This is a genomic window from Fructilactobacillus sp. X7R7C1 (genome assembly GCF_059901065.1).
In genome coordinates, this window is the sequence record NZ_JBWXVF010000003.1 from 172,881 (window position 1) to 229,498 (window position 56,618).

Below are 56,618 nucleotides of genomic sequence, written 5' to 3' on the forward strand. Positions count from 1 at the left end.
TTGTTGAAGGACGGGTATTTAATGGTTAACGTCATTATTGGAATTTTAGTTGTAGTAGCTGTAATTTATTGTGCCGTGGTCATGTATCAGCACCATTTATTAAAAATTGCTGAAACAATTGAAAAACGCGTTAAGCGCCTAAATGATTTGAATCTGCAAGATGAGATTAATAAGGTGAAAGATATCGGCCTCACCGGTGATTCATTAAGTAGCGTTAATAGTGCTCAAGCTGATTTTGATAACGTTACTAATAACTTACTTCCTTCCGTCAAAAATAACGTTGAAGCGGTAAAAAGTGACGCAAAGGGAATTAACTTTGTTAAGACACGGGAAGTTTGCTTAGATGCGGAACAACAAATTAAAACCTCAGAAGATGATGTAAGGGTAATTCGTCAGTTTTTAGCTAAAATGAATCAGCTGAATTCTGAACATAAGAAGGCCATTACTGATTTAGAAGGTCGTTATAAAGAACTTCGAAAAGAATTGCTTACTAAGAATGCTTCCTTTGGGCCCGCAATTGATGCGCTTGAAAATCAGTTGTCGACGATTGAAGGGACCTTTGATGATTTTTCTAATCTATCAAAAAATGGTGATCACGAAAAGGCTGATAAAATTCTTGGTGATTTAAATAAGTCAACTAATCAGTTAGAAGCTGATGTGCAACAAATTCCTCATTTATATGCTACTAATAATGTAGAATTTAAAAATCAAATTGATGAGATTAGCTCAACTCATTCTAAAATGAATGCAAGTGGGTATGAATTTGCTGATGATGAATTTGACGTCTCTTTAGAGGAATTAAGAACAGCCGTTTCCGATAACCTTGAAAATATTGCTCACCTTGATTTAAAATTGGCCAAGGATTCTGATAGTGAGATTGAGACCAAGATTGATCGTCTTTACGATTTAATGGAAAAGCAATTAATTGCTAAGAAAAAAGTTGATAAAGGATTTAAGATCACCGGAGAATATATCCAACACGCCAAAAAACAAAATCAGGTTTTAATCGATGAATTAGATCGACTCAGTCATAATTACTCACTAGAACATGGTGAGATTGATAAGGCCAATGCTTTAGGAAAACAAATTGATGAAATTGAAGCTACCTATAAAAAAGATCGTGAGGCAATTGACAACAAGAAAGCCATTTATACTCACATCCTTGACAACGTTACTAGTAGCGATAGTCAATTAACGGAGATTGAAAAGAAACAACGGGCCATTAATGATTCGGTTGCTGACTTTAAGGATGAAGAGCAGAAGGCCCATCAGGTCTTAGATGATCTTGATTTGGAACTTCATGGGATTCAGCGTAAGATTGATGAGCTGAATTTACCGGGTATATCACAGGATTACATTGACTACTTTGGCATTGTGGCTGACGAGATTAAGGATCTTAATCGGACGATGGATAAGGTCAAGATTAGTATGGATGATGTTCAAAAACAGTTAAGCGTGATTAAATCAGATCGGGATACTCTTGAAGAGAAGACTGATGATTTGATTGATAGCTCATCGCTTGCTGAGCAAGTGATGCAATATGCCAATCGTTATCGAAATTCTGATCCAGAGATTAACAGAGCACTGGTAAAAGCTAAGCATCTGTTTGACGATGAATATAAGTATCCTGAAAGCTTAGAAACGATTGCCACTGCGATTGATAAAGCCAATCCTGGATCCTACAAGCGAATTGAAAATACTTATTACAAAAATAAGCAAGATTCACAAAATCAAAAGTAAGCACGAACAAGCTGAATTAGAGTTGGAACAATTCAGCTTGTTTTTATTATGTTTCAATGCTGGTATAATAAATCTTGTTGTAATTTGGACGAATTAGAAAGAGAGGGTACCAAATGATTTACTTTGATAATAGTGCGACGACTAAAGTAGATAGTCAGGTTTTGGATACCTATAATCAGGTAAGTGAAAAGATCTGGGGAAATCCTTCCAGTCTTCATAACTTTGGTCAACAATCGTTTAATCTATTGAATCAATCAAGAAATCAAATTGCGAGAATTTTAGGAGTAGAACCTAACGAAATCTACTTTACTAGTGGAGGAACTGAAGGTGACAATTGGGTTATAAAGGGAACCGCCAAAGAGAAACATCAATTTGGTAAGCATATCATCACTTCTTCTGTTGAACATGCAGCGGTGAAAAATTCAATGCACGCTTTAGAAGATTTGGGATTTGACGTTACTTATTTACCCGTTGATAAAGAGGGACGAGTTTCAGCAAAAGATTTAGAATCCGCTATTAGACCGGATACTATCTTGGTGTCAATCATGGCGGTTAATAATGAGATGGGCGCCATTGAACCCATCAATGAAATTAATGATGTCTTAAAACAATATCCCAAAATTCATTTTCATGTTGACGCCGTCCAGGCTGTTGGGAAAGGTCTACACGATTTGGTTTTCAATGATCGAGTTGATTTTGTCACATTCTCTGGGCATAAATTTCATGCTCCCAGAGGAATTGGTTTGATATATGGGAAAAACGGTCGTAAGATTGCTCCATTAATGGATGGTGGTGGCCAAGAACGAGGGCAACGGAGTGGGACTGAGAATCTGCCTGCGATAGTAGGGATGGCTAAAGCACTCAGAATCATTTCGGATCATGAATCTGAAAGCATTGCACGTGAACAAAAGATCAGAGAACGAATTTATGCTCATATTACTAAGTTCAACAAGGTTCATCCTTTCTCCGGTTTATCAGACCACTTTGCTCCACACATTCTTTGCTTTGCAATTGAAGGAGTGAAAGGTGAAACGATCGTGCATGCCTTTGAAGAACATGGGATTTACATTTCTACTACGAGCGCTTGTTCATCCAAAAAAGAGGAAACGGCAGGAACTTTAGATGCTATGGGAGTAGACCCAAGCATCGCTCGCAGTGCCGTTCGAATCTCCTTAGGAGACAAAAATACTTTAGATGAAGCTGATAAGTTTAATCAAATATTTGATGAATTGTACGAAGAATTCAAAAAGTTAAGTTAGATAATCATTAAAGAATAGTAAAGGAGTGAGGGTGTGAAGTATAGTGAGATTATGGTTCGTTACGGCGAACTGTCCACAAAGGGAAAAAATCGCAGGGTCTTTATTGGGCAGCTGGGACATAACATTAGGCAAGTTTTAAAACAGTTTGATGGAGTCACCGTTGACGCCCAACGGGATCGGTTACATGTTAGTTTGCATGGTCAAGATGCAGCTCCAGTGATGGCAGCCTTAAAAAAAGTCTTTGGAATTGAGACTTTTTCACCAGTTGTTAAGTTGGAAAAAAATACCCCAATTGAAGACATTCAGAAAAAGGCACTCGCAATGATTTCGAATCAATTCCAGAGTGGTCAAACATTTAAGATCTCAACTAACCGTCAAAATAAAGATTATCCACTAAACACTTATCAAGTGAATGATGAGGTTGGCGGGTATGTCTTAGATCATTTAGATGGAATTAAAGCTCAAATGAAAAGACCTGACATCAACTTACAGATTGATGTCAGAATGTCTGGCATCTATTTATCAAGTGAGACGATTCAGGGAGCATTAGGACTACCAGTTGGAACTGGAGGACGTGGTACCATGATGCTTTCAGGAGGCATTGATTCACCCGTTGCGGCTTACATGGCCATGAAGCGTGGGGTAAAGTTAGATATGATTCATTTCTACAGTCCTCCATACACTAGTGAACAAGCGCTAGCAAAAGCTAAGGATTTGACGGCTAAACTTTCGGCATTAGGTGGAACCGTTGATTTTATCCAGGTCCCATTTGCTAAGATTCAAGAAGAGATTAAAGAAAAAGTTCCAGAGGGTTACTTGATGACGGTTCAGCGCCGGATGATGTTGAGAATTGCCGCAGCAATTACCATTGCACGTCATTGTGATGGAGTATTTACCGGTGAGTCGTTAGGACAAGTTGCTTCACAGACGTTAGAAAGTATGCGCGCCATTAATGATGTGACTAATTTGCCAGTTCTACGTCCGTTGCTTTCTTTGGATAAGACTGAGATTATTAAGATTGCTGAACGAATTGACACCTATGATTTATCAATTCTTCCTTATGAGGACTGCTGTACGATCTTTACTCCACCAGCACCGAAAACAAAGCCGGACGTGGAGAAAGCCAGAAAGTTTGAAAAAAACATTGACGTGGATGGTTTAATGAAAGAAGCCATTGAGGGTATTACGATCAGTAAGATTCACCCAAATGATGATTATTTGAACGCTAATGAAGATGTTTTTTCAGAATTACTTTAATGTGATTGACTAAAGATTGTAAATTGAGTAATATTTATTATGTTAAATGCTTTGATCAAGAGGTTGGTTGTTATGACGCACAGAGAGTGGACATGTGCTGGAAAGTCCATGCGTTCAAACGATCATTGTTGCTTGTGAGCAGTTATGTTGAATGAATTAAGATGTAATCGGTACTAGCCGTTATCTAGTTAAGTTGGAATTAGCAATAATTCAATTTAGGTGGTACCGCGAGCATTCGTCCTATTCTGGACGGATGCTTTTTATTTTAAATGAGGTGAAGAAATGGCAAAAGAAGTAGATATGTCAACGAAATATGATCCCAACTCAGTTGAAGCAGGGATGTATAAGAAATGGCTTGATGAGGATGTTTTCAAGCCAAATGGGGATAAAAAGGCAAAACCATATTCAATTGTTTTACCTCCGCCAAATGTGACCGGTAAGCTTCACTTGGGTCACGCCTGGAATACTACTCTTCAAGACATGTTAATTAGACAGAAACGGATGCAAGGTTATGATACCGTTTGGATTCCTGGGATGGATCATGCGGGAATTGCAACTCAAGCAAAAGTTGAAGCCATGCTTAACGAGAAGGGGATCTCGCGGTACGATTTAGGTCGTGAAAAATTTGTCGATAAGGTTTGGGAATGGAAAGACGACTTTGCTGATACGATCCATAAACAGTGGGCCAAACTGGGGTTATCACTTGATTACAGTCGTGAACGCTTTACGTTGGATGATGGTTTGTCAAAAGCCGTCAGGAAAGTATTTGTTGACTTGTATAATCAAGGGTTAATTTACCGTGGTGAATACATTATTAATTGGGATCCAAAGGCTCGGACTGCTTTATCTGATATTGAAGTTATTCACAAAGATGATAAAGGCGCTTTCTATCACGTTAAGTATCCGTTTGCTGATGATACTAAATTTAATGGAAAGAATTACATTGAAATCGCTACAACTCGTCCTGAGACTATGATGGGTGATACTGCTATCGCAGTGAACCCAAGTGATGATCGTTATAAAGATTTAGTAGGTAAAGAGGTCGTTGTTCCACTCGTAAATCGGACGATTCCGATTATTGCCGATCAGTACGTTGATCCTGAATTTGGGACTGGAATGGTTAAGATTACCCCAGCCCACGATCCTAATGATTTTAAAGTTGGGAACAGACATGATTTAAAACGGATTAATACCATGAACGAAGACGCTACGATGAACGAAAATGCTGGGAAGTATGAAGGCATGGATCGTTTTGATGCTCGAAAGGCAATGGTCAAGGACCTTGAAGATCAAGGCTTGATGATTAAAATTGATCCCATTGTTCACTCAGTTGGTCATTCTGAAAGAACCGGAGTTCAGGTTGAAGCTCGTCTTTCGACTCAATGGTTTGTAAAAATGAAACCATTGGCCAAAAAGGCAATGGAGAATCAAAAGACCAATGATGCGGTTAGTTTCATTCCAGAACGATTTGAGCATACCTTTATGCAATGGATGGAAAACGTTCATGATTGGGTTATTTCAAGGCAACTATGGTGGGGACATCGGATTCCTGCCTGGTACAATAATGAGACTGGCAAGATTTACGTTGGCGAAAACGCTCCTAAGGATCCCGAAAACTGGACGCAAGATCCAGACGTGTTGGATACCTGGTTTTCATCAGCTTTATGGCCATTTACAACCCTTGGTTGGCCTGATACTGACTCAAAAGATTATCAACGCTATTTTCCTACCAACACGCTTGTAACTGGTTATGATCTGGTATTCTTCTGGATCTCAAGAATGATTTTTCAAAGTTTACATTTTACCGGTAAGCGTCCATTTAAAAACGTGCTGTTACATGGTTTAATCCGTGATGAACATGGGGTTAAGATGAGTAAGTCTTTAGGTAACGGGATTGATCCAATGGATGTTATTGATCAGTACGGAGCCGATGCCTTGAGATGGTGCCTTTCAACTGGAACAACGCCTGGACAGGACATGAAGTTTAGTTATAGTAAGGTCGAATCAGCCTGGAATTTTGTCAATAAGATTTGGAATGCCAGTCGTTATGTCATCATGAATTTAGGTGACATGTCTAAACCAGAGTTACCAGCTCAATCAGAATGGAATTTATCCGATCGATGGATTCTTTCGAAATTAAACTCTGTTGTTAAGCATGTTACCGAAGAATATGACAAGTTTAACTTTGGTGAAGCCAACCGTTCACTTTATGATTTTATTTGGAATGATTTTTGTGATTGGTACATTGAAATGAGTAAGGAAATTTTGACTGGCTCAGATGAAAAAGCCAAACAAAACACGCGAAATATCCTAGCGTACGTTTTGGATCAAATCTTGCGATTACTCCAACCAGTTATGCCATTTGTTACTGAAAAGATTTGGCTTTCAATGCCGCACGTTGGTGAATCATTGGTGGTAGCTGCGTATCCAGTAACTCATGATGAATTTGATGATAAAAAAGCAGAATCAAATATGAATCATCTGATTGATGTTATTAAAGCAGTCAGAAATATCCGTTCGGAGGTTAATGCACCCCTATCTAGTCCAGTTGACATTCTAGTTAAAACTAAGAATTCCGATTTGAAAAAGGTACTAGAAGATAACAGTGACTACATTGAACGATTTGGTCACCCTGATAAGTTAGAGATTGGTTCTGACATTAATATTCCTAAATTGGCTATGACATCGATAATTACTGATGCTGAGATCAGCATCCCACTGGATGAACTGGTTGACCTCAATGATGAAAAAGAACGGCTACAAAAAGAAGTCCAAAAATTTGAATCGGAAGTCAAACGAGCACAGAAAAAACTAGCTAATAAAAAGTTTGTAGACAATGCTCCAGAGACAGTTGTCAATGAGCAAAAAGAAAAGCAAACCGACAATGAGGCTAAACTTAAAGCCGTTAAAATCCGACTTAAAGATGTAATCGATGCTTTAAATAAGTAAAATACGAGGCTCAGCTAAACAGCTGAGCCTTCTTTTTAGAGGAGTTGCAATGGTGATTGATAGTTACAGTGCAGCATTAAAGTATATCCATGGTAGACCACGAATTAAAAAAGAACCACCTAAAAAGCGGATGGCTCACTTTATGAAGAAATTGGATTTTCCAGAAAAAACGCTAAACTGCATTCACGTAGCGGGAACTAATGGAAAGGGCTCATGTGTTGCCTATTTGAGTAACATGTTAATGGCTTCTGGACTCTCAGTTGGAACCTTTACTTCACCATTTATGATTAAGTTCAACGAGCGGATCAGTGTGAATAATCAACCAATTTCAGATGATGAAATTTTAGAGTTGGTGCGTGAAATTAAGCCGATTGTCGATGAAATTGATAAGAATGATCCTGATTTAGGTCCCTCTGAATTTGAAATCATTTGCGCTATGATGTTCATCTATTTCCGTGATCATCCCGTTGACGTTGTGATTGTGGAGGCCGGAATTGGAGGAAGATCCGATTCAACCAACGTGGTTAATTCGGAAATGTCAATTATTACTACCATTGGGATGGATCACATGGCACTGCTTGGTGATTCGGAAGAAAAAATTGCGGATAATAAGGCTGGAATTATTCGCCAAAACCGTCCATGTGTGATTGGAGGAATCAAAGAAGGTCCGAGAAAGGTGATTGAACGAGCAGCTATAAAATTAGATAGTCCAATTTGGGAATTAAAGCGTGATTATCAATTCGTGCCGGTAAATCAAAATCATTTTAATTTTTCAAGTGCTCATTTGAACATTGATAACATTTCAATGAAACAAATTGGAAGCTTTGAAATGGAAGATGCTGCAATTGCGATTGAAGCTTTCTTGGTTTATGCGTTTAATTATTTAAACATGACAGAACCATCCATGATTTCTTCGGTCAAAGCGGGAATTAGTTCAACAAAATGGATTGGAAGGATGGAAGTAATTAATAATGATCCCACGATTATGATTGATGGGGCACATAATGTCCCAGCAATTCGGAGCCTTTTGTCGTCGCTTCGTTTTAGAAGTAGTAAGTGGAGAAATTCTCATCTTACAATTGTGATGGGGGTTTTCGCTGACAAACAGTATCCAGAAATGCTAAAAATTGTTAAGTCTTTGTCTAATAGTGACGTTATTTTGACACGGTTTTCTGCGGGAGAAAAGCGAGCAAGTGCTGACTTTTCTAAACTTGATATCAATAACTTTCCCAATGTTTCATTAGTTAGCGATTGGCATAAAGCACTGAACAAATCGGTAAAAAAGGTCCGTGACAGTAAAAATGATAATCAGTTAATTTTGGTTACTGGATCGCTGTTATTTATCTCGGAAGTTAGAAAATATATTAAAGAAAATGAAGAAAAACTTAAGTAACTAATTTTGGCCTTATATTTCTGACTGATATAAATGCAGTATGATATACTAGTCTTATCAAAGTAATTACTTAAAAATTAAAACTTAAAATTGAAGGGATGAATAAATTGTTCGGATTAGGTACAAAAAACATCGGAATCGATTTAGGAACCGCTAATACCATTGTTTATGTTGATGGAAAAGGAATCGTTTTACGAGAACCCTCTGTGGTTGCTAAAAATACAAAAACTGGCGAGATTGTTGCTGTTGGTCAACAAGCCGAATCTATGATTGGTAGAACGCCTGCCAGCATTGAAGCTATTCGTCCAATGAAAGACGGTGTAATTGCTGATTATGATACTACTGTGACCATGATGAAATATTATATCGATAAAGCATTGGGAAGCCACGGTGGTAAGCCTTACGTAATGGTTTGTGTTCCAAGTGGTATCACTGCTGTGGAAAAGCGTGCCGTAATTGATGCTACTCGAGTTGCTGGAGCAAAGGATGCTTATGTAATCGAAGAACCATTTGCTGCTGCAATTGGTGCCGGTCTACCAGTTATGGATCCAACTGGAAGCATGGTTGTTGATATTGGTGGTGGAACTACCGACGTCGCTACTATTTCTCTTGGTGGGATCGTATCATCACGTTCGGTGAGAATGGCTGGTGATAAGTTGAACGAAGTGATCGTTACCTTTATCAGAAAAAATTATAATGTGCTAATTGGTGAGCCAACTGCAGAACATTTGAAATGCACCATTGGTTCTGCATCAATTGGTGCCGCAAAGGACATGAATGATGAAACCGTTCGTGGAAGAGACTTACTGACCGGCCTTCCTAAGTCAGTTGAAGTAACTGCGGAGGATGTGGCTTCTGCAATGCACGAAGACATTCTTGAGATTATCACTACGATTAAAGAAACTCTAGAAGAGACATCTCCTGAAATTTCTGCTGATGTGATTGATCATGGAATTGTTCTTACCGGTGGCGGTGCTCTACTCAAAAATCTCCCAGAAGTAGTATCAGATGCCACTCAAGTTCCTGTGACAATTGCCAAAGATCCGATGGATTGTGTAGCAATTGGAACCGGTGAATCGCTTAAAAGTATTGAGGCAATGAATAGAAAATAAATTGGATAAGCGGGGATGAATTCCCGCTTATTTATTTTAAGCACGTACGGAGGATTATTATGCACAAGTTTTTTTCAAGTCGAAAGCTAGTAATCATTGTCGTTTGCTTAATTATTGGCTTAGGTTTGATTAGTGGGTCAGTGGCAGTGCGAAAAAATCGTGCTACTCCTCCATTGATTCAACAAGTTGGAAATGATGTTGTTGGATTTGGCGATCGAATTGTTAGTATTCCTGCCAATGGCGTTGGCTCATTGTTTGGTGCCACTGATAATTTGTTAAATACTTATCAGGAAAATAATCATTTAAAGGGTCAGGTTGAACAATTAGCTCAAACTCAAGTTAAAAATCAAGCACTGGAAAATGAAAATGAAAAATTAAGACAACAGTTAAATATCAAGGGGACTCCCACGGACTACAAGGCGATTAATGCTAGCGTAATTACTAGGACGCCATCTTCATGGCAAAATCAACTGATCATTAATAAGGGATCGGCTGCAGGAGTTCAAAAGAACATGTCTGTAATTGTTAATTCTGGATTAGTTGGTCGGGTTGCTGAAGTTAATAAGACCAACAGTAAAGTCGAACTAATCACCGACAAAAGTGATACTGCTAGTCGTTTTGCGGTTCAGGTTCAAGGAGAAAAGAAAGTCGTTAATGGATTAATTGACGGTTATAATCGTGATACTAATGAGTTGGTAATGGGAAGTGTTACTAATCAAGACAAGATCAAGACTGGGACGAAAGTTATGACTAATGGTCTTGGTGGCGTGACTCCTAAGGGACTTTATGTCGGAAAAGTTGCTGGAACTAAACAAAATAGTGATGGTATTTCTGAAAAAGTCAACATTAAACCAGCTGCAAACATGGATGATATTGAGGCGGTGACCGTAATTGGCAAGAAGGATTAGAAGAGGAAGTCCAATGAGACGTCCTTCCCGGTTAAAGTTCTTATATCCAATTGGGTTGGTCATTTCATTTCTACTGGAAGGAACGATTTCTAAACTTTTTTCACCAGTACTTTTTGGCAAATTTTCAATGGTACCTTACTTAACCTTATTGTGGTTGGTAATGGCCACTCTTTTTGCGCGCCATGAAAAATTACACATGGGCTGGTGGGCCTTAGGAATTGGAATCGTTTATGATATTTATTACGTTGGAATTATTGGGATCTTTACGTTTGCATTTCCGCTGGTGGTTTATATTAATCGAATGGTTTTAAAATTTGTGCGTGAAAACATGGTCACTTCATCTCTACTTTATGTTGGGGATGTTTTGGTGGTATTTATTTTGAGCTACTTAGGTGACCGAATTGCACATATTGCCTCTCTTAGTGGTGTACAGTTATTGATTTATACTTTAGGGCCAACGTTAGTGTTGAACCTGATCTTATTTGTAATTCTGTATCTCCCAATCAGGGCACTTTTCAATTATTTTAGTTAAACTAGGAGCATTGACTGTATGGAAAATGTAGTTTTAAAGGGTACTCAAAATGGTTATGAAATTAATATTTCTGATACCAGTAGTTTTGATAGTGACATTAATGAATTCAAGAACTTGATGGAACAACTTAGTAGTGGAAAAGAGTTAGGGAATGCTAAACAATTTTCTTTTGATGTTTTTACCGGGAATCGGATTCTCACTGGAGCGCAAAAGCAAACATTAAGGGAGATTGTTTCTAAATATCCAAGGATGAGTATCAGGCGATTTATGGCTGATGTGGTTACTACATCAGAAGCATACCGAATCCGGGACTTAAATAAGGTTTCCGTCATTGGGAGAACCATCAGAAATGGTGAAGAGATTACAGCCAAGGGCGACGTCCTTTTTTTTGGTGCCATTCATGAGGGAGGTAAATTACTTGCGGGCGGTAACGTTTATAATTTAGGATATGTGAGAGGAATTGTGCACGCTGGATTTCCGAACGATGAAGAGGCCATTGTAATTGGCAACTTAAACGATGCCCAGCAGGTTCGGATCGGAGAACAGTTTGATATCGTCAGCGATAATAAGAATAGAATTTCTGAAAACAGCCGTACTGTTATTTACATTAATGACTTACATACTATCGAGTATGGCAATTTAGATCAGATTAAAGACATTAGTCCGAAGTTTTATAATCGAATAGGAGGAACCGAATAATGGGAAAAGCAATCGTTATTACCTCTGGAAAGGGTGGAGTTGGTAAGACAACTACTTCAGCTAACATCGGGACTGCTTTAGCCTTAATGGGGAAGCGCGTCTGTTTGATGGATTTGGATATCGGCCTTAGAAACCTTGACGTGGTTCTTGGACTAGATAATCGAATTATGTATGACATCGTTGACGTTGCCAATGGACGGGTTCCACTGCAAAAAGCATTGGTAAAGGATAAACGCTTTGACGATAATTTATACTTATTACCAGCCGCTCAAAATACAGATAAATCGGCCTTAAAAGAGGACCAAGTTAAAGATATTGTTGATGAATTAAAGCCACAGTTTGATTTCGTGTTGATTGATTGTCCGGCAGGAATTGAACAAGGGTTTCTTAATTCTGTTGCTGGGGCAGATAGTGCCATTGTGGTTACCACACCGGAAATTTCTGCAGTTCGAGATGCAGATCGAATTGTAGGGCTATTAGGGAAGCATCCTTTAAAAGAAGCTCCAAGGTTGGTTATTAATCGAGTTCGACCAAGTATGATGGACAATGGCGATGTAATGGATGTTGACGAAATTACTCATCACCTGGGAATTAGTTTACTTGGAGTTGTAGTTGATGATGATAAGGTGATTACTACTTCAAATCATGGCGAACCAGTAGTTTTAGACACTGATGATCCTGCATCAACGGCTTATCGTAACATCGCACGACGCTTGCTTGGAGAAACCGTTCCATTGATGAAAATTAAGCCACAGAAAAAAGGTTTTTGGTCTAAATTCAAACACGTATTTACAAAGAATTAGTTATACTAATTGATAAAGTTCTCTTAGAATTCTTTCTATGGGAACTTTTTATTTTGGAGGAATTAGTTTGAAAAAAACAATCACAGATGGGGTTCATTTAAATGTTCATGAGAGTAATAAATTCAAAACAACATCGATCACAATTGACTTTGTTGCCCCGTTAAACTATGCAGATTATTCTGCTAGAACCATGGTTTCTGAAATGATGGAAAATTATAGTCACAAGTACGATTCAAAATTAAAGTTGGCTAGAAGACTTTCCGAACTATTTGGTGCCAGCTTTGGAACAAATGTGTTTAAAGTTGGCAATCGTAGTGTGTTGAGAGTGGTTATGAGCTTTGTTAATGATGAATTTACGCTGGATAATTCTGACGTTTTTGACGATGCGTTGACTTTTCTTTCAGAAGTTATTTTTCATCCCAACCTTGATGGTGAACATTACGTCAAGGAACAATTTGAAATTCAACGAAAAAATTTAATTCAATATTTAGATTCTCTTAATGATGACCATCGTTATTATGCAGCGAAGAGAGTTCGAGAGCTTTACTTTTCCGACCAACCCAATTATGCCAATTCAATCATTGGAAATCAGGAGCAAATTAAAAACTTAGAAAATGTAGCTGTTGTAAGAGAGTGGGAAAACCTTCTTAAAAACGACGATATTTATATTTCGATTTTAGGCGATCTTTCGGAGAAACAAACTCAGATGATTGAGACGCATCTACCGTTTTTACCCAGAAGGAAATTTAATGAGCCAATGAATCGCAATTTTAGCTCCTTACCGATCAGGACTCAGGTTGAAAAAATTAATGGAGAACAATCCAAGTTTGATTTAGCTTTTGATTTTCCTATTTTCGTAAATGATAATGACTATTACGCGGCAATTGTTTTTAATGCTTTACTTGGGGGAGCCCAACAATCATTAATGTTTCATAATATTCGTGAAAAACATAGCTTAGCATATTACATTTCGAGTAATTATAATTCTACTTTGGGGTATGTGTTAATTGAAAGTGGCATTAACTCGGGAGATGTGGATCAAGTTAACCAGTTAATTGATGAGCAAGTTAGTTTAATTCAGAAACAAGAGTATTCGGATCAGCGATTTTTAGACATTAAATCAGCATTGATTGATGGATATTATTCTAAATTTGATAGCCAACGCCGAACGCTTAATGGTGATTTTATTAATGAACTATATGGGATCGATTTGAGCCCCAGTCAATGGATTAATAGAGTTAGAGGGGTTACCAGTGACGATGTAAGTCAAGTAGCTTCGAAGTTTAAATTGCGGGCTAAATTTTTATTGGAAGGAATTAATAATGGTTGAAATTAAGTATGACAAGCTAAATGAAACGGTTTACCGCTATCAATTAGATAACGGAATGAAAGTATTTATTGACTCTAAGCCAGGCTTTCATTCGACCTACGGCATTTTAAACGTTCATTTTGGTGCAATTAATAATTTGATTTTGGAAAATAAACGATCCCGAAAGATGCCGCTCGGAATTGCTCATTTTTTGGAACATAAAATGTTTGATAAACAAAATTATGATTCAAGTGATCAGTTTGGCAAATTTGGATCGGATTCAAATGCGTTTACGAGTTTTGATCAAACCAGTTATCTTTTCAATACAACTAATCATGTTGGTGATAATTTAGATGTTTTAGTTGATTTGGTTCAGCATCCGTATTTTGACGAAAAAAAAGTTCAAAAAGAGCAGGGCATCATTGGACAGGAAATTATGATGTATCAAGATGATCCCGGTTCTAGAATTTATTTTGATACGATCGGAAATATGTATCATAACTCTCCACTTGATCATGATATTGCGGGCACAATTGATTCAATTGCCAAAATTACGACAGAAGACTTGTATGCAATGTATAACCAGTATTATGTTCCAAACAATATGGATTTAATGCTCGTTGGAAATGTCAACGAGAGTGATGCGATTGAAAGGATTGAAAGACTTGAAAGAACCATTCCCTCAATTAGTCAATCTGAGATTTTAACCCTGAAGCGGCAAACGAACGATGCCATTAAGAAAAGCTCGATTATATCAGATGAGCACACTACTATGAATTTGACAAGAGGGAAAGTTGCGGTTGGATTTAGAGGACCTGACGAGATTAGTAGTGGGGTCCAATTCACTAAAAACGAATTATCACTGGGATTGTTTTTGTCGATGATTTTTTCTGAAGATGCTGAGCCATATCAAAAACTCTATTCCAAGGAGATCATAAATGATTCGTTTGGTTATGACTTTGATCTAGAAGATGGTTATCAATTTGTGATCTTTGTAGAGGATTCAAATCGTCCAGAAGAGTTTCAAAAAGCCGTTGAACGTGAAATTGAGAATGGATTAAATGACGACGCAAAATTGTCTAAGATTTTTAACCTAATTAAACGAGAAGAGATTGGACAGTATATTTCACTTATGAATTCCAACTCGGCTATTGCGAATCAAATGGGAGATCCACTAAATGGATATACCAATCTTTTTGATGAAATTCAAATCTTAAACCAACTTTCCGTTCATGAGGTAATTGATTTTGCTAGTAAATTCTTTGACTTTAATAAAACAACTTTGAAGGTTATTTCCTAATGTATATCTTTTTTTAAGGTAACGCGTTGTGATATACTGACAATGAAATCTAAAACGATGGGGTTTTACATATGGATAAAGAAGAAAAAAATCAAAAAAGTGTAAACATTGGTCAATTATTGCGTAAGGCTAGAGTTGACTCAGGAATTTCAATTGATGACGTTCAAAAGAAAACTAAAATTCAAAAACGTTATTTAGAAGCAATTGAACAAGATGACTTTAAGGCACTGCCTGGTGATTTTTACGTTCGTGCTTTTGTTAAACAGTTTGCAGATGCAGTTGGTTTAAACGGAAGCGAGTTTATTCAAAAATATGACTCCGAGCTTCCTGGTGGAGAAAAGTTTGGCTCTTCTGAGGACGATAACGGTGAGGGTCAAAATAACATTAAGGAAAATCCTCAACCAGTTCAGTCTGAGATGCCCAAACAACGTTCTGTTAGACATCACTCAACGAGTCCAGAATCAGGCCCTTCAGGATCTGGTGTGAAGAAACTAATTCCGATTGTTGGAATTGTGGTCATTGTGATTATTATCATTGGCGTCATCTGGGTTGGAGCCGGAAAGTTAGCTCATCACAATTCAGATACTACTTCAAGTACAACGTCTGTTTCCGTATCTTCGGATAGTTCAAGTTCGATGGCCAGCTCGCGTTCGAAGAAGGCCGCTCAGGATAAGGCCAAAGAGGCCAAAACAAAGAATCAGAATAACCAAGGAACCCAGATTGCTAAGGGTGCTAATGAGAACGAGTACAATGTTAAAACCAATGAAAAAGAAACAAAGGTCACTTTAAAGGGAAATGCTAAGTCTTGGTCAGCTGTTTCGGTTAATGGATCACAGGTTTGGCAGGGAACTTTAAATCCCAACCAGACTCATGATGTCACCATTCCTGCTAACACGAAAGAATTTAACGTTAACCTCGGCAATGCCCCCGCTACTGACATCACGATTAACGGTCAAAAAGCTAATTTAGAGAAGCCCGCTAACAATGGGAATGCTCAAGTTAGAAATGTCACTTTTAAAATTACAAATAAACTTTAACCCAAACCTAAATAACGATCTGTTAAAGATAGCAGGTCGTTATTTTAGCGTTTAACCTCAGGAGGATAAACTTTTGAACTTACCAAATAAATTAACTTTATTTAGAATAATTTTAATACCAATATTTTTAATTTTACTGGTTGTGCCAATGGATCTTGGCAGCGTGATGATCGTGGGAACCATGATTCCAGTTACACAGGTTTTAGCTACCGTGGTATTCATTGTGGCAGCGTTAACGGACTTTTTGGATGGTCAAATTGCGAGAAGACAACACCTAGTGACTAATTTTGGGAAATTCGCTGACCCGTTAGCGGATAAGATGTTGGTAATGTGTGCCTTCATTGTCTTAGTTGGTCTTGGCAGTGTTGCTAGTTGGATTGCGGCTATCATTGTTTGTCGTGAATTAGCCGTGACTGGTTTACGTTTAATTGTTGTTGAAAATGATGGTGAAGTTGTTGCGGCTGCGTGGCCAGGCAAGATTAAAACCTTTTTCCAGATGATTGCGATTATTATTCTGTTATTAAATAATGCATTATTTAATAACATTAATCTTCCGATGGGCCAAATCTGTTTATACATCTGCTTATTCTTTACCATTTACTCTGGTATTGAGTACTTTTACAAGAACCGAAAAGTTTTTTCTGATTCATTTTAATTAATACAGTTAGGAGTGGTTTGATGAATGCTGAAATAATATCAGTTGGGACGGAAATTCTCCTTGGTGAAATTACTGACACCAGTGCGCCCTTTATTGCGCGTCATCTGGCAAATTTAGGAATTGATGTTTACTTTCAAGACACCGTTGGAGATAATTACAAACGGTTAGAAGCTGTTATAAAGCTTGCTGAAAGTCGAAGTAACTTAGTGGTTTTGACAGGCGGGTTAGGTCCTACCGAAGATGACATTACTAAGATTGTGCTAGCTAAGCGTTTGGGTCTTGGGTTAGATACTAATCAAAAAGCACTGGAAAAAATTAATCATTTTCATAAAAATTATCCAATGGAAAAGCCTCAAAATGCTGATATTCAAGCTGAATATATCCACGGTTCGACTGTATTACCAAATGATAATGGTTTTGCTGTTGGTATGTTTCTTACGACTAAGAACTGTGATTACTTGGTTTTACCGGGACCACCAGTTGAGATGCAACACATGTTTACTAAATATGCACTTCCAATTTTGACTAAATTAGCTAGTGGTAATCCCGTTATTGCTTCCAAAGTAATGCGTTTCTTTGGAATTGGTGAAACAGAACTTGAGGACCAATTAAAGCACTTGATTTCTCATCAAACGAATCCAACTTTAGCAACGTACGCCAAGCGAAATGAAGTTACCCTAAGAATTACTGCGAGTGGAAAGAAAAAATCAGATGTCGATCATTTAATTGATGAAATGATCTTTAAAGTAAACTCAGTTGTAGGGAAATATTTCTATGGTTTTGGTGATGATAACTCATTGGCTAAAGTAGCTGTTAATATCCTTAAAAAGAAAGCATTGTCGATCACTGCGGCAGAATCACTTACTGCTGGGATGTTTCAGAGTCGGCTTGGTGATGTCTCAGGTGTCTCTGAGGTTTTCCCAGGTGGATTTGTGACTTATTCGGTTAAAGTGAAAGAGGATGTCTTGCACATTCCAAGCGAAGTGATTGATAAGCATGGAGTGGTTTCATCTGAGACGGCTGTTTGGATGGCTAAAAATTCGAAAGCAATTCTCAATACTGACGTTTCGGTTTCTTTTACTGGAGTTGCTGGACCTGATGAATTGGAAGGACATCCTGCTGGGAATTTCTGGGTAGGAATTTCATTACCTGATGGTGAGGTTAAGACCCGTGAATTTAATTTTGGCAAGGATCGAAATGAAATTCGTGATTACGCTACAAAATGCGGTCTTAAAATGATTTATGATAATTTAAAGTGAAAATAGGAGGATATTGGTTCTCCTATTTTGTACATACTAGTTGACACTAATTTTTCTAAACTTTAGAATTAAGAAGTGAATAACGTTTATGCTAGTTATTTAAATAAATTTTTTATTAGTGATACGGAGGCATATGTAAATGATAGTTACAGTTGTTTCCGCTGTTATCGCTGTCGTTGTTGGTTTTTTGATTGGTCAGTTCACCTATAAGCAGGTATCTGAGAAGAAGTTAGATGCTGCTCATGAAAGTGCAAAAGATATCCTTTCTGATGCTGAAAAGCAAGCTGAGAACTCGCTTAAAGAAGCTAGTTTAGAGGCAAAAGAGAAGGGGAATGCTTATCGACTTCAAGTAGAAAAAGAGTTGAAAAAGCGTCGTCTTGAAGTTCAAAAACAAGAAGATCGTTTGTTGAAACGTGAAGAAACGCTTGATCGAAAGGATAGTGCGTTTGAGAAACGTGATAATTCTTTGGAACGGCAAGAAGAAAAACTTGAAAAAGAAAAGCAAGAACTGACAAAGAAACAACAAAAAGCAGATTCACTTATTGAAAAACGGCAACAGGAAGTTGCCAGAGTTTCTAATTTAACTAAAGAGGAAGCTCGTACGATGGTAATTGATGAGACTAAGCAAGAATTGGCTGATACCCGTGCTCAAATGATTAAAGAGAGTTACGATGCTGCTAAAGAAGCTTCTGCTAAGGATGCTAAAAACTTGATTGTTGAAGCACTTCAACAGAGTTCTGCTGATATTGTCTCAGAGACTACTGTGTCTGTAGTAACTTTACCCAATGATGATATGAAAGGTAGAATCATTGGACGTGAGGGTCGAAACATTAGAACCTTTGAATCATTGACTGGGATTGATCTAATTATTGATGATACTCCCAATGCGGTGGTTTTAAGTGGTTTTAATCCAGTTCGACGTGAAGTCGCCAAAATGGCACTTGAAAAGTTGATTAAAGACGGAAGGATTCATCCAGCACGTATTGAAGAAATGGTTGAGAAGAGTAAAAAAGAACTCGATGCTCAAATTCAAGAGACTGGGGAAAACGTTGTCTTTGATTTAGGGATTCATTCAATGAACCCTGATTTGATTAAATTAATTGGTCAATTGAAATATAAAATTTCATATGGACAAAATGTTTTATCACGCTCCATTCAAGTAGCAAAATTGGCGGGAGTGTTTGCTGCTGAGTTAGGTGAAGATGTTACATTAGCGAAAAGAGCGGGATTGTTGCGTGAGGTTGGTCTGTCGTCAAATAGTGGAACTGATGTTTCATATGTTGATGCTGGGATTGATATTGCAAAGAAATATGGTGAGAGCCCAGAAGTAATTGATACAATTCAATTAGGTGGTCAAAAAAGTGAGCCACATTATATGATTTCAGAATTAGTTGATGTTGCCGATAAGATTTCAATGGCACGACCTGGTGCAAAGAGTGATTCACTTGAAAGCTTCGTTCATCGTTTAGATAAACTTGAAAAAATTAGTAATAGTTTTGACGAGGTTTCCAAGAGTTACGCTGTTCAGGCGGGTCGCGAAATTAGAGTGATTGCCAAACCCGAAAAGATTTCTGACACAGAAGCAATTGTACTTGCCAGAGATATTAAAGATAAGATTGAAAAGGAAATGAATCATCCTGGTCATGTCAAGGTAGATGTGATTCGGGAAGTCCGCTCAGTTGAATATGCCAAGTAAAAGATCAGAGATTATCCTGGTCTTTTTTATTTTGATTTATCAGTGTAAAATAAGGGTATTACAGTAGAAGATGGAGAGCGGATATGCGATTTTTATTTTTAGGTGACACGGTTGGCAATATTGGGGTGGCAACGGTAGAAAAATATCTACCCTTGCTAAAACATGACTTAAAACCACAGGTAACCATTGTGAATGGCGAAAATGCAACAAAGGTGGGACGTGGGATTAATCATGACCTTTATTTAAAAATTATGCATGCCGGAGCAGACGTGATTACTTTGGGGAATCATGCCTGGAATAATCCAGAAATTTTTGATTTTATTAATCAAACCCAAAATTTAATTCGTCCCCTTAACTATCCTGGAAAAGATGTCCCAGGAAAGGGCTACATAGAAATGAACGTTAATGGTAGTAAGGTAGCTGTGATTAATCTTCAAGGTCGCGTGTTTATGGATGAAATTGATGATCCATTTAGTAAAGTGGATGCGCTTCTTGATAAGCTACATACCAATGGGTTTAATATCATCTTTGTGGATTTTCATGCCGAAACTACTAGTGAAAAGAAGGCCATGGCGCTTCATTTGGATGGGAAAATCTCCGCATTAGTGGGTACCCATACCCACGTGCAGACTAGTGATGGGCAAATCTTACCAAGTGGGACGGCCTTTTTAACTGATGCAGGGATGACTGGACCAGATGATGGAGTGATTGGGATGAAGTTTGAACCCGTTATTAATAAGTTTATGACGGCACGTCCTAATCGGTTTGAGGTTCAAGAGACTGGCGCAGCAGTGTTGTCAGGTTGCTACATTGATGTCGATAACCAGTCTGGCAAAGCTAAAAAAATTAAGAATATTTTAATCAACAAGGATCACCCATATCAAGAATTTTAAAGAGGAGCGATGTTAATGGCAAAATCAAAACAAACTACGCCAATGATGCAACAATATCAAAAAGTTAAGGATCAATATCCTGATGCTTTTTTGTTTTATCGAATTGGCGATTTTTATGAATTGTTTAACGAGGATGCTATTAAGGGTGCGCAATTGTTGGAGTTAACTTTAACCAAACGAAGTAGGAAGTCAGATAATCCCATTCCGATGTGTGGCGTTCCTCATCAATCCGTTCAAAATTACATTGATACCTTAGTAGATAAGGGATACAAGGTAGCAATTTGTGAACAGATGGAAGACCCTCGGACTGCTAAGGGAATGGTAGATCGGGATGTTATTCAGCTAATTACGCCTGGAACTCAAACTGATGCCAATGCCGAAAATGCCAAGGTCAACAACTACTTAACCGCGGTTACTTATAATAAAGATGAGCATTCTTTTGGATTTTCTTACATTGATCTTTCTACAGGTGAGTTAAAGGTTAGCTTGTTAGCAAGCGATGAAGCTGTCTTAAACGAAGTGATTAATCTTAATTCAAAAGAGATTGTAGTTAACAACTCGATCGATGATAATTTGATTCATCAACTAAAGGAAATCGGTGTTCTTATTTCAAAAGAGAATCAAACTTCTGAGGTGGGGTCAAATGTCATTACTAATATTGATGATCCAACGCTAATTGACTCCCTTAAAATGTTATTAACTTATATTTCGGACACACAAAAGCGTAGTTTATCTCATATTCAACCAGCAGTTAGATATGAGCCAAGTTCTTTTTTGAAAATTGATCATAATTCGCAATATAATCTGGAACTAACTAAAAACATTAGGACCGGCAAAAAGAGTGGCACGTTGCTATGGATCGTTGACGATACTAAAACGGCAATGGGTGGTAGAAAACTTAAGCAATGGTTAGAGCGGCCGCTAATTAATCGGAAAGAGATTGAGCAACGCCAGAATCTAGTTGGGACGCTCTTAGATAATTATTATGAGCGGAGTGAGCTTTCCGACAATTTGATTAAAGTTTATGATTTAGAGCGACTTTCTGGACGAATTTCATTTGGCGGAGTAAACGGTAGAGACTTGATTCAGCTGGAGACTTCACTTGAACAAATTCCCAAAATTAAGCATGTTTTAAATGACCTAGATACTCCAGAGTTTGATGAAATTTATCAAAAACTCGATGATGTTAATGATGTGTATGAATTAATAAAAGACGCCATCGTTTCAGAACCCCCAATTTCTGTCACGGATGGTGGAGTCATTAGAAATGGTTATAATAAACAACTTGATCGGTATCGGGATGCCATGAAAAATGGTAAAAAATGGTTAGCTGATATGGAAGCTAAAGAGCGTCAGGAAACTGGGATCCATAACCTCAAGATTGGTTATAATCGAGTATTTGGCTACTATATTGAGGTATCGAAAGGTAATCTTGGTAAACTTGATGATAGTAGGTATGAACGTCTTCAGACACTTACCAATGCGGAACGTTTTTCAACACCGGAACTAAAAGAAAAAGAATCGATTATTTTAGAAGCAGAAGAGAAATCTAAAAGTTTAGAATATGAAATTTTTACACAGGTCAGAGATAAGATTAAAAAGCAGATTCCGCGAATTCAGAAGTTAGCGAGTGGGATTTCACGTTTAGACGTTTTGCAGAGCTTTGCGACTATTTCTGAGAAGTATCAATTTGTAAAGCCCAAGTTTAATAATGGTCATGATTTGAACATTAAAGCAGGACGTCATCCCGTTGTGGAGCGTGTGATGGGGGCTCAAAGTTATGTTCCAAATGATGTGATAATGAATCCAGATATTTCTGAATTATTAATTACTGGTCCGAACATGTCCGGTAAAAGCACATACATGAGACAGCTAGCTCTAATTGTAATCCTGGCACAAATGGGGTGTTTTGTTCCAGCTGATGCAGCCGAGATGCCCATATTCGATCAAATTTTCACTCGAATTGGTGCTGCCGATGACCTTATTTCGGGTAAAAGTACGTTTATGGTGGAGATGAGGGAAGCCAATGAAGCCTTGAAACATGCTTCCGCTAATTCATTGATTTTGTTTGACGAAATTGGACGAGGAACTTCCACATATGATGGCATGGCACTTGCACAATCTATCATTGAGTATATTCATGATAATATTGGTGCTAAAACACTATTTTCGACTCATTACCATGAATTAACCGAATTAGATCAAGAGTTAAAACATTTAAAGAACGTTCACGTTGGGGCAGTCGAAAAAGATGGCAACCTGGTTTTTCTTCATAAAATTATGAATGGACCAGCCGATCGTTCCTATGGGATTAATGTTGCTAAGTTAGCTGGCCTTCCTGATCAGTTGTTGAAGCGTGCTAGCACGGTTCTTTTAAAGCTAGAAGATGATGAGCAACAAAAAAGTAATGATAATCATGCTACTCAAGCTCAAAGTCCCGTTCATAAGGATAACCCAGCATCTACCACGCCATCTAGTTCAATTGATTTAAATGATTCAGAACAAATGGCATTGTTTAAAGTGGATGATCCCAAAAGTGATAAGTCATTAGATAAAAATAAAAGTAAGATTATTGAGGACATTGAGAATACTGATCTTATGAGTAAGACTCCAATTCAGATTATGAATTTGGTGTATAAATGGAAAACTAAGTTAGAAAATTAAGGTGGTGATATTGTGTCCGACATTCATCAATTACCGACAATTCTTTCCGATCAAATTTCGGCTGGAGAAGTTGTTGAGAGGCCAGCATCGGTAGTTAAAGAACTAGTTGAAAATTCAATTGATGCCAATAGTAGTAAAATTGACATTGAAGTGGTTGATTATGGCCTTAAAAAGATTAAGGTGATTGATAATGGATCTGGAATTGCTCCTGATCAAGTTGAGTTGGCGTTTCGACGTTTTGCTACGAGTAAAATTAATAATAAACGTGATTTGTTTCGAGTTAAATCATTAGGATTTCGTGGCGAAGCGTTGCCTAGTATTGCCTCTGTCTCTGATGTGGAAATGAGGACTTCGGATGGTAGAGAACAGGGGTCTGAAATTAAAATTCATGGTGGCAAGGTTGTAAAGGTGGAGCCATCACAGGCACGAAGAGGAACATCGGTCGTCGTTTCTGATCTGTTCTTTAATACCCCTAACCGGCTAAAATATTTAAAGGCACCATCTACGGAACTATCTAAGATATCTGATATTGTCAATCGATTGGCTCTTAGCCATCCTGAAATTGCTTTTTCTTTGACTCATAATGGTCGCGAACTCCTACGGACTTCGGGTCGAAACAACATGCAACAAGTCATTGCTGGAATCTATGGCAATCGAAGTATGAAGCAAATGATTCCGATTAGTGCTGAAAATCCGGACTTTAAATTAAGTGGGTACGTCAGCTTGCCAGAATTAACTAGAGCAAGCCGTAAATATACATCTGTGATCGTTAATGGGCGATTTATTCGTGACTTTGGCATTGATCACGCGATTATTGATGGATACGGATCAAAACTGATGGTTGGAAGATATCCGATTGTCGTTTTAAGTATCGAGATGGATCCAACTTTAGTTGATGTTAATGTACATCCTTCAAAAGAGGAAATCAGAATCTCCAAAAAGAAGGAATTAAGTTCATTCGTCTCACAAACAATTTATGATGCTTTAGCCAAACAAAATCTGATTCCGGATGCTATGAATAACCAGACTTTAAAAAATGGGGTTGCACGTCATAACTCTACGGAAATTTCACTTAATTTAAATCAACTCTATGAAGATCAAAATACACAAAAAAGTTCGATTCCACAGGTTAGTAAGTCAGACTCGATGAAGTCAGTGGCTAATCACAATGCTTATCCAGCTCATCATCAGCCGATTATGATTTATCGAAAAAATGATTTAGATTCGAATTCCGCTCGTAAATTTAAAGCAAAGTACGAAAATGAAGTGGTCGACTTACCGTTTGGTGATAATCAGCAAAGTCCAAATTCGTCTCATGATTTTCCACAATTACGGTATGTTGGTCAAGTTCATGGTACGTACCTAATTGCTGAAAGTTCAGATGGGATGTATGTTGTTGATCAGCACGCTGCTCAAGAACGGATTAATTATGAATACTATCGAAGACAAGTTGGCAATGTGAGTGAAGACGAGCAGAAATTATTGGTTCCAATTGTTCTTGATTACACTTCCAGTGATGCTTTAATTATTTCAAATCATTTGGATCTTTTAGAGAAGAATGGAATCCATTTAGAGTCATTTGGGAAAAATAGTTTTGTCATTAGGCAGCATCCGGTTTGGTTTAAAGCTGGTCAGGAAGAAGATACCATTAAAGAAATGATTGACTGGGTTTTGAGTAATCAACAGCTTTCGATTGCACAGTTTAGAGAAAAAGCTGCCATTATGATGAGTTGTAAACGAGCAATTAAAGCTAATCATCATCTGGATAAGCGCCAGGCTCAGGCCTTGTTAGATAAATTACCACAGTGTGAGAATCCCTTTAATTGTCCCCATGGCCGTCCTGTTTTAGTTCATTTTTCTAATTCAGATCTGGAGACCATGTTTAAGCGAATTCAGGACCCGCATCAAAGTAGAGATGTGAATTTTTAATCCAATAGGAAATGAGTTGATTGTATGTATGAATACTTGTATGGGATGATTACGGATGTGACCCCCAAGTACATTGTTTTAGATGTTGATGGAGTTGGTTACTTAGTTTATGTAGCTAATCCCTATCACTATAGTACTGACCAACAGGTGCGAGTTTATATCCACCAGTCGGTTTCAGACAATGGGATTGCATTATATGGATTTATTTCTTTAGCGGATAAACAACTTTTTGAACAATTACTGAATGTTTCAGGGATTGGATCAAAAAGTGCCTTGGCAATTATGGCTGGTAATGACAGTAATGGTTTAATTAGTGCCATTAATGCTGGAAACATTAAGTATTTAACTAAATTTCCCGGAATTGGGAAAAAGACTGCCCAACAAATTGTGTTGGACCTAAAGGATAAGATTACATCTAATGACGTATTTGTTGGTAGTGTTTCGGTAAATGACGTTGAAGACACTGGAAATAAGCAATTAGATGATGCACTGAGTGCATTACAAGCTCTTGGCTTTAAGCAACGCGAGGTTGATAAAGTTAAAACAAAACTACAGAAAATAGAAGCAGACTATACAACTGATCAATATATTAGTTCAGGTCTCAAACTATTGACTAAGTAGATTAGGAGGAAGTTAATGGCAGATGATCGAATAGTTTCTGGATCAAGTGATGATGAAACCGATGATTCTTTTGAAATGTCACTTCGGCCCCAAAGTTTTGACCAGTATATTGGTCAAGATGATTTAAAAAAGAAACTTAAGATTTACATTCAAGCCGCTAGGCAGCGAGAAGAATCGCTTGATCATGTCTTATTGTATGGACCACCTGGTCTTGGAAAGACCACACTAGCAAACGTGATTGCAAATGAGATGGGTGTTAATATGAAGACAACCACCGGTCCCGCCATTGAAAAAAAAGGTGACTTGGTGGCTCTTTTAAACGAATTAAAACCCGGTGATATTCTTTTTATTGATGAAATTCATCGTTTACCTAAAGAAGTTGAAGAGATGTTATATTCCGCGATGGAAGACTACTATGTTGACATTATCATTGGAAATGACGATTCAACCAAGCATCCCGTTCACTTTGAATTACCACCGTTTACGCTGATCGGAGCTACCACAAGGGCTGGGTTGCTTGATTCACCATTTAGAGATCGGTTTGGTATTGTTGAACGGATGAATTACTATAATGATCGTGATTTAGAAAAGATTGTGAAACGTTCAGCTAAAATCTTTCATAGTAAGATTAAAGAAGATGGTGCTCACGAAATTGCGCTGCGCTCCAGAGGAACTCCCAGAGTTGCTAATCGATTGTTAAAACGAGTGCGAGATTTTGCACAGGTGGCTAATCATGATGAGATTGATGTTGATAACGTTGACACCGCACTTAATGCCTTAGGCGTTGATAAGAACGGATTAGATCGAACTGATCTCAATTTGCTTTCAACGATGATCGACTTTTACGAAGGTGGTCCAGTTGGATTAAACACTTTGGCTGCTAATATCGGTGAAGAATCGGAAACAATTTCTGAGATGTATGAACCATATTTGTTACAGATTGGATATCTCAAGCGGACTGCTCGGGGGCGGATGGTAACAAGAGCTGGTTACAAACACTTGGGTCGAAAATATCCTGAAGCTAATTAAATTAATTGGAAATTTTATCGACAATTTGGTAAGCTATTGTTAAATAAAGAATGAGGTGAAAACATGCAGAACATATCACAATATGCTGGAATTATTGTATTAATTCTTTTGTTCGTTTTAATGTATTTTATGATGATCAGACCACAAAAGAAGCAACAACAAAAGCATCAAAACACTTTGAAGAACTTGCGCAAGGGTGATCATGTGGTTACCATTGGCAGACTTCATGGAATTGTTGATCAAATTAATAATGAAAAGCGAACGGTTACTTTAGACTGTGATGGTCTTTATTTAGTATTTGACCTCAACGCGATTGCAAGTGCAAGTCGTCCAGGAGAAGATAGTGCTTCAGATGATTCAAAAAAGAGGGATACTTCCAAAAAGGACGAATCAGAAAAAGCATCTGATGTAAGTAATAATTCAAATGATGACAACGCTTAATAAGAGGGTCGGATGAGTCCGATCTTTTTTATTGGATGAACAAGAACGTACGTTTGGGACAGAAGGTGAACTTTTGGAAGAATCAATTCAAATCAATCATTCACGTCGGATTTTACATGTTGATATGGATGCTTTTTTTGCCTCAATTGAGCAACGTGAGCATCCTGAATTTGTTGATCAACCACTCATTATTTCTAAAGATCCAAGGACAACTGGTGGTCGTGGAGTAGTGACCACTGCTAATTACCCAGCGAGAAAGTTTGGCGTTCATTCAGCAATGCCTGCTAGTAAAGCACTTGAACTTTGTCCTAAGGGAATTTTTAAGGCACCCGAATTTGAATTGTATCGAAGCGTCTCGCATCAAATTCATGCGATTTTTCATGAATATACCGACCGAATTGAAACCGTTGCGCTTGATGAGGCTTACCTTGACATCTCAGATAACAAAAAGGGAATTGATAATCCGGTACTGATTGCTCATTTGATTCAAAGTGAAATATGGGAAAAGACTCATCTAACTTCTTCCACCGGGATTTCTTACAATAAGTTTTTGGCCAAGGAGGCTTCTGATTACCGGAAACCTGCTGGAGTTTCTGTGATCGATGTGGAAGATAGTCACGAATTTTTGATGAAACTTCCCATTGAATGTTATCGGGGTGTTGGAAAAAAGACGCTTCAAAAAATGCAACGATTAAACATCCAAAATGGTTATGATTTATACCAACAATCAGAGATGGATCTTATCAAGAATTTTGGTAAGTTTGGTTATTTTTTGTATCGTCGAGTTCGCGGATCCGATGATCGACCGGTTGAGTATCAAAGAGAGCGCAAATCAATTGGAAAAGAAAGAACTTATGGTCCTAAGTTAAAAAGCCGACAGGAAGTGGAATCACAACTCCATAAGATTTCTGAGATGGTGGAGCAGTCATTAAATCAGCATGAGAAACATGGAAAAGTTTTAGTCTTAAAGGTCAGGTACAGTGACTTTACTACGTTAACCAAAAGAGTTTCGTGGAATGATTTTATGGAAAACGATGCCCGTCTTTTTTATGATTTGGCAATGGAGCTTTTTGATTTGCTTCCTGATGCCACTAATGGCGTTAGATTGTTGGGAATAACACTTACTAGTCTTTCAGGCTTAGGGTTTCAAAACGTTAAGCTTCCCTTGTATTCAGATCCTCACTTTGAATTATAGTGTTTGTGGGTTATACTTAACTGTTAAATAATTAAGATTATTAGAGGCTATTTTAATGAATACAAAGCAGCAAATTAACGAAAAAATCAAGGAATATCCGACGATTATTATTCACAGACATCAGAGTCCTGATCCAGATGCGGTTGGTTCTCAAATTGGGTTGGCTAGCATTATTAAAGCATCTTATCCGAATAAAAAGGTTTTGACCGTTGGAAAACAGTATCCAGGCTTTGATTGGTTAGGAAAAGTTACGAAAGCAAGTGACGATGATTACAAGAATGCCTTAGTGATTGTGGTTGATACTGCTAACCAGCCGCGAATTGATGATGATCGTTATACAAAGGGAAAATATTTAATTAAAATTGATCATCATCCAAATGACGATCAATTTGGGGATTTGATGTGGGTTGAACCAGAAGCATCAAGCACTTCCGAATTAATTTATGATTTATTTGCTGCTAATGATGATTTAAAGATGACAGATGATGCAGCTCGTTTATTGTATGCTGGAATCATCGGAGATACTGGTAGATTTAAGTATTCATCGACTTCATCGCATACGTTTGAAGTGGCAGGCAAATTAGACCAGTACGATTTTTCGATTACCGATGTGGCCCAAATTGAAGATGAAATTGATACTGCCCAAGCCCGTTTGGCTGCTTATGTATACAATAATTTGAAAATTGACGACAATGGGGCTGCATATGTAGTTTTGACTAATGAAGTAATTAAGGACCTCAACTTAGGTGATGATAGTACGTCATCAGTGGTTCCGTTGCCCGGTAATATTGGCACTGTGGTTTCTTGGGCGATTTTTGTCCAACAAAAAGAAGGAAATTATCGCATTCGATTGCGTTCTAAAGGACCATCCATTAACGAATTGGCTAAAGAACACAACGGTGGTGGTCATGCGCTTGCAAGTGGAGCTAAAGCTGCTGATGAGGATGAGATTAAACAAGTTGTTAAGCAGCTAGGAGAAATTGTGAAACAGTACAAAAAGGAGAACAATTAATGGGAGCTTCATTTAAAGATTATCATTTTCAACCCTTCATTAGTGATGCCATTCAGGACCTGGGATTTCATAATCCTACTCCAATTCAAACTAAAGTAATTCCAACCATTAAACATGGAAAAAGTGTGATTGGTAAGTCTGCTACTGGTAGTGGAAAAACTCATGCCTTTCTTTTGCCCATTTTTGATGGTTTAGATCTTAATAAAGAAGATGTTCAGGTTGTCATTACAACCCCCAGTAGGGAATTAGCATATCAAATTTATGACAATGCAAAACAAATTGCTAAATTCTCTGATAAAACCATTCACATTGGAAATTATGTCGGAGGAACTGATAAGGAACGCCAAGTTTCAAAGCTTGAGCATGAACAACCACAGGTAGTGATTGGTACTCCAGGTCGCATCTGGGATCTTGTTAAAAATGGTGATCTTGAAATCCATCGTGCTCGACAACTAGTAATTGATGAAGCCGATATGACTCTAGACTTGGGTTTTTTAGATACAATTGACAAGATTGCTTCTAAAATGGCCGCGGATTTACAAATGATGGTATTTTCTGCTACTGTTCCACCGAAGTTAAGGCCATTTCTAAAAAAGTACATGAAGAATCCGGTCATGGATGATATTCCCACCAAAACGGTTATCAATCAGGATGTTTCTAACTGGTTGATTTCGACTAAGGGAAAAGATAAAAATGATTTAATTTATCAGCTGATCACGATGGGTGAGCCGTATTTGGTACTTATTTTTGCGAATACGCGTGAGCGGGTAGATGAGATCTATGATTATCTAAAACAACGTGGATTAAAAGTTGCTGAAATCCATGGAGGAATGCAACCGCGAGTTAGAAAGCGGGTTATGAAGCAGATTCAAAACCTTGATTATCAATTCGTGGTGGCGTCTGATCTAGCGGCCCGTGGAATTGATATTTCAGGAGTTTCTCATGTTATTAATGATGATATTCCAACTGATCTAGAATATTTTATTCACCGAGTTGGAAGAACCGGTCGAAATGGGATGAAAGGGACTGCCATCACTCTATATGCACCAGGTGAAGAACAAAAGATCTCTGAATTGGAGAAAATGGGGATTAAATTTACTCCTAAAGAAATTAAACATGGAGAAGTAGTTGATACTTATGATAGAAGACGGCGAGCTAAACGTCGTGAGCCCCAAAATAAATTGGATCCTACTATGATTGGTTTGATTAAGAAAAAGAAGAAAAACGTTAAACCTGGATACAAAAAGAAGATTCGCCGTGCTATTAAGCAAAAAAGTGATGAAGATCGTAAAATTGAGATCAGAAATCAAATTCGAGCCCGCAAGAAGCAAAAAAAGCGTAGCTCGCAGCGTTATCAGTAAGAGTCTAATTGACAGTAGTTTATTTTCTGGATATAATTTAAATTAGTTGGATATGTCAAATTAGTGAAGTACTACAGGAAGGTTTGAAAAATGAAAACAGACCGTACTTAGTTATTTTGATGCTACCAAACAGTAGATCGTTTCCCACGTTATAGGGACTAAAGAGGTAATGACAACATCGTTGCAAGTAAAGTGGTACCGCGTCCCGGCGTCTTTGCTAGCAAGGGTGTTTTTTATTTTTTATTATTATGGAGGATATCATGAAAAAGCTCAGCAGTAGTCAAGTTCGTCAAATGTTTCTTGATTTTTTCAAAGAGAAGGGTCATACCGTGGAACCAAGTGCCTCACTAGTCCCAAAGGATGATCCCACTTTACTTTGGATTAATTCTGGGGTTGCCACCATGAAAAAGTATTTTGATGGTTCAGAAGTTCCAAGTAATCCACGATTAACTAGTTCACAGAAGAGTATTAGAACTAATGATATTGAGAACGTTGGTAAAACGGCAAGACACCAAACTCTGTTTGAGATGCTTGGTAATTTTTCGGTTGGTGATTATTTTAAAAAAGAAGTCATTCCGTGGGCATACGAGTTATTGACTAGCCCGAAGTGGTTTGGATGGGATCCAAATAATTTATACGTCACCGTTTATCCTGATGACAAAGAAACAAAGGAATTATGGGAAAAGGCCGGGATTGCGCCTGATCATATTGTTGAAGCAAAGGACAATTTTTGGGACATTGGTCAAGGTCCCTCAGGTCCTGATTCGGAAATTTTTTATGATCGGGGTGAAAAGTACGATAACTTGGCACCTGATGATCCCGAAAATTATCCTGGCGGTGAAAACGAGCGATATTTGGAAGTTTGGAATATTGTGTTTTCTCAGTTTAATCACACGCCTGAAGGAACCTATGAGCCACTTCCAAGAAAAAACATTGATACTGGAATGGGACTTGAACGGGTTGTATCAATTTTCCAAGATGCACCAACTAACTTTGAAACCGATTTATTTATGCCAATTATCAAGAAAACTGAGGAATTAAGTGATGGTAAGAAGTATGATGGTAATCGGAAAGATGACATCCCCTTTAAGGTCATTGCCGATCACATTCGGGCAATTACCTTTGCCATTGGTGATGGGGCCCTTCCCTCAAATGAAGGACGAGGTTATGTCATTAGACGCCTGATTAGACGGGCAACTGTTAATGGACACGAATTAGGTATTAATGATGCCTTTTTGTATAAACTAGTTCCCGTTGTTGGTCAAATCATGCAATCTTATTACCCCGATGTTCTTGAACAGAGTGGTTATATTAAAAAGATCGTTAAAAATGAGGAAGAGCGTTTTAACACCACGCTAAGCGATGGCTTGCAACTGCTTAATAACCTTATTTCTGAGACTAAGACCAATTCTAAAAAAGAAATTTCTGGTAAAGATGCCTTTAAACTCTACGATACTTATGGTTTTCCCCTTGAACTTACCGAGGAATATGCTGGTAATGAAGGGGTTAAAGTGGATGAAACTGGTTTTGATGTTGAAATGCAAAAGCAACAAGACCGGGCTAGAAACGCTCGTGGGTCGAAGAAATCGATGAAAGTTCAACGAGATTTGTTACTTGATATTAAAACTCCTAGTGAATACGTGGGATACGATCGACTAACCGTTGATGCTGCTAAACTTAATGATATTATTTTTGATGAAAAGCTGACAAATCAGATCACGCCGGACCAAAAAGAAGCTGAATTAATTTTCGATAAAACACCATTCTATGCTGAAATGGGTGGTCAAGTAGCCGATAGTGGTAAGATTTATAACCAAAATGGTGACGAAGTGGCTGAAGTTGAGGATGTCCAAAAAGCTCCAAATGGTCAAAATCTTCATACTGTTAAAATTACCGGTGATATGAAGAAAGGTGAGAAGTACAAGTTAGTTGTTGACCGCAATTTCCATGATCGGGTTGAGAATAACCATACGGCAACTCATCTATTAGATCAGTCACTAAGAAATGTTCTTGGTGGTCATACGCAACAAGCTGGCTCACTAGTTCGTCCTGATTATCTTCGTTTTGACTTTACCCATTTTGGTCAAGTCACTGACGCTGAACTGCAAAAAGTTGAGAACATGGTTAATCAAAAGATTTTTGCTGCCATTCCCGTTCAAACCGTTGTGACCGACCAAAAAACCGGAAAAGAAATGGGCGCTATTGCACTTTTTGACGCAAAGTATGGCGATGAAGTTCGAGTAGTAAAGATTGATGATTTTTCAATTGAGTTTTGCGGTGGCGATCATGTTAAAAATACCAGCCAGTTGGGATTATTTAAGATTGTCTCTGAGACCGGAGTTGGATCTGGAGTCAGAAGAATTGAAGCTGTTACCTCTAAAGATGCTTTTAATCTTTTAAATGATGAGGAACGAATGTTAAAGGAAATTGGAAAGACAGTTAAGTCGCCAACAACCGATGAAATTCCCGGCCGTGTTAAACAATTACAAGGTCAAATTAAGGATTTGGAAAGTCGACAAGAATCACTTGAAACTAAGCTAGCTAACCAGGAAGCCGCAGACATTTTTGATGATGTTCAAGACGTTAACGGAGTCACTTTGATTGCAGGACACTTAAAAAATGCTAATATGAGTCAACTAAGAGAATTAGCTGATACCTGGAGAGATAAAAACGCTTCAGACGTTCTTGTTCTTGGGACTGGTACTGATGACAAAGCTAATTTATTAGTTGCAGTTAGTGAGGATCAAGTGAAGGCTGGAATTAAAGCTGGTGATTTAATTAAATCAATTTCTAAAAATATCAACGGTGGTGGAGGGGGTCGTCCTAACATGGCCCAAGCTGGTGGTAAAAATCCAGCTGGTATTGATGATGCTTTAAAAGCTGCCAAGACCTGGATTAAGGAACATAAGTAATAGTTGTTATTTGAAAATTAGTCGTGTATTATCTTTTTTGTAGGGGAGGGATCTATGATGGAGCACAAACAAGAAAACATTTCATTATTTAAAGACAAGTCGAATCTAGATATTCATAAGACGCTGGCGACTGTTTACCAAGCCTTAATTGAAAAGGGATATGATCCTTATGTTCAATTAGTTGGTTATTTAACATCTGGCGATCCAGCATATCTTCCAAAATTGAATAATGCGCGGACGCTAATGTGTCATTACGATCGAGAAGAAATAATTGATGTGCTTTTACATTCATATTTGAAGGGTAGAACACCATCAATGGATGGGACGTCAGATTAGTGAGGTTAATGGGATTAGATGTTGGATCGAGAACCGTTGGTGTAGCCATGAGCGATGCTTTAGGGTGGACATCTCAAGGAATCGAAATCGTTAAAATCAACGAAGATGAAAAAGAGTTTGGGTTAAAACGAATGAAGGAATTAATCCAGAAATATGATGTCAAAGGCGTTGTCATTGGACTACCTAAGAATATGAATAATACTTCTGGTCCAAGAGTAGAAGCTTCGAAAAATTATGGGGATTTGATAAAGAAAAATTTTAATCTGCCAGTTGATTTTGAAGATGAACGACTCACCACTGTTGAAGCTGAACGAATGCTGATTGAACAAGCTGATGTTTCAAGAGCAAAACGAAAAAAAGTTATTGATAAGGTTGCGGCTGAATTGATTTTACAGAGTTACCTTGATCGTAAAGGTAAGTTATGTAATTTCTAATTAGAAAAGAGGAACTAATATGAGTAAAGAAAACGAGAACAACCAACAAGAACAAGTTACGCTTGTCGATGAAGATGGAAAAGAAAGTTTGTATAATATTTTATTTACCTTCTCATCTGATGATTACAATCGTTCCTATATTTTTATTTATCCAGCAACAGATGATGATAACGATGAAGTAGATATTGAGGCTTATGCATTGCCAAAGGATGATGATCCTGCTAATCCAAGTGGTGGAGAATTAGAACCAATTGAAGATGACAATGAGTGGGAAATGGTTCAAGAAATGCTTGATACATTCCTGCAATCAGGACAAGATCAAAAATAATTAAATAATTAAGTGATGCTGGAAATCCAGCATCCTTTTTTTAATTAATTTAAAGGATTTTCATGATAAAATGGAAGCATTGCGGGAGGTTTTACTTTGGCTGGTAAAAATAGATTTAAAACTAAAATTGGTGGGAAGGAATATACTTTTATTGGGGATGCTTCAGATGAACACATGGAGACAACTGCGCGTATCTTAAACAATCAGTTGGCACAGTTAAAAAACATCTCCAAGGGTGTAAGTGATGAAGATGCTGCCATTTTAATTGCGTTTAATGCAATTTCTGATCAATTAAAAAAACAATTAGAACTTGATAAGATTAACAATAAAGCGAAGGATGACGAAGACTAATGTTATTTACAATTATCATCATAATTATACTAATCTTTTCGATTGTCCATGGTTATCATCGTGGCCTGGTAAATGAGTTATTCAGCTTTATTAGTTATTTGATTGCTGCAATAATTGCGTTTGTTTATGTGATTCCGGTTGCTGATTTTTTAAGAACCGTCTCTAACATGATTTTAGCGACCCATGCCTACAGCAATACTGGCTTCTGGCGGGGACTATCATTTTTGGTAACTTTTGTAGTAGTGGCGGTTATTTTAAGATGGGTTTCACATCTATTGAATCGAATTGTTTCTTTGCCAGTGTTAAGACAACTGAATTCACTCTTGGGTGCGGTTGTTGGCGTAATCATTAGTTTGTTAGTGATAATGTTAATACTTGATGGATTATTATTGACTAACAATAATTGGGTAAATACTGAATATCAAAATTCAACCGTCTCACAGATGATCACGATGAATTCTCCACACTTATTTAATCAAATGATAAATCGGTAAAATGGGATGAAAAAATGAACGAAAAAGTACTTGATACATTAGAATATAACAGAGTGAAGCAGTTGCTGGATCAGTTTCTAACCACTGAAAATGGATCAAGAGAATTAAAACAATTAAGGCCCAGTAGTGATTATGATGTAGTCTCTCACTCATTGGATGAATCAGATGACGGATCACATATTTATCGCCTAAACAAAATGATCCCAGTTCCCAGGTTAAATGACATTACTCCATACGTGAAACGATTAGCGGTTAATGCCGATTTAAACGGTACTGAGTTGGCTCAAGTTAGTGCGGTTTTACTTGCAAGTGTGCGGGTTAAAACTTTCTTTGATAATTTAGCGGATGATAAAATTGATTTGAATGTTTTGTACGATGAAGCCAAGAACTTTAATGATCTTCCGGAAGTTTCAAAACGACTTGAGACGTCAATTGACGAAGATGGACGAGTGTTAGATTCGGCATCTAATCAGTTGCGTTCCATTAGAAGAGAAATCGCGCGCTTAGAAGCTAATATTAAAACTACCATGAATAAGTTTATCCATGGCAAACAATCGAAATATTTGAGTGAGCCAATCATCACGGTTCGAGATGGTCGTTATGTTATTCCAGTTAAGGCAGAAGACAAACAAAAATTTGGTGGAATCGTTCATGATCAAAGTACAAGTGGATTGACTTTGTACATTGAACCTCAAAGTGTAGTCTCATCTAATAACGATCTGAGAAGATCACAACTAGATGAGCGCAAAGAGATTCATAAAATTTTGGGTGAATTATCCGACATGATTAGACCTTATCAAGAGGAACTCATGGAAAATGCTTCTAAATTAGGCCATTTTGACTTGATCAATGCTAAAGCCAAGTTTGCAGATCAGATGAATGCAACTAAGCCAAGTGTTTCAAGGGATAATCATGTTAATTTAAAAAATGTCAGGCATCCGTTAATTGACCAGCAAAAGGTTGTTGGAAATGATATTTCAATTGGATCTGATTTTCGACAAATTATTATTACTGGTCCGAACACGGGTGGTAAGACGATTACCATCAAAACGCTTGGGATAAATCAGTTAATGGCCCAATCTGGAATTTTTGTAATGGCAAATGAAGGTAGTCAAATTGGTGTTTTTGATAATGTGTTTGCTGACATTGGGGATGAACAGTCGATTGAGGCTAATCTTAGTACCTTCTCGTCTCATATGGATAATTTGATTGACATTTTAAAACACATTACTAAGAGAAGCTTAATTTTAATTGATGAACTAGGTGCTGGAACGGATCCTAAAGAAGGAGCGGCATTAGCTATGTCGATTCTAGATAAAATCGGTGAATCAGGTAGTGAAGTGTTGGCCACCACTCATTACCCAGAACTGAAAGTTTATGGCTACAATCGGCCCGAAACGATCAACGCCTCAATGGAATTTGATGAGAAGACCCTTGAGCCAACCTATCGACTATTGATGGGGGTTCCAGGACAAAGTAATGCTTTAAACATTGCTAAGCGACTGGGATTGGATGAGTCGATCATTTCTGAAGCTAGTTCACTAATGGATTCTAATAGTCAAGATATTAATAAAATGATTAAGCAACTAACAAAACAGACTAAAGCTGCCGATGAACGTGCCCGTAAGCTCAAGGTGGAACTGGCAGATAATGAACAATTGCACGCTAGGTTAGACGAGCAACTCACTAAGTTTAATAATAATAAAGATACGATGGTTAATGATGCCAAGCGTCAGGCCAATCAAATTGTTTCAAAAACAAGACGAGAAGCTAACGAAATTATTAATCATCTTCATCACCTTCAACGTCAAAGTAAACAATCAGTCAAAGAAAATGAATTAATTGATGCTAAGGGAAAGATCAATTCTCTTGAACAGCATCCAGAACTTAAACATAATCGTGTTTTGAAACGAGAAAAAGCAAAGCATAACTTTAAAGAGGGTGATGACGTACTGGTTAAGTCTTATGGGCAAAGGGGTGTTCTGCTTAATAAGATTGGTAGAGATAATTGGGAAGTGCAACTTGGAATTTTAAAGATGAAAGTTTCCGAGTCTGACCTTGAAAAGGTTCAAAAAGAGACTTCAAAGCCGAAAAAGCACACGCCTAGTGTGCGGCGAACGCGTTCAAGTGGGATTTCACCAACCCTTGATTTACGTGGTGAAAGATATGAATCAGCCATGCAACAACTAGATCGTTACATTGATTCCGCTCTTTTGGCTGGTTATCCATCCGTTACCATTATTCATGGGAAAGGAACCGGAGCTCTACGTAAGGGAGTCATAAATTATCTAAAACGCAATCGCCGCGTTAAGGAATTTGGTTTTTCACCAGCAAATGCTGGTGGGGACGGCTCAACTGTCGTCAAGTTTAAGTAGATTGTATGCAACTTAGTTGCATTTGAATCAATACGTGTTTATACTTACTCATAGTAAGAAGTTAAGGAGGCAAATGTTATGGTTAATGAAACTAATGATGCAAACTTTAAAGAAGACACTGCCGATGGGATTTCAGTTGTTGATTTTTGGGCACCATGGTGTGGCCCATGTAAGATGCAATCACCAGTAGTTGAAGACTTGTCTGAGGATCCTGAGGTAGCAGATAAGGTTAAATTCTTTAAAATGAATGTTGATGATAATCCAAACACTTCACGTGAATTTGGGATTATGAGTATTCCAACTTTGATGGTGCTTAAGGATGGCAAGGTTATCGACCAAATTGTCGGCTTTCATTCAAAGGATCAGTTAAAGAAATTGTTGTCTGCATATACAGCATAAAAAAAGAGCCAAATGGCTCTTTTTTATTTTGCGATGATAATTGGTTTAAAATCACTAGGATTGTTGACCGGAGCATTGGGATCAGAAACAACTATAAAGTTCACACTGTTTAATTTAATGGTTGCTTCGCATTCGGTTGCGATTTGATCGATCTGCTGTTTCGTTTGTGCTAAAAAGCCAGCTTCAAGCATAAAATCGGGATCCTTGTTCAGCTTTAATCTGGTTTCGACTTCTGGTCCAGCTAATTTCCAGTTGATTTTTTTGAGACTTTCCTTTTTAAGTTCTAGATTACCAAACTGACTTTGTTTAAAGAATACTTGAAGATCATCATTTGATGCTAGTGGGAACTTAGTGGCAAGATCCTTGCCAGCCCAGTATAAGATGTCGTGAATATCTTGATCCAACAAATCTGGTAAAAGACTATCTCTTAAAAGTTCGATTCCCCAAAAGGGTGAATCAGAATGTTCTTTGCGAAACTTTTCGTATTTATTCATATCAGAGTCCTCTTCCAAAAAGATACTTTACAAATAACATTTTATCATAGAACACCGTGAAATAAAGGAGAAAGGCAACTTGAACTAAATTTAAAAAAACGCCATAATTAGATTTGAAGTTAATAGGAGGGATAATATGAAATCATCACCAGTAGCTTATATGGATTCTGGAATTGGTGGAATGACAGTTGCAAAAGTGGCACTTTCAAAATTACCACATGAAAACATGATTTATCTTGGAGACGAAGCACGACTTCCTTACGGCGAAAAAACCGCAGATGAGGTTCGCAAGTACTCAGCTGAGATCGGGAGTTTTTTTGTTGATCAAGGCGCTAAGATGATGGTGATTGCTTGTAATACTGCCACGGCAGCAGCTCTTTCGTATTTAAGAAAGATCCTTCCAATTCCCGTGATTGGAGTTATTGAACCGGGAAGCTTAGCTGCAGTTAAAAAAACTAAAAATCAAAAAATTGGTGTGATTGCAACCAAGGGCACGGTTACTAGTCACTCTTATCGAGATACCATTAAAGGCATTGATTCTAATATCACTGTGAAAGAAGTGGCGTGTCCAGATTTTATTCCACTTGTTGAGAGTGGTGATTATCAAAGTTCGACTGCTAAGAAAACGATTATTGACGGTTTGAAACCGTTTAAGGATAGTGGCATTGATACATTAGTGTTAGGTTGTACTCACTTTCCAATTATTGCGGACTTAATTGCGGATGTGATGGGTCCCGATGTTACTTTGGTTAATCCTGGGTATGAAACGGTTAATGCTGTTAAAAATGAATTAAAACAAAAGGGTGAACTAGCAAACGTGGAATCGCCTAGTGATTGTTTTTACACCACTGCCGATGTTGAAAGATTTGATAAAGTGGGTAAAAACTGGTTGCATACTGATATTGATGCTAAGTTGATTCCTGTTAAACAATTGGAGAAATACTGATGAAAAATAATCAAATTGTTCTTGCCTCAAAAAATCCTGGTAAAATCAATGAGTTTTCGGAGATGCTTTCAAAATTAGGCTTAACCGTGAAATCAATTAATGATTTTGAAGATGTTCCACCGATTGATGAGAATGGTTCAACCTTTGAAGAGAATGCAAGTATTAAAGCCAGGGTCGTCTCTGACTACTTAAATTTGCCGGTGTTAGCTGATGATTCAGGTTTGGTGGTTAATGCTTTAGGTGGAGCGCCCGGAGTTCACTCAGCGCGTTATGCTGGCGATCATAATGATGAGGCTAATAAAGCTAAATTGTTAAAGAACATGGCGGGTCAAAAGGATCGTTCCGCCCATTTTAATACAACACTGATTGTGAGAAGACCGGATGGTAAACAACTAGTGGTTGTGGGAAGAGTTAACGGTCAGATTGTAGAAACTCCAAAAGGGACAAATGGATTTGGTTATGATCCTCTCTTTTATCTTCCTGACGTTGGTAAAACTTTGGCGGAGTTAACGGACGCCCAAAAGAATCACTACAGTGCTCGTGGCAATGCTTTGCGTAAGTTAACTAGTGTAATTGAAGATTGGTGGTAAAAAAGAGCCTATCACGATTAGTGATAGGCTCTTTTTTAGTTTGTGCTTTGTGGTGGTTCTGGCACCACTAAAGGTGAAAGTGGAAGATTAATTCCGGCCTTATTAATAGCAGTCAGGTATGCTCCTAGATATTCAGCGTTAACGTCGAATTCACGTTCATTCTTAGTGTGTAAGAAAACGGAGATTGCAAGCGAGCCATCTTGTAAGAAGTTAGTCCCGAAGATGACTGGTTTACCAACAATGTCAGGGTCATTGGGACACTTTTCTTCGTTAACTTTAGCAATGATATCTTCGACCTTGTGGATTGGGGTTTCAGGAGTAATTCGAATATTGATGATGGTCATCATTTCTCCACGGGAAAGGTTGGAAACGGTGGTGATACTACGATTAGGGATGAAATTTAAAGTTCCATTGATACTTGTGATTTGAGTCGTGCGAAGCCCAACGGCTTTAACGTACCCCTCAATATTGTTAATAATAACGCGTTCCCCCACGTCGATTTGATGTTCAGCTAGGATAAAAAAGCCACTAACAATATCACTGACGAATCCTTGTGCTCCAAGTCCAATTGCTAAACTGAAGATTCCGGCTCCTGCGAGTAACGTTCCAACTGGGATTCCAATCATTGACAATAGTGAATATAACCAGAAGAAAACGACGGTGTAGTAGTAAATGTTGGTGGTAAGGGTGTACATCGTTTTATTTCGTCTGGCAGCAATGGGTTCTGACGTTCCGGTTATTTTGGGCAATTTATCCTGTTTTTGCGAGATATCATTTTGACGTTTGTTAAAATAGTGTTTAATAAATCTTCTTCCAACTCTTATTATAATTAAGAATAAAATTGAAACTAAGATAATGCTGATAATCTTGGTAGTAAGATTAGAGAATATTTTAGCCCAGTCAAAACTTCTAAAATACTTAGTTAAAAACGATGGATTTGCTACGTTTTCAACGGATCCTGATTTAAGGGCTGATGAAGCGTTAGCTCCGTTAGCCACTAATTGGATAAATATGTTCATAATGTCCTCCGCTCCTAATTTTTCGATTATCAACATTTTAACAGAGACGAGACCCAAATAAAATTAAGCTTTTTAAATTGTCATATGGGTTAGATAATGCTATTCTAAATGGAGAAGAAGCCATTAGGAGGATAATTAAATGGGGATTGGTGAGTTAGCAGCGCTAATTGCTGCAATTGCTTTTTTAGTATTAGTTGTATTTTTATGCTTGTTTTTGGTCCGTTTATCAAAAACGGTTAAAGACTTAAGTGAAAATGTTGATAGTCTTACTAATGATGCAAATCATATTAGCAAAGAGTGTGAGCAGATTATGGTGATTTCAAATACATTGTTAAATAACGTTAACTCAAAGTTGGATCAAGTTGACCCAGTTTTTCAGGCGGCTGCTGATTTAGGTGTTAGTGTTTCAGACTTAAATGAAGCAACCAGAACTGCAACTGAAAAAGTTAGATCAAAGAGTGGTTTGTTAGCCAAGACTTCGGCTTTGACTTTTGCTGGTAAAATGATTGGTAGATTATTCTCCAAACGCGACAAAAATTCTGAAGGAACAAATTAAGGGGTGGATTGGTTATGAATTTTAAAAAGGGAATGCTTTTAGGATCAGTAATCGGCGGAACTGCTGCATTTGTAGCATACAAACTATTAGATGAATCGAGAAAGCGTGAGATCAAAGACTTTCTTCTTGATACCACTGAAGATGTTAAAGATCGTGCACTAGATTACGTTTATTACGCAAATGACACTGCTGAAGACCTTAAGGATCTTGCTTCAGATAAGATGGATGATGCTAAAGACTCAGTGCAAAAAGTAAATGAATCACTGGGGGATAAGTTATCTGATTTGCAAGAGGCTGTTAATTCATTAAGGGCGAACGTTGATGAACATCCTGCTCCTAGAAATGAATTAGATGATCTTGCTAAAGAAAAAGAATCTGATGACATTGTGATTGATCCTGATGATGCCTTTAGTGATCAAGATCGAGCAGAAACAATTTATCCAATTCACGAACATCACGAAAAGTAATTTATTTACCCAAATCGGACGGTAGTCCGGTTTTTTTTGCCTCAAAATGTAACCGATTTCACTTGAATGAGTTCTTTTACTTTGATATATTTATAATAATTAATGGTCTAGTAGTACATAATAGGAGAAACCAAATTTGAAAAAACAAAATGTGACAATTTATGATGTAGCTCGTGAAGCCAATGTTTCAATGGCAACTGTCTCAAGGGTAGTAAATGGGAATCAGAATGTGAAAGATGCTACCAAACAAAAGGTTTTGAGTGTCATTGATAAACTTGACTATCGACCTAACGCAGTTGCTAGGGGACTAGCAAGCAAAAAGTCAACGACGGTTGGAGTTATTATCCCCAACGTTACCAATACCTATTTTGCTTCGCTTGCACGCGGGATTGACGATATAGCAACGATGTATAAGTACAATATTATCTTGACTAATTCGGATGGGAACAATCAGCGTGAACTCACTTCAATGAATACATTGCAAGCCAAGCAAGTTGATGGAATTGTATTTATGGGAAATGAAATTTCTGATGAACTTCGGACTGAATTTAAAAAGTCACACGCCCCAGTTGTTTTGGCAGGTTCAGTTGATGCTAGTGGTAAGATTCCTAGTGTGAACATTGATTATCGCCAAGCCGTGTATTCCGAGGTTACCCATTTGATTAGTAACGGGAACGATCGTATTGCTTTTATCTCCGGACCCTTAAACCGATCGATTAATAAAGATTTCAGGTTAAAAGGGTATAAAGACGCGCTTTCAGATGCTGGAATTCCGTTTGAGAAAGCATTATTATTTGAGACCGATGTAAGCTATTCTGGTGGATATGCTTTAAGAGAGCAACTAAAAAAGAATGAAGTAACTGCGGCAATTGTTACCGATGATGATATGGCTGCTGGGGTGATGAACTCAATGACCGATGACGGTGTCAGTGTTCCCGGGGAATTTGAACTGGCCACTAGTAATGATACTAAACTGACTGAGATGACTAGACCAACTATGTCAACTATTACTCAGCCGCTTTATGATGTTGGAGCTGTTGCCATGCGACTCTTAACCAAGTTGATGAATAATGAAGAAATTGATGAAAACAAGGTCTTTTTACCCTTTGGATTAAAGAAGCGTGAATCGACCAAATAGAACTATGCTTGATACTAAGGCCACAAATTGATATAATTGTAGAGTTAATATGTTTAAAGAGAGAGGAGTTGTGATCATGTCAGGACATTCAAAGTGGCATAACATTCAAGGACGAAAGAACGCCCAAGATGCTAAGCGTGGAAAGATTTTCCAGAAGATCTCACGTAACTTATATCAAGCTGCAAAAGCTGGTGGAAGTGATCCCGAAGGAAATCCTCAATTAAGACTAGAAATGGAAAAAGCTCGTGAAGCAAACATGCCAAAAGATAACGTTCAACGAGCAATTGACAAGGCTTCAGGAGTTGGTGGAGCTAAATTTGAAGAAGTAACATATGAAGGTTATGGACCTGGTGGGACTGCCGTTATGGTTTCTGCTTTAACCGATAATAAAAACCGAACCGCTGCTGCTATTCGTTCAGCTTTCACTCATCATGGTGGTTCTCTTGGAACTGACGGATCGGTCTCATATATGTTTGACCGAAAGGGTCTTATTACGATTTCAAAGTCAGATACTGATGACGACGAGGATAGTATGTTGATGGCAGCGTTGGATGCTGGTGCTGATGATATGAAATCAACGGATGATGAGTATCAAATTCTTACTGATCCTGCTAGCATGGCTAATGTTCGTGATGCATTACAAGATGCAGGATACAAATTGGATGCCGAAGTTAAGTTGATTCCACAGAATACGACAGAAGTTCCTTCAGATAAAGTTGAACAGTACAGTGGTCTAATTGATGAATTAGAAGATAACGATGATGTTCAAGATGTTTATGAAGCTGCTGTATTACCTAATCAAGCTAAATAATTAAATTAGTTTATAAAAGATGCAATCTTTAATTAGATTGCATCTTTTTTTCGTATTTAGTTATGAAGGATGTGATTAAAGTGAAAGTGACACAATGGTTGAACAATATTATGGAATTTGCAGTTCAACGACAAGCTTCGGATGTTTTTATTTTACCTAAGGAAAAAGACTATTGTATCAAGGTTCATACGGCCGTTCGGACGATTCAAATTACGGATTTGAGCAAAGACATGGCTAAAAAAGTCATTTCATATTGTAAATATCAAAGTGGGATGTCGGTTACGGATAATCGCAGGCCCCAATTAGGATCGATGGACTATGTAATCAAAGGTCAAAAATTACGTTTACGATTATCATCGGTGGGTAATTTCAGTCAAGATGAATCAATGGTAATTAGGATTATCTATGACAGTAATCATGTCGATAGTGGCTTTTTTTATGCTGATCAAATTCAAAAGATCGAGTCCTCTTGTAAAAAACGTGGTTTACTTTTGTTTGCTGGTCCTACTGGTTCTGGTAAGACGACCACGATTTATCGAATCGTTAGAAGCATTAGTAAAAATCAGATCGTGATGACAATTGAAGATCCAGTTGAAATTTATGAAGAAAATTTTTTACAACTTGAGGTTAATGATCGGGCCCAAATGACTTACGCTGATTTACTTAAAGTGGGATTAAGACAACGTCCTGATGTTTTTATAATTGGTGAGATTCGTGATCATCAAACGGCCGAAGTGGCAATCTCGGCGGCTCTATCGGGACATTTAGTGCTAAGCACAGTTCATGCAAGGTCTCCTGAAGGAACAATTCAAAGATTGCTAGAGCTCGGGGTTGATTATGAAAGAATCAAATCAGCTTTGAATTTAGTGGTGTATCAACGATTAATACCAACCGTTTCAAAGAAGACTAAGACTCTTATGACTATTAAAGATAAATTTGGTGATCATGCGCTATTAAAAGACGATATGAATGATTGGAAGAATCGAATTGATGAGCTTTCGAGGAAAGGAATAATTAGTGAAAAAGTTAAAGATGAATACTATTACGGGTAAATGTGTTTCCCTTAAACAACAGTCATTCTTGTTCTCAACCTTGGGAGACCTTTTATTGATGGGATTTTCTATCCAACAAAGCTTGAAGTTTATTAAAGTGGTGTCAACAAAAAATCAGAAAATAGTTACTAGGATCATGCAAAGTTTGGAGGACGGGAATTCGCTGCCAGAATCGATGAGATTCTTTTTGAGTGAATCAATTTATTACCAATTAGAAATTGCCGATAAACATGGAGATTTGATTAATGAGATGAAAGAGGTCGGGGAGTTCTTAAAGTTAAGAATTGCTCAAAATGAAAAGATTAAGGGAGTTGTAATTTATCCAGCATTTTTGTTTGTGGTCTTGTTTAGTATTATTTTTGCAGTTAGGTTTGTGATCATGCCCCAAACTGCTGATTTAACCGGTAAATCAGCTTCTAATGGAAGTCATTTTATTCAATATGTCGTTTATGGATTAATATTCATGGCGCTTGTGGCGGGAATTTTTGGTTATCAAAGTTTTAAAAATAAAAAGTGTATTGATCGAATTAATTTGTTGGTAAAGATCCCATTACTTGGTTCATTGTTTAAGTCATATTACCAATATTTTGTGACCTCCAACTTTGCGCTAATGATCAAAGGAGGATTGGACTTAAAACAAGTTGTTTTTAGTTTATTAAAATTTGATCATCAGAGTCTTCTATATGATGTTGGGAAGACCATGCAAGATGGTTTTAACAATGGACTTAGTTTTGGAGCAAGTTTAGCTCATTATTCCTTTGTTTCTGAGGAAATGATTGTGTTTCTATCAAATGGAAGTACTCAGTCTGAATTAGCCCAAAATTTAAAAGCTTTAAGTCAGCTCAGCTTTAAAGACATGATCAAAAAGTCGAATTTACTGATTAAGTTAATCCAGCCGATTTCATTTGCGGTGATCGGCATCCTAATTGTGGGTGCTTACTTGCAGATGTTACTGCCAATGTATAACTCAATGAAAGGAATTTACTAATGAAGAGAAAAGGATTCACACTAATTGAAATGACAATTGTCTTATTCATTATCTCGCTACTGGTTCTAATTATTATTCCGAACTTAAGCAATCAAAAGGATCACGCCAAAAAAATTCATGGATCGGCGATGGTGTCGGTTATTCAAACTCAAATCGATGCTTATGAAGACGAAAAGCATGACGGAAATGTAACCATTAACAAGTTAGTTAGAAGCCATTATTTAACGAGTAAGCAGGCTAAACAAGCTCAAGTGGAAAGAGTGGTCGTAGTAAAAAATCATGCTGTTCAAAGATAATCAAGTGGGTTTTACGTTAGTGGAAAGTCTCCTCGTTTTGTTTTTAACATCCCTTATTTTAGGGATCACCTTGGTTGCCGGAAACTATTTGGGATTTTTTGAGGGTAAAGAGGAACGCTTTTTTCAAACTTTAGACTCAGGGTGGAACGACGCGTTACTAGAGTCACAGAATAGTCATCATTCAACGGACGTATTGTTTTATCCAGATGATGAAGTGGTGTTTGCTAAGTGCGGCAAATCGAAACAAAAAGATAAGATAATTAGGATGCCAAAGGGATTAAGCGTTAAAAGTTATCATGATATTGAGATCAAAAGTGATGGATACGTTAAACCGCAAACAATTCGATGGTATTCGCAAAACCAAAAGAAAACGATTTTACAAAAAATTCAACTTGGATGGGGTGCATATCATCTTGAGACTATTAAATAAAATTAGACTTGGATTTACGTTGATTGACTCTTTAGTTGGTCTAATTCTGATTTGTAGTGGTGTGATCTTTTATTTAAACGTTAATGATTTTGAATATCATTGCTTAAGAAAAAGTCAGTATGAAACACATCAGGTTAGGATGAATTATGAACGTGAATTACTTAAAAAATATAAATGATCGAGCCGGCTTTTCGTTGATTGAGTCCATTTGTTCACTTTTGTTGGTCTCGTTAGCATTTAGCTTGATTATGATTACTAGTCAATTAATTCAAAAGGAAAAGTGGAGTGATAATCAGGGAACCTTTTATCGTTATCTTGATGTGATTGAGTCACCTGATTATCAGTTTAAGATGATTAAAGTCACTAAAGATGCCATTAAATTAAAGAGTAAGAAGGAAAATAAGGAATATATAATGGAACATTATCATGACATGGTTCGATTGCGTGGAGTAAATGGTGGACATATTCCAATCATATTAAACGTTAGTAAGGCATCTTGGTCATTACATCATCATATATTAACTAGTCAAATTAGAATTAATGGGGTCAATTATGAAGCCAAAAGTCACCTGTAAGAGAAGCGGGAGTTTAACGTTAGTTGCAATTTTGTTTTTAACTTTTTTGTCTGGAATAGTTGTTTATCGTTACCAAAAGATTAATTTTCAAATTCAAAATAATCATATTCGAACCGCAAAATATCAAAGACTAACGAAAGAATTGAATAATTCTAATAGATAAATGAGAAATCTTGAATAATATGCGTGAATTCTGGTAATATTAACCCTAGATATATAAGAAGAGGGGTTGATATTCTGTCTGAGAAAGAATCAATATCATTGTTTCAAGTTTTTGATCAATCCAGTAAAGTCTTGAGTCAGGCGTTAGGTACTTCGTATCTAGACGCTTTCATCGAAACCGCCGATAATATGATTGATAACAATATCGTTCGGGTCGAGGATGGTATTCCGAAATCCAACGTTGTTGATGAACTGACTAAGTTGTATCAAACGGTTGACTATAAAAAGATGGATAATGAATCGATTAGACGTGCTATTCAAATGGTTATGATCAAAGCTACTAAAGAAGATAAGATTCAGGCAAATCATCAAATAACTCCTGATACAATCGCTTACATCATGGGATACATAGTTACGCGGATTTATGAACACAAGTCTAGCGTGAGCATCCTTGATCCAGCAGTTGGAACTGGGAATTTACTTACAGCGGTCATGAATCAGCTACACGATTCACTTCATGATACTGTTAAGGGATATGGAATCGATAATGATGATTCAATGATTTCAATTGCTAGTATTAGTTCTGAAATGCAAGATTTAGATGTTGAACTAATTCAGCAGGATAGTATTGAACATCTGTTGGTTCCTAAGGTTGATTTAGTTGTCTCTGATCTCCCAGTTGGTTATTATCCAATTGATGAAAAGACAAAAAGTTATGCGACGCGGTCACAATCTGGTCATTCATATGTTCATCATTTATTGATTGAGCAGTCAATGAATTACTTAAAGCCTGCTGGATTTGGAGTGTTCCTAGTTCCAAGCAATCTTTTTGAAACGAGTGAAGCAAAGGGACTTTTGAAGTGGTTTCAAGATTCGGTTTATTTACAGGGAGTACTGAATTTACCCCAAGAGTTGTTTGGGGATAAAAGTGCTCAAAAAGCCATTTTAATTTTGCAGAATCGTGGTGGAGATAGTCACCAAGTTCAAAAAGTGATGTTAGGAGAGTTTCCTTCGTTTAAGGATACGACTGCCTTTCAAAAGTTCATGGCTGAGATTGTTGATTGGGAAGAAAACGATTTATTGAAGAAATAGTTGAAATTAAGGAGATTACTCATGGGTAAGATTATTGCAATTAATGCTGGTAGTTCGACTTTAAAGTTTAAGTTGTTTAAAATGCCAGAAGAAGAAGTTCTTGGAGAAGGTTTAATTGAAAGGATTGGCTTACCAAAATCACATGTTGAAATTAAATATGATGATGGGAAGAAATTTGAGGAAACATTAGATGTTAAGGATCATGAACAAGCAATCCAAATTTTGTTAGATCAATTACTCGATCTTGATATTATCAACGACTATAACGAAATTACCGGAGTTGGACATCGAGTCGTTGCCGGGGGAGAATATTTTGATCAATCGGTAATCATTACTCCTGAAGTTCTCAAAAAGATCGAAAGTTTGGATGAATTGGCACCCCTGCATGAGCCAGCCAACGTTCTAGGAATTAAGGCATTTGAAAAGGTGCTTCCAAATGTGACTAGCGTTGCCGTCTTTGATACATCATTTCATCAAACCATCCCCGAGAAAAATTATCTGTACAGTCTTCCTTATGAGTACTACGAAAAATATACGGCTCGTAAATATGGATTCCACGGGATTAGTTATCGCTATGTCTCTCAAAGAGCAGCTGAGTTAATGGGTAAACCCGTAGAAGATTTAAAGATGATTATCATGCATTTAGGTGCGGGGGCTTCAATTTGTGCCGTTAAGAACGGTAAGTCCTATGACACATCGATGGGATTTACCCCAGTTACTGGTTTAACCATGGCTACGCGTTCAGGTGATGTTGATCCTTCTCTTTTGGCCTACGTTATGGAAAAAGAAGGAATGACAGATATCAACGATATGATTAAAGTCTTAAACACTAAGTCTGGATTACTTGGTATTTCGGGTGTCTCTGCTGATATGCGTGAGGTTGAGGCTGCTCAAAAGACTAATCATCGTGCTAGAATTGCCCGTCAAATCTATGTTAATCGAATTGTTAGATACATTGGATCCTACCTAGCTGAACTTGGTGGTGCTGATGCAATTGTGTTCACTGCTGGAGTTGGTGAAAATAGTATTACCGTTAGACAAGAAGTTACTGATCAATTGTCATACTTCGGGATTGGCGTTGATAAAGAAAAGAACAATGTGCGTGGGGTGGTTAGAGATTTGAGTGCTGATGGCTCAAAGATTAAAACCCTTTTGGTACCAACCAACGAAGAATTGATGATTGCCCTTGATGTTCAGCGACTTGAAAAGGAAAAGAATGCAAGTAAATAACCTAAAAGAAATCTTGGTAAATCCAAGATTTCTTTTTTATGTCATTGATTTAACCTTTTTTGAAATTTTGGTAGTTTTTCTTACAAAATATCTGTATAATTTCCATAAAAAGTAGCAAACAGCTTCACGTATCCGTGTATAATGTAGGCATACGTAAAGAAAGGATGTTTTTGTTGGAAAAAAATACAAATAATGAAAACCAAATGTCACGTGGACTTAAAAGTCGTCACGTTCAATTAATGGCACTAGGCGGGACCATTGGAACCGGATTGTTTTTAGGAGCTGGTCAATCAATTCATTTGGCTGGTCCATCCATTATCATTGCATATATAATTGCTGGAGTTGCTTGCTTTTTCTTAATGAGAGCACTTGGTGAATTACTACTTTCAAATACGAATAGTGTTTCGTTCATTGAATTTATTAATAAGTACCTAGGAGAAAGAACTGGTTTTGTGGCAGGCTGGACCTACTGGTTTTGCTGGATTGCCATTGCAATGGCAGAAGTAACCGCTGCTGGTCTATACATGAAGTTTTGGTTTCCTGACCTGCCACAGTGGGTAACTGCTGCCTTCTTAATTTTGATTTTATTCTTGTTGAACTCAATCACCGTGTCTGCTTTTGGTGAAACCGAATTCTGGTTTGCATTGATTAAAGTGGTGGCCATTGTGGCGTTAATCATTATTGGAATTGTTTTGGTTTTAATGCATTACAAGACAAGTGTTGGTTATGCACAGGTGTCTAATTTGTATTCTGATGGCTTTTTTGCCCATGGTGCATCGGGATTTGTCCTTTCTTTTCAAATGGTTCTTTTTAGTTTTGCAGGAATTGAAATGATTGGGATGACTGCTTCAGAGACCCAAGATCCTCAGAGAATCATTCCTAAATGTATTAATGAAGTCCCAACTAGAATCATTATTTTTTATGTTGGTTCGTTATTGGCTCTAATGTGTATTTTTCCTTGGCAGTACATTTCAGCAAATTCGAGTCCTTTTGTCCAAGTGTTTTCAAACATTGGAGTTAAGTCAGCAGCTGCTATTATTAATTTCGTGGTCTTGACCGCTGCAGCCTCTTCTTGTAATAGTGCTATTTTTACTACCGGTAGAATGTTATTTTCTCTAACCGACAAGAGCCAAAATAAATTTGCAAAGAAGCTTGGAACGCTTTCAAAAAGGCACATTCCTGCAAATGCAATTTTGTTTTCAACGATTGTGATTGCTATTTCAGTGTTGTTAAACATTTTGATGCCAGACGGTGTTTTTGAATTAGTTTCAAGTATCGCTACCACTTGTTTCTTGTTTGTTTGGTCTTTAATTGTTATTACACACTATGAATATCGCAAGTCACTTAACCAAGAACAGACAAACAAACTTACCTTCAAGATGCCATTTTTCCCATATTCTGACTTTTTCGTTGTTGGATTTATGGTCTTCGTTGCTTTTGTTTTAATTTTCAAAATGCAAACATTGATCGCATTAATTGGATCGGTTGTTTGGCTTCTTGTTCTATATGGATTTAAAGTTTTAAATGATAAAAGAAGAGAAAACAAAGAAGTCGATGATTAAAGTCATCGACTTTTTGATTATAGTTATTGATGGATGTTAAAATAGAAATTAGCGATAGTTACAGAAAACATTTTGAGGAAGTAATTTTATGGATGATAAAGTAGCAATTCTGCATACCAATGATCTTCATTCTCATTTTGAAAATTGGCCCAAGATCAGAAGGTTTATGAAACTAAGAACAAAACAATTGGAAAAGCAGGGTTATCGAGTGTTTAAAGTTGATGACGGTGACGCCATTGACCGATCAAACGCGCTGACTGATGCTACTTCTGGTAAGGCCAACATTGAATTGATGAATTCAGTTGGTTATGATGCTGCCACAATTGGAAATAATGAAGCACTAACAATGTCACATGACGAACTGGCGCATCTTTATGATGATGCCAATTTTCCCGTTGTTTTGGATAATGTGATTGATGAAAGAACTGGTCAACTTCCAAAATGGGCGATCCCGTATCGTGATTTTAAGCTAAAAAATGATGTTCGGGTCCGTTTTATGGGCTTAACGGCACCTTATCCCACGTACCAATACATGGATTGGAATTCACTTCCAATTAAAAGTACCATTGAGCGTTGTTTGAATGATTGGAAGGGGCAATATGACGTTCTGATTTTGCTTTCTCACTTAGGGATTAGCAATGATCGAAGAATTGCGAAAGCATTTCCTGACATCAATATTATCGTTGGGGGTCACACTCATCATTTGTTAGTTAATGGTGAAATGGTTAATCAAACCATGTTAACTGCAGCTGAGAAATGGGGCCACTACGTCGGTGAAATTACTTTTGACGTTAACGCTGAAAAAAGAGTAGAGAACGTTAAGGCACGTGTATATAAAACATCTGAAATGGAAACCGATGTGCAAGATGCAGAAGAGATTGAGCGTCTTGAAGATCGCGGTGAGAGAATTTTAGCAAGTAGTAAGGTTGCTGACATTCCTCATACAATGACAACGTCACTAACTGATGATAATGAACTGGTTGACTTGGGACTAAAGGCCATTGAAGCTAAAGCTGGGACGACTGCTGCCGTTTTGAACACGGGTTTGTTTTTAGGTGATTTAAAAAAGGGAATTGTTGACAAAAACGAACTCCATAAATTATTACCACATTCAATTCACGTTATGAAAAGTCAATTTTATGGTTATAACTTGTGGGAAATGATTATGGAAATGGAAAAGAACAAGGACTTTTTAGTTCGTTTTGAGCAAAAAGGAATGGGTTTTCGGGGAAAATATTTTGGAAGGCTCATTTATGATGGGATTCGATACGACACTAATAAAAAGCAGTTATTCTATCATAATCAACTAGTAGAACCCGATAAAAAATACACGATTGCTTTGATTGATCATTATAGTTTTATTCCGTTTTTCCCGGCGATTAGCATTGTGGGTAAAAATAACATTTTTTATGGTGAAACTTTGCGGGATGTTTTTGGTGATTATCTAGCAAAGAAGTTTCCGATCGAGGGGAAGTAAAATGGATCACAACGAAATTGAGAGTTTGATTGAAACAAGGAATGATGAGAGAGATTCCTTGGCTACTATTAAGCAGGTTGATGAAACAACTTTAAGCATTAATGGCCACGTGTACGTTCTTGAAGCTAATATTAGAAATGCTTTTGATTTAGGTGAATTTGCCAATAAATTTAATCCCATTTTGACACGTTTTGATTACATTGTTGGTGACTGGGGATATAATCAGTTACGGCTAAAAGGTTTTTATGCTGACTTTAGAAATGTTAGTAAAGGTTTACGTCATGCGGCAATTCCAGATTATATTATTGAGGATGCCAATTTTGGTTCTAATTACTTTGTCTTACACAATTTGGAAGCCGAAAAGGAAAAGAATCAAAGCCATAAAACTAGTAGAAAAAGACAACGTGCTGGTGGAAAAAATAGAAAAGCAGGAACTGCAAGCAAGCATAATGCTAATCAGACGTCAAATAATAATTTTAAATCAAAACATTTTAGAGATGGCAAGCGTGGCTTTACCATTAGACAGAAATAGGTGAAATCTTGATGAAGAGTTACAAGGGATATTTAATTGATTTGGATGGAACCGTTTATCAAGGAAAAAAGCGAATCCCAGCGGCTAAGCGTTTTATTGAGAGACTCCAGAAAAATTACATTCCTTTTTTATTTGTTACGAATAATTCAACCAAGACTCCAAGTGAGGTGGTCCATAATTTGGCACTTAATCACGATATTCATGTTACAAATGACAACGTTTATACTTCTGGGATGGCTACAGCTGCTTTTGTTAGTGAGGATGCGAAGTCGCATGATGATAAAGCCAGAACGGCATACGTTATTGGAGAAAATGGATTAAAGGAATCCATGGAGAAAATGGGTTTCAATATTTTTACAGATAATCCAGAGTATGTAGTGGTTGGTCTTGATCGTGACTTGACGTATGAAAAATTAGCACGAGCAGTGCTGGGGATTGCCCACGGAGCTAAATTTGTTGGAACTAATCCAGATGCGAGAATTCCAAGCGAATATGGGATGCTGCCAAGTGCTGGTTCAATTATCGACTCAGTTCGGTATGCTTCAGGGGTTGAGCCGGTAATGATTGGCAAACCCAAGACCTTAATTGTTAGAAAAGCTTTAGATCAATTGAATTTAAGCCAAGCAGACGTAATCATGGTAGGCGATAATTATGACACTGATATTATGGCCGGCATTAACGATGGAGTAGATACTTTGCTGACTTATACTGGTGTGTCTACCAGAGAACAGGTAAAAAAGAAAGAAGTTCAACCTACTTATGAGGTAAATAGCTTAGATGAATGGAATACTTTATAGTTTGAAAGATTTAGTAGTATTTGTTTTAATACTACTTTTTTTAATAACATTTGCTGTTTTTTTTGTTATCAATGCTAGTTGGCTTTATTATGTTGCATTTTCCGTGTTGAATTTAACTAATCAATTTCATGTTTCAAGTGGATTATTAATGAGTAATTTTTATAAAATGATTGGTTTCATTCAGAATCCATTTGCGCCTAAATTAAGCTTGGACCAGTTTCCAATTTCGGCAAATGGAATGGTACATTTTAACAATGTAAGAGCGTTGGTATTAACTAATAATTTGGTATTGTTAATTGTATCCATGGTTTTACTTGTCATTATGATTCGTTTCCTTTACTTTAAGAAGTTATGGAAGTTTCAGTTGCTTTCAGAGATGACGATTTTATTTATAATTTTTTTTGGAGTCTTTTGTGTTTTGGATTTTCAAGATGTTTTTATTTATTTCCATGATGTTCTTTTTAGAAATCGGGATTGGGTTTTTACGTCAAAGAAAGATCCAATCATTAACGTATTGCCGAATCAGTATTTTTTAATGTGCTTTTTGTTGTTTTTTTTAATTATTCTTTTGGGATTATCTTTGATAATTTGGATTGGTAAAAGACAACTAAAAAAAGAGTCTGTCTAGAAGATTAAGATCTAATAGACAGGCTCTTTTTGTTTGAAACCTACTTCGATGTAGAAATCTTGCTTTTTAGATATCCAATTAAAGCTGGAATTAGTGAAATTACGATAATCAAAATGATTACTAGTGAAAAGTGTTCCTGAACGAACGGAATATTTCCGAAGAAATACCCAGCTCCACAACAAATCAGTACCCAACTGATACAAGCAATGAGGTTGTATTTAAGGAATTTTTTATAGCTGAAATCTGTGCCAGCGGCTACAAATGGGGCAAAGGTTCTGATAATTGGCATGAATCTAGCCAAAAAGATGGCAATTGCACCGTATTTATCGAAGAATTCACGTGCACGAGTTAGATCTTCTTCCTTGATAAATTTACCAAAAAAGTGGTGTTCAGTTAGTGCGTTTCCAACTTTTCTTCCAATAAAGAAGTTAAGGGAGTCTCCACCGGCAGATGCTAAGAAGAAGATAATGATGAATATCCAGATACTAAGATGATAATTGGAGTTAGCAGATAGGGCAGCGGCTGCAAATAAAAGTGAATCTCCAGGAAGGAAAGGTAAAATGACCGCTCCAGTTTCAATAAATATGATTGCAAATAAGATTAAGTATGTCCAATCGCCAAACATGTTTACGATCGTGATTAAGTGATGATCAATGTGTAATATAAAGTCAATTAAAAATTTAAAAAAATCCATGTTTTTCCTCTTTTTATATAAGTCATTAACTATTTAAGTGTATCAATAAAATGAGGATTTTTGAATTTAATTTTTTCTTATTTAAATTAATTTGGGTTTATTTAAAAAAAGTATTGACGTTAACTGTGATAGATAGTATAGTATTAGTTGTCGTCAAGTGCGGCATATCAATTTGGTTAAAATTAGTCAAACTTTTCTATTGACAATAAATTAACCACATGGTATATTATTATATGCGGCGTTGAGGTACAATAAGACGACGTTGCGTCAGAGTAGATCTTTGAAAACTGAACAAGATTTTGATTACAAGTGTAAGGTAATTTTAAGTTGTAGAACTTAAAATTAAACATTTGCGAAGTCAATTCGCTTTTTAATTCTTTTGAAAAAGAATAACAAC

General features: G+C 37.2%; 54 protein-coding genes and 1 other annotated feature. Of the genes, 51 read left to right on the forward strand and 3 right to left on the reverse strand.

Annotated features, from left to right (window positions below; genetic code table 11):
- Positions 1-21: 21 nt before the first annotated feature.
- The 33 genes from ezrA (at position 22) to trxA (ending at position 38,685) form a co-directional block, all read left to right on the forward strand.
- Complete coding sequence (gene ezrA, locus AC6UDC_RS05720; RefSeq protein ID WP_500707366.1) at positions 22-1,740, forward strand: septation ring formation regulator EzrA; 1,719 nt, start codon at positions 22-24, stop codon at positions 1,738-1,740.
- A gap of 113 nt (positions 1,741-1,853) precedes the next feature.
- Entirely contained in the window at positions 1,854-2,999 is a 1,146-nt protein-coding gene (locus AC6UDC_RS05725; protein ID WP_500707367.1) for a cysteine desulfurase family protein, read from the forward strand.
- 33 nt (positions 3,000-3,032) lie between these two features.
- Positions 3,033-4,256: a tRNA uracil 4-sulfurtransferase ThiI gene (thiI, locus tag AC6UDC_RS05730; protein WP_500707368.1), complete on the forward strand. Its 1,224-nt coding sequence runs from the start codon at positions 3,033-3,035 to the stop codon at positions 4,254-4,256.
- A 42-nt stretch (positions 4,257-4,298) separates the two neighbouring features.
- Positions 4,299-4,502, forward strand: a binding site (T-box leader).
- 36 nt (positions 4,503-4,538) lie between these two features.
- Positions 4,539-7,205 carry a valine--tRNA ligase gene (locus AC6UDC_RS05735; protein ID WP_500707369.1) on the forward strand — a complete coding sequence of 889 codons (2,667 nt, stop codon included), beginning with the start codon at positions 4,539-4,541 and terminating at the stop codon, positions 7,203-7,205.
- Between the two features lie 49 nt (positions 7,206-7,254).
- Entirely contained in the window at positions 7,255-8,598 is a 1,344-nt protein-coding gene (locus tag AC6UDC_RS05740; RefSeq protein ID WP_500707370.1) for a bifunctional folylpolyglutamate synthase/dihydrofolate synthase, read from the forward strand.
- Positions 8,599-8,705: 107 nt separating this feature from the next.
- Entirely contained in the window at positions 8,706-9,710 is a 1,005-nt protein-coding gene (locus AC6UDC_RS05745) for a rod shape-determining protein (protein ID WP_500694426.1), read from the forward strand.
- A 59-nt stretch (positions 9,711-9,769) separates the two neighbouring features.
- Entirely contained in the window at positions 9,770-10,618 is an 849-nt protein-coding gene (mreC, locus tag AC6UDC_RS05750; protein WP_500694374.1) for a rod shape-determining protein MreC, read from the forward strand.
- Positions 10,602-11,150, forward strand: coding sequence for a rod shape-determining protein MreD (gene mreD, locus AC6UDC_RS05755; RefSeq protein ID WP_500694375.1), 549 nt, complete (start codon positions 10,602-10,604; stop codon positions 11,148-11,150). The genes mreC and mreD overlap by 17 nt, the downstream gene beginning before the upstream one ends.
- 18 nt (positions 11,151-11,168) lie before the next feature.
- Positions 11,169-11,849, forward strand: a complete 681-nt coding sequence (locus AC6UDC_RS05760) for a septum site-determining protein MinC (RefSeq protein WP_500694376.1) — start codon at positions 11,169-11,171, stop codon at positions 11,847-11,849.
- A complete protein-coding gene (gene minD, locus AC6UDC_RS05765; RefSeq protein WP_500694377.1) occupies positions 11,849-12,652 on the forward strand; it encodes a septum site-determining protein MinD in 804 nt (267 codons plus the stop codon). Before AC6UDC_RS05760 ends, minD begins: the two co-directional genes overlap by 1 nt.
- 67 nt (positions 12,653-12,719) lie before the next feature.
- Positions 12,720-13,982 carry an EF-P 5-aminopentanol modification-associated protein YfmF gene (gene yfmF, locus AC6UDC_RS05770; protein ID WP_500694378.1) on the forward strand — a complete coding sequence of 421 codons (1,263 nt, stop codon included), beginning with the start codon at positions 12,720-12,722 and terminating at the stop codon, positions 13,980-13,982.
- Positions 13,975-15,261: an EF-P 5-aminopentanol modification-associated protein YfmH gene (gene yfmH, locus AC6UDC_RS05775; RefSeq protein WP_500721709.1), complete on the forward strand. Its 1,287-nt coding sequence runs from the start codon at positions 13,975-13,977 to the stop codon at positions 15,259-15,261. The genes yfmF and yfmH overlap by 8 nt, the downstream gene beginning before the upstream one ends.
- 71 nt (positions 15,262-15,332) lie before the next feature.
- Positions 15,333-16,298, forward strand: a complete 966-nt coding sequence (locus AC6UDC_RS05780) for a helix-turn-helix domain-containing protein (RefSeq protein WP_500694380.1) — start codon at positions 15,333-15,335, stop codon at positions 16,296-16,298.
- A 73-nt stretch (positions 16,299-16,371) separates the two neighbouring features.
- Entirely contained in the window at positions 16,372-16,953 is a 582-nt protein-coding gene (gene pgsA / locus AC6UDC_RS05785) for a CDP-diacylglycerol--glycerol-3-phosphate 3-phosphatidyltransferase (protein ID WP_500694381.1), read from the forward strand.
- Positions 16,954-16,976: 23 nt separating this feature from the next.
- The gene (locus tag AC6UDC_RS05790; RefSeq protein WP_500721713.1) at positions 16,977-18,215 is read left to right on the forward strand and encodes a competence/damage-inducible protein A; all 1,239 of its coding nucleotides are present in this window, start codon (positions 16,977-16,979) and stop codon (positions 18,213-18,215) included.
- Positions 18,216-18,354: 139 nt separating this feature from the next.
- Positions 18,355-19,911 carry a ribonuclease Y gene (rny, locus tag AC6UDC_RS05795; protein ID WP_500721716.1) on the forward strand — a complete coding sequence of 519 codons (1,557 nt, stop codon included), beginning with the start codon at positions 18,355-18,357 and terminating at the stop codon, positions 19,909-19,911.
- 83 nt (positions 19,912-19,994) lie between these two features.
- A complete protein-coding gene (locus AC6UDC_RS05800) occupies positions 19,995-20,804 on the forward strand; it encodes a TIGR00282 family metallophosphoesterase (protein WP_500694384.1) in 810 nt (269 codons plus the stop codon).
- 15 nt (positions 20,805-20,819) lie between these two features.
- Positions 20,820-23,468: a DNA mismatch repair protein MutS gene (mutS, locus tag AC6UDC_RS05805; protein ID WP_500721719.1), complete on the forward strand. Its 2,649-nt coding sequence runs from the start codon at positions 20,820-20,822 to the stop codon at positions 23,466-23,468.
- A gap of 12 nt (positions 23,469-23,480) precedes the next feature.
- The gene (mutL, locus tag AC6UDC_RS05810) at positions 23,481-25,397 is read left to right on the forward strand and encodes a DNA mismatch repair endonuclease MutL (RefSeq protein WP_500721721.1); all 1,917 of its coding nucleotides are present in this window, start codon (positions 23,481-23,483) and stop codon (positions 25,395-25,397) included.
- A 24-nt stretch (positions 25,398-25,421) separates the two neighbouring features.
- Positions 25,422-26,018 carry a Holliday junction branch migration protein RuvA gene (ruvA, locus tag AC6UDC_RS05815; RefSeq protein ID WP_500694387.1) on the forward strand — a complete coding sequence of 199 codons (597 nt, stop codon included), beginning with the start codon at positions 25,422-25,424 and terminating at the stop codon, positions 26,016-26,018.
- Between the two features lie 15 nt (positions 26,019-26,033).
- Positions 26,034-27,047: a Holliday junction branch migration DNA helicase RuvB gene (gene ruvB, locus AC6UDC_RS05820; RefSeq protein ID WP_500721723.1), complete on the forward strand. Its 1,014-nt coding sequence runs from the start codon at positions 26,034-26,036 to the stop codon at positions 27,045-27,047.
- Positions 27,048-27,110: 63 nt separating this feature from the next.
- Positions 27,111-27,488 (forward strand): preprotein translocase subunit YajC, encoded by a 378-nt coding sequence (yajC, locus tag AC6UDC_RS05825; protein WP_500694389.1) that lies wholly within the window; start codon positions 27,111-27,113, stop codon positions 27,486-27,488.
- 73 nt (positions 27,489-27,561) lie between these two features.
- A complete protein-coding gene (gene dinB / locus AC6UDC_RS05830) occupies positions 27,562-28,683 on the forward strand; it encodes a DNA polymerase IV (RefSeq protein ID WP_500721726.1) in 1,122 nt (373 codons plus the stop codon).
- 55 nt (positions 28,684-28,738) lie between these two features.
- Entirely contained in the window at positions 28,739-29,695 is a 957-nt protein-coding gene (locus tag AC6UDC_RS05835) for a DHH family phosphoesterase (RefSeq protein ID WP_500706851.1), read from the forward strand.
- The gene (locus AC6UDC_RS05840; RefSeq protein ID WP_500709455.1) at positions 29,695-31,056 is read left to right on the forward strand and encodes a DEAD/DEAH box helicase; all 1,362 of its coding nucleotides are present in this window, start codon (positions 29,695-29,697) and stop codon (positions 31,054-31,056) included. Before AC6UDC_RS05835 ends, AC6UDC_RS05840 begins: the two co-directional genes overlap by 1 nt.
- A 260-nt stretch (positions 31,057-31,316) precedes the next feature.
- The gene (alaS, locus tag AC6UDC_RS05845; protein ID WP_500721728.1) at positions 31,317-33,968 is read left to right on the forward strand and encodes an alanine--tRNA ligase; all 2,652 of its coding nucleotides are present in this window, start codon (positions 31,317-31,319) and stop codon (positions 33,966-33,968) included.
- A gap of 57 nt (positions 33,969-34,025) precedes the next feature.
- A complete protein-coding gene (locus AC6UDC_RS05850; RefSeq protein WP_500694394.1) occupies positions 34,026-34,304 on the forward strand; it encodes an IreB family regulatory phosphoprotein in 279 nt (92 codons plus the stop codon).
- Positions 34,305-34,312: 8 nt separating this feature from the next.
- Positions 34,313-34,738: a Holliday junction resolvase RuvX gene (gene ruvX / locus AC6UDC_RS05855; RefSeq protein WP_500694427.1), complete on the forward strand. Its 426-nt coding sequence runs from the start codon at positions 34,313-34,315 to the stop codon at positions 34,736-34,738.
- 19 nt (positions 34,739-34,757) lie between these two features.
- A complete protein-coding gene (locus AC6UDC_RS05860) occupies positions 34,758-35,066 on the forward strand; it encodes a DUF1292 domain-containing protein (RefSeq protein WP_500694395.1) in 309 nt (102 codons plus the stop codon).
- A 96-nt stretch (positions 35,067-35,162) separates the two neighbouring features.
- Positions 35,163-35,417 carry a cell division protein ZapA gene (locus AC6UDC_RS05865; RefSeq protein ID WP_500721730.1) on the forward strand — a complete coding sequence of 85 codons (255 nt, stop codon included), beginning with the start codon at positions 35,163-35,165 and terminating at the stop codon, positions 35,415-35,417.
- Entirely contained in the window at positions 35,417-35,911 is a 495-nt protein-coding gene (locus AC6UDC_RS05870) for a CvpA family protein (protein WP_500696887.1), read from the forward strand. The genes AC6UDC_RS05865 and AC6UDC_RS05870 overlap by 1 nt, the downstream gene beginning before the upstream one ends.
- 14 nt (positions 35,912-35,925) lie before the next feature.
- On the forward strand, positions 35,926-38,286 hold the full coding sequence (locus AC6UDC_RS05875) for an endonuclease MutS2 (protein ID WP_500721734.1): 2,361 nt from the start codon (positions 35,926-35,928) through the stop codon (positions 38,284-38,286).
- Positions 38,287-38,364: 78 nt separating this feature from the next.
- Positions 38,365-38,685, forward strand: a complete 321-nt coding sequence (gene trxA / locus AC6UDC_RS05880) for a thioredoxin (RefSeq protein WP_500694399.1) — start codon at positions 38,365-38,367, stop codon at positions 38,683-38,685.
- A gap of 23 nt (positions 38,686-38,708) precedes the next feature.
- Here trxA and AC6UDC_RS05885 read toward each other — a convergent pair whose 3' ends face one another.
- Positions 38,709-39,179 carry a YslB family protein gene (locus AC6UDC_RS05885; RefSeq protein WP_500694400.1) on the reverse strand — a complete coding sequence of 157 codons (471 nt, stop codon included), beginning with the start codon at positions 39,177-39,179 and terminating at the stop codon, positions 38,709-38,711.
- A 136-nt stretch (positions 39,180-39,315) separates the two neighbouring features.
- On the opposite strand from AC6UDC_RS05885, the gene murI reads away from it, so the two are divergent.
- Both murI and AC6UDC_RS05895 read left to right on the forward strand, forming a co-directional pair.
- A complete protein-coding gene (gene murI / locus AC6UDC_RS05890) occupies positions 39,316-40,125 on the forward strand; it encodes a glutamate racemase (protein ID WP_500721737.1) in 810 nt (269 codons plus the stop codon).
- Complete coding sequence (locus tag AC6UDC_RS05895) at positions 40,125-40,715, forward strand: XTP/dITP diphosphatase (protein ID WP_500696095.1); 591 nt, start codon at positions 40,125-40,127, stop codon at positions 40,713-40,715. The genes murI and AC6UDC_RS05895 overlap by 1 nt, the downstream gene beginning before the upstream one ends.
- A gap of 35 nt (positions 40,716-40,750) precedes the next feature.
- Here the strand turns inward: AC6UDC_RS05895 and AC6UDC_RS05900 are convergent, their stop codons facing one another.
- Positions 40,751-41,734, reverse strand: a complete 984-nt coding sequence (locus AC6UDC_RS05900) for a mechanosensitive ion channel family protein (RefSeq protein ID WP_500696097.1) — start codon at positions 41,732-41,734, stop codon at positions 40,751-40,753.
- A gap of 139 nt (positions 41,735-41,873) precedes the next feature.
- Between AC6UDC_RS05900 and AC6UDC_RS05905 the strand changes: the two genes are divergently transcribed.
- From AC6UDC_RS05905 to AC6UDC_RS05980, 16 genes are all read left to right on the forward strand, one after another.
- On the forward strand, positions 41,874-42,290 hold the full coding sequence (locus AC6UDC_RS05905; protein ID WP_500696098.1) for a DUF948 domain-containing protein: 417 nt from the start codon (positions 41,874-41,876) through the stop codon (positions 42,288-42,290).
- Positions 42,291-42,304: 14 nt separating this feature from the next.
- Positions 42,305-42,757, forward strand: coding sequence for a YtxH domain-containing protein (locus AC6UDC_RS05910; RefSeq protein ID WP_500696099.1), 453 nt, complete (start codon positions 42,305-42,307; stop codon positions 42,755-42,757).
- Between the two features lie 136 nt (positions 42,758-42,893).
- Positions 42,894-43,895 carry a catabolite control protein A gene (gene ccpA / locus AC6UDC_RS05915; protein ID WP_500694406.1) on the forward strand — a complete coding sequence of 334 codons (1,002 nt, stop codon included), beginning with the start codon at positions 42,894-42,896 and terminating at the stop codon, positions 43,893-43,895.
- 76 nt (positions 43,896-43,971) lie between these two features.
- Positions 43,972-44,706 carry a YebC/PmpR family DNA-binding transcriptional regulator gene (locus AC6UDC_RS05920; protein WP_500707383.1) on the forward strand — a complete coding sequence of 245 codons (735 nt, stop codon included), beginning with the start codon at positions 43,972-43,974 and terminating at the stop codon, positions 44,704-44,706.
- An 80-nt stretch (positions 44,707-44,786) separates the two neighbouring features.
- A complete protein-coding gene (gene comGA, locus AC6UDC_RS05925; protein ID WP_500699837.1) occupies positions 44,787-45,758 on the forward strand; it encodes a competence type IV pilus ATPase ComGA in 972 nt (323 codons plus the stop codon).
- Positions 45,739-46,746: a type II secretion system F family protein gene (locus AC6UDC_RS05930; RefSeq protein ID WP_500707389.1), complete on the forward strand. Its 1,008-nt coding sequence runs from the start codon at positions 45,739-45,741 to the stop codon at positions 46,744-46,746. Before comGA ends, AC6UDC_RS05930 begins: the two co-directional genes overlap by 20 nt.
- The gene (gene comGC, locus AC6UDC_RS05935; RefSeq protein ID WP_500696102.1) at positions 46,746-47,042 is read left to right on the forward strand and encodes a competence type IV pilus major pilin ComGC; all 297 of its coding nucleotides are present in this window, start codon (positions 46,746-46,748) and stop codon (positions 47,040-47,042) included. The genes AC6UDC_RS05930 and comGC overlap by 1 nt, the downstream gene beginning before the upstream one ends.
- Positions 47,026-47,472, forward strand: coding sequence for a hypothetical protein (locus tag AC6UDC_RS05940; RefSeq protein WP_500699838.1), 447 nt, complete (start codon positions 47,026-47,028; stop codon positions 47,470-47,472). The genes comGC and AC6UDC_RS05940 overlap by 17 nt, the downstream gene beginning before the upstream one ends.
- 152 nt (positions 47,473-47,624) lie before the next feature.
- Complete coding sequence (locus AC6UDC_RS05945) at positions 47,625-48,047, forward strand: competence type IV pilus minor pilin ComGF (RefSeq protein WP_500721740.1); 423 nt, start codon at positions 47,625-47,627, stop codon at positions 48,045-48,047.
- 261 nt (positions 48,048-48,308) lie between these two features.
- On the forward strand, positions 48,309-49,301 hold the full coding sequence (locus AC6UDC_RS05950) for a class I SAM-dependent methyltransferase (protein WP_500701311.1): 993 nt from the start codon (positions 48,309-48,311) through the stop codon (positions 49,299-49,301).
- A gap of 21 nt (positions 49,302-49,322) precedes the next feature.
- The gene (locus AC6UDC_RS05955; protein ID WP_500707384.1) at positions 49,323-50,531 is read left to right on the forward strand and encodes an acetate/propionate family kinase; all 1,209 of its coding nucleotides are present in this window, start codon (positions 49,323-49,325) and stop codon (positions 50,529-50,531) included.
- A 164-nt stretch (positions 50,532-50,695) separates the two neighbouring features.
- Positions 50,696-52,093 (forward strand): amino acid permease, encoded by a 1,398-nt coding sequence (locus tag AC6UDC_RS05960; protein ID WP_500696105.1) that lies wholly within the window; start codon positions 50,696-50,698, stop codon positions 52,091-52,093.
- Between the two features lie 88 nt (positions 52,094-52,181).
- On the forward strand, positions 52,182-53,570 hold the full coding sequence (locus tag AC6UDC_RS05965; RefSeq protein WP_500721743.1) for a bifunctional metallophosphatase/5'-nucleotidase: 1,389 nt from the start codon (positions 52,182-52,184) through the stop codon (positions 53,568-53,570).
- 1 nt (position 53,571) lies between these two features.
- Complete coding sequence (locus AC6UDC_RS05970; RefSeq protein ID WP_500696897.1) at positions 53,572-54,102, forward strand: YutD family protein; 531 nt, start codon at positions 53,572-53,574, stop codon at positions 54,100-54,102.
- A gap of 11 nt (positions 54,103-54,113) precedes the next feature.
- Positions 54,114-54,899, forward strand: a complete 786-nt coding sequence (locus tag AC6UDC_RS05975; RefSeq protein WP_500721746.1) for a TIGR01457 family HAD-type hydrolase — start codon at positions 54,114-54,116, stop codon at positions 54,897-54,899.
- Positions 54,880-55,527, forward strand: a complete 648-nt coding sequence (locus AC6UDC_RS05980; protein ID WP_500721748.1) for a TIGR01906 family membrane protein — start codon at positions 54,880-54,882, stop codon at positions 55,525-55,527. The genes AC6UDC_RS05975 and AC6UDC_RS05980 overlap by 20 nt, the downstream gene beginning before the upstream one ends.
- A 40-nt stretch (positions 55,528-55,567) precedes the next feature.
- Here the strand turns inward: AC6UDC_RS05980 and AC6UDC_RS05985 are convergent, their stop codons facing one another.
- Positions 55,568-56,221, reverse strand: coding sequence for a VTT domain-containing protein (locus tag AC6UDC_RS05985; RefSeq protein WP_500694417.1), 654 nt, complete (start codon positions 56,219-56,221; stop codon positions 55,568-55,570).
- Between the last annotated feature and the right edge of the window lie 397 nt (positions 56,222-56,618).

Excerpts from the sequence above, each read along its gene's own strand:
- AC6UDC_RS05965 (WP_500721743.1), top strand. The coding sequence starts at position 52,182 with ATGGATGATAAAGTAGCAATTCTGCATACCAATGATCTTCATTCTCAT.
- AC6UDC_RS05975 (WP_500721746.1), top strand. The coding sequence starts at position 54,114 with ATGAAGAGTTACAAGGGATATTTAATTGATTTGGATGGAACCGTTTAT.
- AC6UDC_RS05870 (WP_500696887.1), top strand. The coding sequence starts at position 35,417 with ATGTTATTTACAATTATCATCATAATTATACTAATCTTTTCGATTGTC.
- AC6UDC_RS05900 (WP_500696097.1), bottom strand. The coding sequence starts at position 41,734 with ATGAACATATTTATCCAATTAGTGGCTAACGGAGCTAACGCTTCATCA.
- trxA (WP_500694399.1), top strand. The coding sequence starts at position 38,365 with ATGGTTAATGAAACTAATGATGCAAACTTTAAAGAAGACACTGCCGAT.
- AC6UDC_RS05955 (WP_500707384.1), top strand. The coding sequence starts at position 49,323 with ATGGGTAAGATTATTGCAATTAATGCTGGTAGTTCGACTTTAAAGTTT.
- mreC (WP_500694374.1), top strand. The coding sequence starts at position 9,770 with ATGCACAAGTTTTTTTCAAGTCGAAAGCTAGTAATCATTGTCGTTTGC.
- AC6UDC_RS05980 (WP_500721748.1), top strand. The coding sequence starts at position 54,880 with ATGAATGGAATACTTTATAGTTTGAAAGATTTAGTAGTATTTGTTTTA.
- ruvX (WP_500694427.1), top strand. The coding sequence starts at position 34,313 with ATGGGATTAGATGTTGGATCGAGAACCGTTGGTGTAGCCATGAGCGAT.
- yfmH (WP_500721709.1), top strand. The coding sequence starts at position 13,975 with ATGGTTGAAATTAAGTATGACAAGCTAAATGAAACGGTTTACCGCTAT.
- AC6UDC_RS05940 (WP_500699838.1), top strand. The coding sequence starts at position 47,026 with ATGCTGTTCAAAGATAATCAAGTGGGTTTTACGTTAGTGGAAAGTCTC.
- AC6UDC_RS05840 (WP_500709455.1), top strand. The coding sequence starts at position 29,695 with ATGGGAGCTTCATTTAAAGATTATCATTTTCAACCCTTCATTAGTGAT.
- AC6UDC_RS05905 (WP_500696098.1), top strand. The coding sequence starts at position 41,874 with ATGGGGATTGGTGAGTTAGCAGCGCTAATTGCTGCAATTGCTTTTTTA.
- comGC (WP_500696102.1), top strand. The coding sequence starts at position 46,746 with ATGAAGAGAAAAGGATTCACACTAATTGAAATGACAATTGTCTTATTC.
- ruvA (WP_500694387.1), top strand. The coding sequence starts at position 25,422 with ATGTATGAATACTTGTATGGGATGATTACGGATGTGACCCCCAAGTAC.
- AC6UDC_RS05910 (WP_500696099.1), top strand. The coding sequence starts at position 42,305 with ATGAATTTTAAAAAGGGAATGCTTTTAGGATCAGTAATCGGCGGAACT.
- yajC (WP_500694389.1), top strand. The coding sequence starts at position 27,111 with ATGCAGAACATATCACAATATGCTGGAATTATTGTATTAATTCTTTTG.
- AC6UDC_RS05960 (WP_500696105.1), top strand. The coding sequence starts at position 50,696 with ATGTTTTTGTTGGAAAAAAATACAAATAATGAAAACCAAATGTCACGT.
- alaS (WP_500721728.1), top strand. The coding sequence starts at position 31,317 with ATGAAAAAGCTCAGCAGTAGTCAAGTTCGTCAAATGTTTCTTGATTTT.
- AC6UDC_RS05885 (WP_500694400.1), bottom strand. The coding sequence starts at position 39,179 with ATGAATAAATACGAAAAGTTTCGCAAAGAACATTCTGATTCACCCTTT.
- AC6UDC_RS05875 (WP_500721734.1), top strand. The coding sequence starts at position 35,926 with ATGAACGAAAAAGTACTTGATACATTAGAATATAACAGAGTGAAGCAG.
- AC6UDC_RS05895 (WP_500696095.1), top strand. The coding sequence starts at position 40,125 with ATGAAAAATAATCAAATTGTTCTTGCCTCAAAAAATCCTGGTAAAATC.
- mutS (WP_500721719.1), top strand. The coding sequence starts at position 20,820 with ATGGCAAAATCAAAACAAACTACGCCAATGATGCAACAATATCAAAAA.
- AC6UDC_RS05850 (WP_500694394.1), top strand. The coding sequence starts at position 34,026 with ATGGAGCACAAACAAGAAAACATTTCATTATTTAAAGACAAGTCGAAT.
- AC6UDC_RS05920 (WP_500707383.1), top strand. The coding sequence starts at position 43,972 with ATGTCAGGACATTCAAAGTGGCATAACATTCAAGGACGAAAGAACGCC.
- AC6UDC_RS05800 (WP_500694384.1), top strand. The coding sequence starts at position 19,995 with ATGCGATTTTTATTTTTAGGTGACACGGTTGGCAATATTGGGGTGGCA.
- AC6UDC_RS05740 (WP_500707370.1), top strand. The coding sequence starts at position 7,255 with ATGGTGATTGATAGTTACAGTGCAGCATTAAAGTATATCCATGGTAGA.
- AC6UDC_RS05860 (WP_500694395.1), top strand. The coding sequence starts at position 34,758 with ATGAGTAAAGAAAACGAGAACAACCAACAAGAACAAGTTACGCTTGTC.
- AC6UDC_RS05835 (WP_500706851.1), top strand. The coding sequence starts at position 28,739 with ATGAATACAAAGCAGCAAATTAACGAAAAAATCAAGGAATATCCGACG.
- rny (WP_500721716.1), top strand. The coding sequence starts at position 18,355 with ATGATAGTTACAGTTGTTTCCGCTGTTATCGCTGTCGTTGTTGGTTTT.
- ruvB (WP_500721723.1), top strand. The coding sequence starts at position 26,034 with ATGGCAGATGATCGAATAGTTTCTGGATCAAGTGATGATGAAACCGAT.
- minD (WP_500694377.1), top strand. The coding sequence starts at position 11,849 with ATGGGAAAAGCAATCGTTATTACCTCTGGAAAGGGTGGAGTTGGTAAG.
- AC6UDC_RS05985 (WP_500694417.1), bottom strand. The coding sequence starts at position 56,221 with ATGGATTTTTTTAAATTTTTAATTGACTTTATATTACACATTGATCAT.
- ezrA (WP_500707366.1), top strand. The coding sequence starts at position 22 with ATGGTTAACGTCATTATTGGAATTTTAGTTGTAGTAGCTGTAATTTAT.
- AC6UDC_RS05790 (WP_500721713.1), top strand. The coding sequence starts at position 16,977 with ATGAATGCTGAAATAATATCAGTTGGGACGGAAATTCTCCTTGGTGAA.
- AC6UDC_RS05780 (WP_500694380.1), top strand. The coding sequence starts at position 15,333 with ATGGATAAAGAAGAAAAAAATCAAAAAAGTGTAAACATTGGTCAATTA.
- AC6UDC_RS05930 (WP_500707389.1), top strand. The coding sequence starts at position 45,739 with ATGAATACTATTACGGGTAAATGTGTTTCCCTTAAACAACAGTCATTC.
- murI (WP_500721737.1), top strand. The coding sequence starts at position 39,316 with ATGAAATCATCACCAGTAGCTTATATGGATTCTGGAATTGGTGGAATG.
- AC6UDC_RS05735 (WP_500707369.1), top strand. The coding sequence starts at position 4,539 with ATGGCAAAAGAAGTAGATATGTCAACGAAATATGATCCCAACTCAGTT.
- AC6UDC_RS05725 (WP_500707367.1), top strand. The coding sequence starts at position 1,854 with ATGATTTACTTTGATAATAGTGCGACGACTAAAGTAGATAGTCAGGTT.
- AC6UDC_RS05760 (WP_500694376.1), top strand. The coding sequence starts at position 11,169 with ATGGAAAATGTAGTTTTAAAGGGTACTCAAAATGGTTATGAAATTAAT.
- AC6UDC_RS05970 (WP_500696897.1), top strand. The coding sequence starts at position 53,572 with ATGGATCACAACGAAATTGAGAGTTTGATTGAAACAAGGAATGATGAG.